Here is a 50,299-nt window from a genome sequence, read left to right as displayed (position 1 = left end):
TCGCTGCAATATGGTTTGAAAAAGCGCCACCAAAAGTCAACAAGGTTTCTTTTCCTTGTCGCTTTGCTTCTTCAATATTGTACTTTAGTTTTCTGAATTTGTTCCCTGAAACAAATGGATGAATGGTATCTTCTCTCTTTACAAAAAGTTCAATTCCTTTGCTTGCTAAAACGGGCATTTGAATTTGCTGATTTATGGGTGTAGGTATGTTGAGTTGAAAAAGCATTCAAAAAAATTAACACCACAAAAATACAGGTTTAATCTATTTCTAGCTTATACCCTACTCCGTGAATATTGGTGATTTTTATAGAAGCATCCTCTTTTAACTTTTTACGAAGTTTTGAAATGTAGGTATCTAAACTTCTACCTACCACAACACCATTTTCTTCCCAAACTTTTTTCATCAATTCTTCTCTTTTAATTACTTCGTTGGGTCTGTCAATAAAAATAGTTAACAACTCACACTCTTTATTAGATAACGGAATTTCTTCCGCTTCTTTAATCAACTTATTTTGTTCAGGATAAAATGTAAACCTTCCTAAACTTAGCGAATTGTTCGAAGCTGTGTCGGTTATTATTTTTCTTTTCTTTTTCTGATACACACCAAAACCCAAAATCGAAATTAAGAGTACGAATCCGTAGAAAAAATATTGATTCTTATTTTCCTTTTTAAGAAACTGGACATCTATAAAATAGCAATTGGCAGGCAACACTCTTCCCTTACAAGGTACAATGGCGTTTTCTTCACTCTGCATCATTTCGTAACTGTAAGCTACTTCCTCATTCAAACATTTTTTGACCTCTATACGATAGTTGACTGGTAATTCTGATTGAGAAAAACTTCTTTTCACAATCGCTACCAAACTATCAGGTGATACCTGCAAATTACTTTGAAAGGTTAATTGATATTTATGTTTGTTTAGTTCTTTTATAGGCAGGACCAATGAAGTAGAATCTTGGTTGGTTAACAACAATTGATGCCCTACATTTCGCAATGAAACTCTTACTTTTTCAGTAAACTCATTGTTGGTTTTACAAGAAATAAGTTGTACTGAAATTAAAAATATACCTATATAAAAAATAGCTCTCTTACTCATACAACTTACAAATAACACATTTTTTCTCTTCTTTTTTAGAGAATTGACATTTCTTTTACACTTTTTTGACATTTTTTACCAACCGTCATTCCGACCAGAGGGAGGAATCTCATTAATAGCAGTGACTCACAATCTTAAGATTTCTCCCTTCGCTCATAAAATCGCTTATTCGAAATGACATTATTTTACTATATTGAAGCTCGAAAATTGAAATAAAATAAAATTACTGAAATCTCCACTTATCACATTATAATACAGGGATAACAAAACTTTTATTTCTTATATAACGAGTTGGCAATAATTTAAGAAAAAACACAAACTGAATGAAAATTTATAAACCAAATAGAAAAGGATTTATCAATTATTTACTAATTGGTTCTGTGATATTACCAATAGCTATTTTCTTTATGGATAAGAGTACATTCTCGGAAAAACCGTTTATTCTTTTACCATTATTGAGTCCACTAATCTCAATATTTTGGATTTATTTTGACACATCTTACAAAATTGAAAATAATGAATTGATTTATAGGTCGGGATTTTTAAGGGGAAAAATCGGAATTCCAAACATAAAGGAAATAATGAAAGGAAAAACTATGTGGAGCGGAATAAAACCAGCACTGGCGAGAAATGGACTAATTATAAAATTCAATAAATTTGATGAAATTTATATAGCGCCGGAAAATAATGACGAACTGATTTCGGACTTAATAAAATTAAACTCTCAAATAAAAATAACGGAATAAAAAACTACTGGCAACAATGGCTATAGGTAATTGCTTGTTCTCGCCTACTTCTGAAAATCCTCGCGAATTTTCAGTTTGGTGCGTACTTGCAAAGTTAAGTGCTAAACCACGCAACTACTCATAGCCGAAACCGTTACAACCAAAACAAAAATATGTACTTAAAAGATAAAACAGTATTAATTACTGGAGGAGCTTCTGGAATTGGTAAAATAATGGTTCGTTTACTATTAGAACGAAAAGCCAAAGTTATTATCTGGGATATTAACCAAGAGAATATTGATAAAACAGTAACGGAGTTTTCTAACCTAGGAGAACTATTTACCTACACCATTGATATTTCAAACCTTGAACAAATTCAAGACACCGCTAAAAAAGTTAAAGCAGAAATTGGTATTGTTGATGTATTAATCAATAATGCAGGAATTATAGTTGGTAAATATTTTAAAGATCATACGGCAACTGACATTGCTAAAACCATGGAAATTAATGCAAATGCGCCAATGTTTATCACACTTGAGTTTCTTAAAGATATGTTGGATCGAAATTCAGGGCATATTTGCAATATTGCTTCGTCTGGCGGACTAGTTTCAAACCCTAAAATGTCGGTGTATGCAGCTAGTAAATGGTCGCTTATCGGTTGGTCGGATAGCTTGCGTTTAGAGATAGAACAACTGAATAAAAAAGTGAATATTACCACAATATTGCCTTACTACATTAATACTGGTATGTTTGACGGTGTAAGGTCTAAAATTCCAATTCTTGAACCTGAAGCAACAGCATTAACCATTGTTAAAGCAATTGGGAAGAATAAAAAGTTAATCAGTATTCCTGGTTATATTTACAGATTTACACGTTTTGCTCAAGCGGTAACGTCAATTACTATTTTTGATTGGTTTGCAGGAAACGTCTTTGGAATTTATAAAACAATGGAACATTTCTCTGGTCGCAAAAAGTAATATTAAAAACTAGCTACTTGTTCTTCTACTTGCTCCCACTCTTCCATTAACTCGTCTACTTTAGCTTTTTTGGCTTTGTAGTTTTCAAAGAAGTTAGGGCGAGAAGAAACTTCGTCGTAATTCTGAGCGAGTTCTAAATCTATTTGTTCAATTTCAGCTTCTAAATCCGCTATTTGGTTTTCTATTTTATTGAGCTTGTTTTTTAGCTTTTTCAGCTCCTTTTCTTGCTCTTTTGATAATTGATAAGCTTCTTTTTTAGATGTATCTTTTTCGTCTTTTACCACCGTTCTTTTTTCAGCATCACGTAAACTTTCCATTTTGTGTTGCTCTAAGAAGTAATCGATATCGCCTAAATATTCTTTTATTTCTCGATCTTTAAATCCGTACACGGTTGTAGTTAATCCTTGTAAGAAATCACGATCGTGAGATACTACGATTAACGTTCCGTCAAAGTTCTGTAAGGCTTTTTTCAGTACATTTTTAGAAGCAATATCCAAGTGGTTGGTAGGCTCATCCATTATCAACACGTTAAACGGTGATAATAATAACTTACACAAGGCTAAACGGTTTCGTTCTCCTCCTGATAGTACTTTTGCTTTTTTGTCTACCGCTTCTCCACCAAACAAGAAAGCTCCTAACATGTCTCTCACCTTTAATCGGTTAGAATCATTGGCAGCATCTTCCATAATTTCCAACACTGTTTTTTCAGGCGGTAATTCTTCGGATTGGTTCTGTGCAAAATATCCTATCTCTACATTGTGTCCGAGTTTTAAACTTCCTTCAAACGGAATTTCCCCTACCATCATTTTTGCTAAAGTAGATTTTCCTTGTCCGTTTTGACCTACAAAGGCAATTCTGCTATTACGCTCAATAAGTAAATCAACATCTTTTAATACCTCTTTTTCTCCGTAGTTCTTCGTTAAGTTTTCAGCCTCTACAATAATTTTACCTGGTTCTTTTGAAATTTCAAAACGAACATTCATCACTGCGTTATCATCTTGATCAACCTCAATACGCTCTACTTTTTCCAGCTTTTTAATCAGCGATTGCGCCATGGAAGCTTTACTAGCCTTTGCACGGAACTTTTCAATCAACTTTTCAGTATGTTCTATTTCCTTTTGCTGATTTTTCTGTGTTTGTAACTGCTTTTCTTTGATCTCAGCACGTAGTTTTAAGAACTCAGAATACGGTTTTTTATAATCGTAAATCTGACCTAACGAAATTTCTATGGTACGATTGGTTACATTATCTAAAAACATCTTATCGTGCGACACTAAAACGATAGCTCCTGCATAATTCTTCAAGAAGTTTTCTAACCAAATAATCGACTCGATATCTAAGTGGTTAGTAGGCTCATCGAGTAATAAAATATCATTATTCTGAAGAAGAAGTTTTGCCAATTCAATACGCATACGCCAACCTCCTGAAAAGGTATCCGTCAACTTATCAAAATCTTCACGTTGAAATCCTAACCCTTGTAAAATCTTTTCTGTTTCTCCTTGGTAATTATACCCACCAAGCAACTCATAACGTTCTGTTTTCTCGTTTAAATCAACAATTAATTGATTATACGCTTCACTTTCATAATCGGTTCTTTCCGCTAATTGACGGTTGATTTCATCAAGTTCTAGTTCAATTTCTTTAATTTCAGTAAATGCTTGGTAGGCTTCTTCTAAAATGGTTCGTCCGTAATCAAAATCAATATCCTGACGTAAAAACCCGATACGAACCTCTTTATCAAATGCCAACGTACCACCACTACTTTCAATATCTTTTGCCAAAACTTTAAGTAGCGTAGATTTACCTGCTCCGTTTTTTCCAATTAATCCAATACGATCTCCTTTAATTAATTTAAAGGTGATTCCAGAAAACAAATCTGTTCCCATAAAGGAAACTGATAAATCGTGTACGTTTAACATAATTTTAGCAAATTACCAAGGTTTTGTAACTGTGGTTACAAAATACTGTTTTATTTTTGTTGAAATTTGTGCAAACTTACAAAAAGCAAATAGTTAATCGAACTTAATATCTATAAGAAATGTTTGGAAAAGGAAGTAAATTATACAGTATTTTCAACAGCAAATGTCCTCGTTGTCATGAAGGTGAATTTTTCAAGTATAAACTAAATTTAAACCCAAAAAAAATAACTACGTTACACGACAATTGCCCTAAATGTAACTTTAAATACATGATGGAACCTTCTTTCTTTTTTGGCGCCATGTATGTTAATTACGCATTGGCAGTAGCACTTTTTGTTGCTATTTTTATTATAGCAAAGGTATTTATCGGATTGTCTATTTTACATAGTTTTATTGCTATTGTAATTGTTTCTTTAATCTTAACTCCAGTTACTATTCGTCTTTCAAGAATTATATGGATTAACCTTTTCGTGAGTTACAAAAAAGACGCTAAAGAATTACAATCAGAAAAGTAGTTTTTAAAATACAATCATATCAAAACAAAAATAGCTTCCTGATTATAGGAAGCTATTTTTGTTTGTGAACGTTTTTAGATTCACATTATTCAAATCTTTTAATATCAATCTCGCTATCTAATTTTTTACCATTTTCAAGGTGATTAAACAAGTTTTCGGCAACAGTTGGCGCTACCATAACTCCACGTGTACCTAAGCCGTTTAAAACTGCTAATTGAGCGTATTTAGGGTGGACACCTACTAAAGGCCTTCTATCTTTTACCGTAGGACGTATTCCTGCTGATTGTTCTATCACTGTATAAGGCACGGAAATAATTTTCTGAAGCTTATCTTCTAACTCTTTTCTTCCTTCTTCTGTTGGAATAGAGGTTTTATCTGTCCAATTAAATGTTGCTCCGACTTTATAGTTATCACGACCTAACGGCATTACAAAAACACTTCCTTTTAATAGAAAATCAATTTGTAAGTCAGGTGCATGAATAGTTATTGTTTCTCCCTTTGTTCCATTAAGTGGTAAGTAATTAAAAAATGGATTCTTTTTCAATCCAAAACCTTCACTAAACACAACCTGTTTAGCAATTATGTCATTGTATTGAACTTCAGCATTATCTTCAATCATTAATTTTGAATAATCAAAAGCTTCTTCAACAAGATTCCCTAAGGAATTGATATATTCTTTATAGGCAGTAACCAGTAATGGTGTATCTATTCTTCCTGTACCTGTTAACTCTCCAAAACCAAAATCACCAATGACTCCTTTAATTTTTCCTTTTTGAATAGTAGGGTTCATATAGTGAGCTAACATTGGCTTGTCTGAAGCTATAAACCAATTATTCTCATCGGCCACACTTGTAAACACCTTCTTTGTGATGAAACTATAATCTAACGTTATGTTTAATTTTTCTTCTAACTTTTTATAAAAAGGAAGTGCTTTTTGCAACTGCTCGTGACCGTTCCAAACAGGTGTAAATCGTTTTAAAATTACAGGATTGTATACACCTCCTGCTACTACAGACGATACTTGTGAGTTGTTTTCAAAAACTACAAAACTCTTGTTGTTTTCTATAAGCTTTTCTACTAACGCTATTCCTGACAGTCCTAACCCAACAACTATATAATCTACCTTTCTAATCATACCCCAAAAATACTATTATTACAACAAAAAAGAGCTTGCAATGCAAGCTCTTTTTTAATTATGTGTAGCAGAATTCTAGTAATTCCACATATCCATTTCACGATCACGAATACCTTCTTTAATTCTATTCGCTTCTAATAATTGGAATAATGAGTTTCCACGGATATAGTCAGAAATAGCTCTGTCTCCATAAATGTTTTCTTCCTTTAGAATTGTAGAATTAAAACGTCTTGCGTTTAACAAGTTATCGTAAGACAAGGGTTGCGCTGAGTTTTCAGGGTTGAATACTTTAGAATTGTGTAAGGTTTCTCTTGCATCTGGAAAATATACCCAGAACAATTCGTACACATTTTCTTTATCGTCAATTTCTTCAACTCCCATTACTTGTACGTCTGGTCCCATAGGAGCTAACGCTAATAAACGATACTTTAACTCACCTTGACGCTTATCAAAATACCATAAACCTTTTAACATATATCCTTTGATATCTTGAGATTGTACATAGTAAGGATCAACATAATCACCATTTTGGCGCTCGTTATAAGTCATTACTTTAACTTCCTCCATCCCTATTTTAGTAGTGAAATAAGAGTCGTTATAAACTTCTGTAATTTCACCATTTTTAATTCCTTTTAATAGGGTATCAAATAACGAACGTCTTGTTAATCCGGCATTCATAGTATCAATTGGGTAATAATAAGGGAGATTTATTTTTTGATTTAAATCTACGTATTCCCACACCACTTTAGACCATAACACATCTCTATCACTAATATAGCCATAAGGAAGTGGTTTGTCATCTTCTGAAGCGATTTGTGCTTCAGATTTAAATCCAATTTCATCTACCTTTTTAGCATTTAAAAGGTTAGCTTGTGCACTTGCATAGCTTGTAGCTGCAAATGCGAATAAAACCATATAAAAACGCTTCCAATTCATACTTTCTTGTTTTTACTTATTAATTTGTAATTTCTATAGCAACAGGTAATACTTTTTTGATGCTATAATTAGAGCCAGAAACTGATGCTTTAATATCAAAAATAGTAATTACATCATTTCTTCTAGCTTTTGATAACGCTGCTTTTGCTCTAGGATTTAATCTAGTTCCGTTAACTGGAATAGCTACTTGACCAGGAACTTTAATTTTAAAGCTAGATACGTTTAATTTTAAATCGAATAAGAAGTCTGGTAAACCAGCTGCGATACTAACATTTCCTAAACTTGCCTTTGGCATTTTTACTGTACCGTATTGTCCTCTTACCATACCTACTGCTGGTGGTATGTCTTTAATTCTAAATTTCTTTACAGAACGTACTCCTTTATCTGATCCTGCTGGTGTACCAGTTACAACGATATTTACTTCGCTTCCTTTACCTGGATACATTGCATATTTATCTCCACTTACTCTTTTTAAACCTGGAGCTGATGCACTAATTTTATTACTTGGTACTCCTGGAATAGAAATAGTTAATGGGTTAGATAAACCACGATATACTACATTCATCTTATCTGCCGAAACTAATGCTTCGTTTGGTCTTGGAATTACAGCATATGCTCCTTTGATGTCTATCTTAACAATAGAATCTCCTTCTTTAAACTGGAACTCTCCTTTTAATTCTTTGTCTCCTACGTTTCCTGCTGGACCGTCTAAGATAACTTGACCTGCTTGAATTTTTTCTTTCTCAATTTCTTCACCATTAACGATAACTTTCTCAGCTGTTAAATTAGGATCTTTCTTTCCTAAAACAATCTTACCTGATAAGTTTTCTCCTGGGTAGTATGCGCTCTTGTCGAAAACAACCATAGCCTCATACTTGGTCATAGAAACTGCACTTTGTAACTCTCCTTGTAATAACGCTGTTAACGCATCAGATTCTGTAGCTTTAATATCTGCTTGAATTTGAGTTAACTTTGTTAACGAAGCAATTAATGGGAAACCTTCATAGTTATACTTTAACCAATCGATTTTGTCTCCATCTTTATTAGTTACTTTTTCTGTACTGAAACGAGCTGCTACAACATCAGCAACATCTGTTCCTTCTAAAGCTGTCATTGCTTGATTTCTAAATCCATCAATTTTAGCTACAAATTCTTTACCTGCTTCAGTTACTTTTCCACCTTTAAAGAATAATTCGTCTAAAAACTTAGACTTATCCATAGTTTCATATGCTGTTTTATCTTCTATATCACCTGTCATTCGGCTCTTTAAATCTCCAACATATGCATATAATTCATCCGCAGCTACTTTTAGCTTATCTGTTTTTTCTTTAGCCTCTCCATATTGCTTTGCTTGTTCAGCAGCTTTTTGTGCTAAAGTTTCATAAGCCGCGTTTATTTTTTTCTGTTGACTTTATGTTTGCTTCGGTTAATTTTTCATTCATTAATCCAAAGGCTGATAATACCTCTTTACTCATGTTCATTGCTAACATTGCAATAAACACTAAGTACATCAGGTTAATCATCTTCTGCCTTGGTGATAGTTTTCCTCCTGCCATATTAATTAGTTTGTTTCGTTAATTATTTAGATAAACTAATTAATTACTTGTTAGACATTGCAGATAACATTCCACCGTAAACTCCATTTAACGAAGATAAGTTCGTTGCTAAAGATTGCATTTGCTCTTGTAAACGTTGAGAGTTTTCAACCATTGCAGAGTTTAAATCAGCTTGCTTACTAGCATTCTCTACTTGAGTTTGGTATAAACTGTTTAAAGATTCCATTTGAGCTGCTGCTCTAGACATTTGTTCGTTATAGCTGTTTGTAGCTGAAATTGATTGAGAAGCAGATGCTAAAGGCTCTACTGCTCCTTGGAAACTCTTAATACTATCTCCTAAACGAGATACTAATTGTGCGTCTAATTTAGCTTCACTTAAGATATTATCTAACTTTTGAGATAACATGCTTTGTGCTTCAACAGGAGAAGCTTCTTTTGCTTTTTTTCCTGTTGGTTGTCCATCCGCTAATTCTGGATATACTTTAGTCCAATCTAAATCGTCTTCTACTGCTTCGAAAGCTGATAATGCGAAAACAGCTGCTTCCACTATCATACCTATCATTAATACTTCATTTCCAAAAGGCCAGTGTAAAATTTTAAATAATGCTCCAATGATAACTACTGCGGCTCCTAAACCGTAAGCCATATTGAACATCTTCTTAGTTGATTTTGATTGTGCCATAATTTTAATTTTTAAATTTTTGGGGATTAATATTTATTCTTGTTTTCTTCTTAATTACTCTTGTTTGTTCCTAAATAATCTTGAACAGTTCTGAATCCGATATAACTTCTTGCTGTGTCTGCATATTCCCAATCACGAGAACTTACTTCTAAGAAATAGGCTACATCTTTCCATGAACCTCCACGGATAATTTTTCTTCTATTTTCCTTAATTTCTACGTTAGGGTTCATTGTAGACCCCATGTAGTAAGACATTTGGTTGTACGCTGTATTTGTCCATTCAGAAACGTTACCTGCCATGTTGAATAATCCATATTCATTTGGATTGTATGACATTGCTTCTACCGTATATAAAGCTCCATCTGCCGCGTAGTCTCCACGTACTGGTTTAAAGTTTGCTAAGAAACACCCTCTATCACTTGTAGTACTTGGCCCACCCCAAGGGTATTTAGCATAATCTAAACCTCCACGAGCTGCATATTCCCACTCAGCCTCTGTTGGTAATCTGAACGCTGGTACTAATCCTAACTTTTTTCTTGAACGTTGGAAGTTATTTTTAGTTTGAGTTCTCCAGTTACAAAATGCTTTTGCTTGATTCCAAGTTACACCTACTACTGGGTAGTTTTCATATGCTTTATGAGCAAAATACTCTTGGTGCATTGGATCGTTGTATGAATAGTTGAAGTCTTTAATCCAAACTGTGGTATCTGGATATACGTTAATTACTTCATTTTTTAAGAAATCTTTTCTGTTCTTTCCTGTTCTTGCTGCTGCTTCGTTATCAAACCAGTAGTATCTGTAGTTTAATAATTTAGTATTAAACGTTCTAATTCCGTTTAAAGCCTCGTCTTTCTTAATATATAAAGAATCCATTACCTCTACATAATCAGCATCTGGATATTCAGGAGCTTCCCAAATAATTTCTTCTTCCCAGTTTAATGGTTTTAAAGAATCTAATCCTGCTCCTAACTCGTAGTAGTTTTCACGCATGTACTTTTCGTAAGGAGTTTCATTTACTGTATCTTTTGATGCAAATGCATATAATTGAATACCTTCTGCTCTTCCTGCTCCTTCTCCTTCACCAGCTCCCATAGATGCAAATTCTGCTTGGTACGCTAATTTAGTTCTTGTAATAGAATCTCTTACCCAGAACACGAATGCTTTATACTCACTATTGGTAATTTCTGTTTCATCCATGTAAAATGGTTGTACAGTTACCGTTTTAGTTGGTGCATTCATAGCTCCCATAGGATCTTCATCTTGTTTACCCATAGTAAAAGACCCTCCTGGTATTTTAGCCATTCCATATGGTTTTTCAGCAAACCATTTTCTTGTAGACTTTACTCCTACTAACTCTCCTCTATCTCCACTTGAACCACAAGAGTAGATGATAGATACCAATAATGCAAGTAATGCTATTTTTTTCATATTATATCTTTTCTTATAAAAGAGGCGTAAACCTATTATTTTTTTTATTAAAAAACAATTACGAGTTATATTTTTTCACACATTAGGCAACTTTCTTTTAAACAAGCTTTTGCAAAGCCTTGTACCACCTTTCAGGTGTTTTTTGCTGTAATGCGAGTTCATAATCTCGATAGCTACATGGTATTAACGCATGTCTTTTGTGTTTATTATTCGATATTAAATTTATTTCCATCCACCAACGACCACTTTTATCACTTTTATAAAAGTTTATTGGGTCGTCATCGCTTAAAAGCACGGTAAATTTTTGATAACTTTCTTTGGTTGCAAACGGATAATCTTTTGCTCTAGAGTTCATTCCTTCTATAAAGTACCAAATTATTTGAGCTATCAATTTTGCTGTTTGACTGTTGGAGTCTAACATAACATTGTACTCGTAAATTCCGAAAGAAGTTACTTTATCACTTATCCCTGCATATCGTGCTATTGCACAAATTTCTTCTCCATAAAATCCGTTTGGTGAAGCATTTTCGTTTGCTGGCGCTTCACTTTGGCGAATACTTCCTATATCTACACTCACCACATCTGCATCTCTCATTATAGGCTCTACTAAAGTAATATCTTTTACTTCTCCTAACCTATAAGCATCGAAATACAATTTATCTAACAATTCTATTTCTTCTTGTGAGTTGAAATAGGTTTGATATCCTATATTACTGAAGTTAAAAAGATTGTTAGGTTCTTCCATAACAATTCTGCTTACATACGATTTTGATGTAAGTTCCTCTTCTAACGAACCTAAATCGAATCGACTATCAACCGCTACTAAATTAACGGTTTGTTCTAAATTATCGTAAGCTCTATAATTCGCATAGGTAATATCTTGCCCACCACCTATGATGATCGGCAAAATATTATTCTTCAGTAAAAATTCTATTGATGATTTAACCGCAAAATAAGTATCTTCTACGGTATTTCCTTTTTCTATATTTCCTAAATCGGCAATTTGGGTTGTCCATTTACCAGCATACAACTGATAAAAATGTTTACGAATTTGGTCTAAACCATTTCCGCAACCTTCATTACCTACAGATCCCCTTCCGTCTTTAACTGCTAAAATAGCGATTGAAACGTCTGTTAAATCTGGAAAACCATTTTCAACAGTATGAAGTTGAACTATCTTACCTAATGCCGAAGGTGCTTGCTCAAGCACGTGAGCAGCCACAGATTCTTCGATAGGTGTAAAGAAGTCAATATTCATTTATTGGGGGATTTTTAGGGTGCTAATATAGCAAACTATTTTTTATAGAACGCTTCTTTATTTCTTTTTGGTTACTTTCTTCTTTGCGGTTTTCTTTTTTGGAGTTTTTGCCTCTATCATCTTAACCACCTCTTCTTGCGTTAACTTCTCAATCTCTGTAGTTTTAGGTAATTCAATCTTTATTTTACCTTTAATTACATTAAAACGACCCCAACGTGCTTTTTCAACTCGAATACCTACTTCTTCAAAATTATGAATTAGTTTTTCGCGTTCTTTTTTCTTTTTGTCTTCGATTAACTCTTCTAAATCTGACTGACTTAAATTATCAAAATCGTATTTTTTGTTAACGTTGATGAAGATTGAATTCCACTTGATAAAAGGTCCAAATCGACCAACTCCTTTTTGAATTGGCATTCCTTCGTACTCACCAATAGGAGCATCTGCTTTACGTTTAGCTTCAATTAATTCAATGGCTCTGTCCATATCTACCGACATAGGGTTTTCATCTTTGTCAAGCGACACGTATTTTCCATCGAATTTAATGTAAGGGCCAAATCGACCGTTTGCTACTTCTACTTCCATACCTTCATAATCACCTAAAACTTTTGGCAACTTAAACAAGTCCATTGCTTCTTCGTAAGTGATAGAATTCATGGTTTGATCACCTTGCAAGCTCGCAAAACGTGGCTTTTCTTCATCGGTAGCTTCACCAATCTGAACCATTGCTCCGTAACGACCTAAACGTACATATACATTTTTACCACTTTCAGGATCTATACCTAACAAACGCTCTCCTTTTGCTCTTTCTGCATTCGCTGCAACATCTTCTACAACCACATGAAAGTTTTTGTAGAAATCTTTAATCATTGCTGTCCAATCCTCATTTCCTTCAGCAATTTCATCAAATTCGTTTTCAACTTTAGCAGTGAAGCCGTAATCTAAAATTGTTTCAAAATTAGCTACTAAGAAATCATTTACAATATTTCCTATATCTGTCGGAACTAATTTTCCTTTATCAGAACCTACTCGTTCTGTTAAAACTTGCTCAGATACTAGTTGATTTGCTAAACTTAGCTGGATATAATTTCTTTCTTTTCCTTCAACAGTTCCTTTTTCAACATACTCTCTTCTTTGAATCGTTGAAATTGTTGGTGCATAGGTTGACGGACGTCCTATACCTAACTCTTCTAACTGTTTTACCAAAGCAGCTTCGGTATATCTTGCTGGCGGACGCGTGTAACGTTCTGTTGCTGTAATTAATTCGTTTATTAATGATTCATTTACTTCCATCTTAGGTAACATTCCTGCTTGCTCTTCATCTTCATTATCTGTACCTTCTAAATACACTTTTAAGAAACCTTCAAAAGTAATTACCTCTCCATTTGCTGTAAACTGCTTCTTGTTTTTTGTATTGTCAATTTTCACAACTGTACGTTCTAATTGTGCTTCGCTCATTTGTGAAGCTAGCGTACGTTTCCAAATTAAACTATATAGTCTATCTTGATCATAATCTACAGAAACCTCGTGACGTGTCATATCTGTAGGACGAATCGCCTCGTGCGCCTCTTGTGCTCCTTTTGTTTTGGTTGAAAAATTACGTGGCTTGCTGTATTCCTCTCCGTAAGAAGCTATAATTTCTTCTTGCGCTGCATTTTTAGCATCATCAGATAAATTAACGCTATCTGTTCTCATGTAAGTTATCAACCCCGCTTCATATAAACGTTGCGCCATCATCATCGTTTTTGCCACTGGAAAACCTAGCTTTCTAGATGCTTCCTGTTGCAATGTTGACGTTGTAAATGGTGGTGCTGGTGATTTCTTTGCTGGTTTTTGTTGTAAATCTGCTACCGAAAACGCTGCATCTGCACAAGAGTTTAAGAATTTTTCTGCTTCTTCTTTGGTTGAAAAGTTCTTTGCTAACTTTGCTTTAAACTTTTTCCCTTCAGCGTTTACAAACTCTGCATCTACACGATAAGAAGCTTCTGTTTCAAAACTTTCTATCTCACGTTCGCGCTCTACAATTAAACGTACTGCTACTGACTGAACTCTACCTGCCGATAAACCAGGTTTTACTTTTCTCCATAATACTGGAGATAACTCATAACCTACAATTCTATCTAACACACGTCGTGCTTGTTGCGCATCTACTAAATTATAATTAATAGTACGTGGATTTTCAATTGCCTTTAAAATTGCTTGCTTCGTAATTGAGTTAAAAACAATACGTTTTGTGTTTTCCTCCTTTAGTTTTAATTGTTCTGCTAAATGCCATGCAATAGCTTCTCCCTCGCGATCCTCATCGGAAGCTAACCAAACAGTTTCTGCTTTCTTTGCTAAATCTTTTAGTTTTTTTACTACCGCTTTTTTATCGGTAGAAACTATATATTTTGGTTTAAAATCTCCTTCTACATTTACCCCTAATTCCTTAGATGGTAAGTCTGCAATGTGTCCAAAACTCGATTCAACCTGAAAATCTTTTCCTAAAAACTTTTCTATTGTTTTTGCCTTAGCAGGTGACTCAACTATTACTAAATTTTTTGCCATACGTCTTTATCTCATTATCACTTTACACCTTATTAATATAGGTATAATTCAGTTTGCAAAAGTATATAGTTTTTTTTTAATGTTTAATTTTTAGTAAAACTTTACCTTTTATTAAACAAAACTATCCATGTCAATTTGTCACAAATAATACTTTTTGGTTGTATATTTGCACCCTATTTAGCACGATTTTAGGATTTATGGAACACGTAGAAAAAATAATTGATGAGAAACAACAAGGAAAAGCCCTTGTTACAGAACACAAAGAAGGAAACAACAAAAAAGCTTTTTATAGAAAGCTATGGTTGTCAAATGAATATGAACGATAGCGAAATTGTGGCGTCAATTTTAGCAGAACAAGGTTTTAACACCACTCAAAATTTAGAAGATGCTGATTTGGTACTGGTAAACACTTGCTCTATTCGTGAAAAAGCTGAAACCACAGTTCGTAACAGACTTCAAAAATACAACGCTGTTAAAAAGGTAAATCCAACTATGAAAGTTGGAGTACTTGGTTGTATGGCAGAGCGATTAAAAGAGAAATTTTTAGAGGAGGAAAAAATCGTTGATTTGGTTGTGGGTCCTGATGCTTATCGTGATTTACCTAATTTAATTGAAGAAGTTGATGCTGGGCGTGATGCAGTAAATGTAATTTTATCGAAAGAAGAAACCTATGCTGATGTTTCTCCTGTACGTTTAAACTCTAACGGAGTTTCTGCCTTTGTATCTATTACTCGTGGTTGCGATAACATGTGTACATTCTGTGTAGTTCCTTTTACTCGTGGTCGTGAGCGTAGTCGTGATCCAAAGAGTATTATTGAAGAAATTCGCAGTATGCAAGAAAAAAACTTCAAGGAAATTACGTTACTAGGTCAAAATGTTGATTCCTATTTATGGTATGGTGGTGGATTGAAAAAAGATTTCAAAAAAGCTTCTGAATTAGCACAAGCTTCTGCAGTAGATTTCGCTCAGTTGTTAGATATGTGTGCTACTGAATTCCCAAAAATGCGTTTCCGTTTTTCTACCTCAAATCCGCAGGATATGACATTGGATGTAATTCACGTAATGGCGAAACACAAAAATATTTGTAAATACATTCACTTACCTGTTCAAAGTGGAAGTAACGCAATGCTTGAGGCGATGAATCGTCAACATACTCGTGAAGAATATATGGAGTTGGTTGATAATATTTACAAAATTATCCCTGAAATGGCTTTAAGTCAAGATATGATTGCAGGTTTCTGTGGAGAAACAGAGCAAGATCATAAAGATACTTTAGAATTAATGGAGCATGTAAAATATAGCTTCGGATTTATGTTTGCCTACTCTGAAAGACCTGGAACCTTAGCTGCTAAAAAAATGGAAGATGATGTTCCGTTAGAAACTAAAAAACGTCGTTTACAAGAAATCATCGATTTACAGCAAGAGCACAGTTTATACAGAACAAAAGAAAACCTTGGTCAAGTTCAAGAAGTATTGATTGAAGGAACATCAAAAAAGAATCCTAACGAGTGGAAAGGTCGTAATACACAAAATACCGTGGTAGTTTTCCCTAAAGAAAATTATAAAATGGGTGATTTTGTAAATGTTCGTATTGACGATTGTACATCCACTACCTTAAAAGGTACAGCTGTTGGGTATTCTGACAATAACTAATTTTTAGAAAAGAGAGTCAAGAGAAAAGAAAAAAGACACAATCTTTTCTCTCTGTTCTTTTTTCTCTATTCTAAAGAAAGAAATGGAAAATTTACAAGCTATAAAACACGCGATTCGAGTGGCTCCTACCGATATTTCAGTACTTGTTACTGGAGAAAGCGGTGTTGGAAAAGAAAATATCCCGAGAATTATTCATCAACTGTCACACAGAAAACATGCAAAATACATTGCTGTTAACTGTGGTGCGATTCCTGAAGGAACTATAGATAGTGAATTATTCGGACACGAAAAAGGGGCGTTTACAGGAGCTACACAAACCCGTAAAGGGTATTTTGAAGTAGCTGATGGAGGAACCATTTTTTTAGACGAAGTAGGTGAACTTCCTTTAACTACCCAAGTGCGTTTGTTACGTGTGTTAGAAAATGGTGAGTTTATTAAAGTTGGTTCTTCTCAAGTACAAAAAACAAACGTGCGTATTGTTGCTGCAACCAACGTAAATATGCAAGAAGCTATTGCTAAAGAAAAATTTAGAGAAGATTTATATTATCGTTTAAGTACTATAGAAATTTCTTTGCCTGCATTGAGAAATCGTGGAGAAGATATTCACTTGTTATTTAGAAAATTTGCAGCCGATTTTGCTCAAAAATACCGAATGCCAACCATTCGATTGGACGAAAATGCTGTAAGAATTTTATTAAACTATAGTTTTCCTGGAAACATTCGTCAGTTAAAAAATATTGCGGAACAAATATCTATTGTTGAGGAAGATAGATTAATCACTCCAGAAAAATTAGTTCAATACCTACCTGATAATCGAAGTAATTTACCTGCTATTGTTGGAGGAAAATCAACCAGTCAATCAGATTTTGCTACCGAACGAGATATTATGTATAAAATTTTGTTCGACATGCGTAATGATATCAACGACTTAAAAAAGTTAACACTCGATTTAATGCAGAGTGGTAATTTAGAGGAAGTACAAGAAGAAAATCATCGATTAATTGAACGTATTTATCAGGATCAAGATTTATCAGAAGTTTCAAATGTTGAAGTAGTTCAACTTCCTAAAGTTTCTCAACCTCAAGATGATTATGATTATGCTGAAACTATTGAGGAAGATGAAAGCTTGTCATTACAAGACAAAGAAATTGAAATGATACGTAAATCGCTCGAAAAAAACAACGGAAAACGTAAGTTAGCAGCGAAAGAATTAGGGATTTCTGAACGAACTCTATACCGAAAAATTAAACAATACGACTTATAAGCTAATTTGTTTATTTTTACAACTCACTCACAATTTCAAATGAAAAAAACTCTTTATATACTGTCTTTATTTATTGGTTTAACTACCATTATTGGTTGTGGTGCTTACTCTTTTACGGGTGGTAACACAGGAAATGCGAAAACAATCCAAGTTGATTTTTTCTCAAATCAGGCACCTTTAGTTGAACCAATACTTAGCCAAAAGTTCACACAAGATTTACAAGACCTCTTTACTCGTCAAACCAATTTAACGTTAATTAAAGCTGGAGGAGACTTGCATTTTTCAGGTGAAATTGTCGATTATCGCATTACTCCTATGAGTGCTACTGCACAACAAACTGCAGCTCAAAACAGATTAACAATTTCTGTGAATGTAAACTTTGTGAATGCTCTTGAAGAAAAAGATAATTTTGAAAAACGTTTTTCTTTCTATTACGATTACGGAGCTAACCAACAGTTAACTGGATCGGTATTAGAAACAGCTTTAGATGAAATTATAGAGCGTATTACGCAAGATATTTTTAATGCTTCTGTAGCTAAATGGTAAACTAATTGGATAAGGATAAATACATACAATTTTTAGAAAAACCTGAATTAATTTCGGCAGAAAATTCTTCGGAAATCACAGCTCTTATCCAAGAGTATCCTTATTTTCAATCTGCCAGAGCTTTACGTTTAAAAGTTTTAAGAAACCAAGAAAGCTATAAATACAATAACGAGTTAAAAATCACAGCTGCTTATACAACTGATAGAACCGTTTTGTTTGACTTTATTACTTCAGAAGCTTTTAAAGAAACTCCTAAAAAGGAAGAAAAACTTAGCTTAAAAGATAAAATTCTTCCGAAGAAAAAAACAACAGAAGTTGAAACTATCGAAGAAGATTTAGCCATCGGAAAACCACTTTCTTTTACACAAAACGAAACCTTTTCCTTCAATCAGTGGTTACAATTATCTTCTAAAAAAACTATTGTAAGAGATATTGCTCCTCCTCAGAAAGAAGAAAAAAAGCAAGAGGAAGAAACAACTCCTATAAAGTCTGAACACGAAGCTATTATTGATCGTTTTATAGAAACAGCTCCCAAAATATCCCGACCAAATAAAACATCTACGACTGATGTTAAAATAGCCGACAACCAACAAAGCAACCAATTAGCTACGGAAACTTTAGCCAAGGTTTATCTTGAACAAAAGAAATACGATAGCGCAATTCAAGCATATAAAATTTTAAGTTTGAAATATCCAGAAAAAAGTGGTTTCTTTGCAGACCAAATTAAAAGAATACAAATTTTACAAAACAATAAATAGATGACAACGTATACTTTACTTTTAGTTTTAATATTGATTGTTGCAATAGCATTAATCTTAATTGTAATGGTTCAAAATCCTAAAGGTGGAGGATTATCTTCATCATTTGGAGGCGGTGGTGCTCAAAATATTGGAGGTGTACAAAATACAAACAGCTTTTTAGACAGAACTACTTGGACATTAGCTATTACTATGTTTGCTTTAATTTTATTAGCAAACTTTGCTATTCCAAGAGGTAATGCAGCTGATACTCCTCAGTTAGATGACACTTTAAACAATATTGAAACTACAACTACTCCTGCTACTCCAGCAGCGACAGATACTGTTAAAGACAGCGCTCAGTAGTTTGTAATAAAAACATAAAAAATGCCAACGTAAATGACACGTTGGCATTTTTTTTATATATAAACCTAAGCTCTTAGAAAAATTGTCAGCAAAAAATCAATGGCATAATTTCTGACAAAAATTAAGCAGTAATTTTAATTTAATCAATCAAAATATATAAAATGGGATTAAACATTAAACCTTTAGCAGACAGAGTTCTTGTTGAACCAGCTGCAGCAGAAACTACTACAGCATCAGGAATCATTATTCCTGACAACGCAAAGGAAAAACCACAAAAAGGAACTATCGTAGCCGTAGGAAACGGTACAAAAGATGAACCTTTAACTGTAAAAGTTGGTGATACTGTTTTATACGGAAAGTACGCTGGTACTGAACTTAAATTGGAAGGAAAAGATTATTTAATTATGAGAGAAAGCGACATTTTCGCTATTATCTAAAATTTCTTTGCTATTAGCTTTTCGCTACTAGCCAATAAAACAAAAAATTAAAAACTAAGCCAAAAGCTATATGCTAACGGCCAAAAAAACTTAAACAAACATGGCAAAAGATATAAAATTTGATGTAGACGCTCGCGACGGATTAAAACGTGGAGTAGATGCATTGGCAAATGCAGTAAAAGTAACTTTAGGACCTAAAGGACGTAACGTAATTATTTCTAAAGCATTCGGAGCTCCTCACGTAACAAAAGACGGAGTTTCTGTTGCTAAAGAAGTAGAGTTAGAAGACGAGCTAGAAAACATGGGAGCTCAAATGGTAAAAGAAGTAGCTTCTAAAACTAACGACTTAGCAGGTGACGGTACTACTACCGCAACTGTATTAGCACAAGCTATCGTAAAAGAAGGATTAAAAAACGTTGCTGCGGGAGCAAATCCAATGGATTTAAAACGCGGTATTGATAAAGCTGTAACTGCTATTACTGAAGATTTAGCAAAACAAGCTAAAGAAGTTGGTGATTCATCTGAAAAAATTCAACAAGTAGCTTCAATTTCTTCTAACAACGATGCTGTTATCGGTAATTTAATTGCTGAAGCTTTTGGTAAAGTTGGAAAAGAAGGTGTAATTACTGTTGAAGAAGCTAAAGGAACAGATACGTATGTTGATGTTGTTGAAGGTATGCAATTCGATCGTGGATACTTATCTCCATATTTCGTAACTGATGCTGATAAAATGATTGCTGATTTAGAAAATCCATACATTTTATTATTCGATAAGAAGATTTCTAACTTACAAGAGATCTTACCTATTTTAGAACCAGTAGCACAATCAGGAAGACCTTTATTAATTGTTGCTGAAGATGTTGACGGACAAGCATTGGCTACTTTAGTAGTAAACAAATTACGTGGTGGATTAAAAATTGCTGCTGTTAAAGCTCCTGGATTTGGAGACCGTAGAAAGGCAATGTTAGAAGACATCGCTATTTTAACTGGTGGTACTGTAATTTCTGAAGAAAGAGGTTTTTCTTTAGAAAATGCAACTTTAGAGTTATTAGGAACTGCTGAAACAGTAACAATCGATAAGGATAACACTACAATTGTAAATGGTTCTGGTGACGAAGCACAAATTAAAGCTCGTGTAAACCAAATTAAAGCACAAATTGAAACGACTACTTCTGACTACGATCGTGAAAAATTACAAGAGCGTTTGGCTAAATTAGCTGGTGGAGTTGCTGTATTATACGTAGGTGCGGCTTCTGAAGTAGAAATGAAAGAAAAGAAAGACCGTGTTGATGACGCTTTACACGCTACTCGTGCTGCTGTAGAAGAAGGTATCGTAGCTGGTGGAGGTGTTGCTTTAGTACGTGCTAAAAAAGTATTAGAAACTATCACTACTGATAATTTAGATGAAACTACAGGTATTCAAATTGTAAACAGAGCAATTGAAGCTCCGTTACGTACCATTGTTGAAAACGCTGGTGGAGAAGGTTCTGTAGTTATCAATAAAGTTTTAGAAGGAAATCAAAACTTTGGATACGATGCGAAGTCTGAAACATACGTAGATATGTTAGAAGCTGGTATTATTGATCCTAAGAAAGTAACTCGTGTAGCGTTAGAAAATGCTGCCTCTGTTGCAGGTATGATCTTAACTACGGAATGTGCTTTAGTAGATATTAAAGAAGATAACCCAGGTGGAATGCCTCCAATGGGTGGTGGAATGCCAGGAATGATGTAGTGACGAATCGCCACAGATAGATATAAAAAAACCTCGAGATAATTCTCGAGGTTTTTACTTTATATAGTTTTTCTAAATCTTACGCTCCACAACATAATCAATCATTTGAAGTAGTGATTTTTTGTAGTCAGAGTCTGGATAATTATCTAAAATAGCTAAGGCTTTGTTTTTATAATCCAACATTTTAGCAGTAGTATATTCTAGTCCACCATTTTGTTTTACAAAGGCAATCACCTCTTTTACTCGCTTTTTATTCGTGTTGTGTTTTTTAACAGAGTTAATCAACCAAGATTTTTCTTTTTTAGAGCAATTATTCAAGGTATAAATTAACGGAAGTGTCATTTTTTGCTCCTTAATGTCTATACCGGTAGGTTTCCCTATTTTATCTTCTGTGTAATCGAATAAATCATCTTTAATTTGGAATGCAATACCAATGTATTCTCCAAACTTACGCATTTGCTGGATTGTTTCATTGTTCGCTCCTACAGAAGCTGCACCAATTCCACAACAAGCTGCTATTAAAGTTGCTGTTTTTTGACTAATAATTTCAAAATAAACTTCCTCCGTAATATCTAGTTTACGCGCTTTTTCAATCTGCAGCAACTCCCCTTCACTCATTTCACGTACCGCAATCGAAATCAATTTTAGCAAGTCAAAATCTTCATTATCTATAGAAAGTAATAATCCTTTAGAAAGTAAATAATCACCTACTAAAACAGCTATTTTATTTTTCCATAAGGCATTCATTGAAAAGAATCCCCTACGACGATTACTATCATCAACCACATCATCGTGTACTAATGTTGCTGTATGGATTAACTCTACTACTGACGCCCCACGATAGGTACGTTCATCAAATCCTCCGTTAGAAACCATTTTTGCGACCAAAAACACAAACATTGGTCGCATTTGCTTTCCTTTTCTACGAACGATATAATACGTAATTCTGTTTAATAATGGGATTTTAGATAGCATCGAATCTTTGAACTTAGTTTCAAAGAGTTCCATTTCTTTTGCTATGGGAAGTTTTATTTGCTCTACTGGCTTCATGGCTAGCAAATGTAAGAAATAAATACCTAACTTTTATTCGCTAATTGCCCGCAAGCAGCATCAATATCTTTACCTCTAGAACGACGTACATTCACCACAATATCATTCATTTCTAAATTAGAAATGTAGTTATTGATAGCTCTTTCAGAAGCTTGTTGAAACTCGCCATCATCAATCGGGTTGTATTCAATTAAATTAACTTTACACGGAATGTATTTACAGAATTCAACCAACGCATTGATATCCTCTTTTCGATCGTTAATTCCGTTCCAAACTACATACTCATAAGTTACTTTTCGTTTGGTTTTTTCATACCAATATTCCAATGCTTCGCGTAAATCTTTCAGTGGAAATGTAGCGTTAAATGGCATAATCGAAGTTCGAACTTCTTCTATGGCTGAATGCAATGAAACGGCTAAGTTAAAACGCACCTCATCATCTGCCATTTTCTTTATTATTTTAGGTACTCCTGAAGTAGACACAGTAATTCTACGAGCAGCCATTCCTAAGCCTTCTGGTGAGGTAATTTTATCAATTGCCTTGATAACATTGTTGTAATTCATTAAAGGCTCTCCCATTCCCATAAACACAATATTTGATAATTTATGGTTATGATATAACCTACTTTGCTTGTCAATAGCAACTACCTGATCGTAAATTTCATCAGCATTCAAATTACGCATACGTTTTAAACGCGCTGTTGCACAAAATTTACAATCTAAACTACATCCTACCTGACTTGACACACAAGCGGTTGTTCTTGTTTCCGTAGGAATTAAAACCGACTCTACAATCAACCCATCATGTAATTTGATAGCATTTTTTATCGTACCATCATTACTACGTTGCATTGCATCAACTTCAATATGATTTATTACAAAATTATCATCTAACATTTGACGTGTTGCTTTTGATAAACTTGTCATATCATCGAACGAATGGGCCGCTTTATGCCACAACCATTCATATACCTGATTTCCTCGAAAGGCTTTATCTCCATTCTCTACAAAAAAATCACGTAGTTGTTCTTTAGTTAATGCTCGTATGTCTTTTTTCTTCGTTGTCATCAGGTACAAAAATACACAAAACCTCACAAGTTACTTGTGAGGTTTTGCTAATGATTATAAAAGTTGTTTTATAAAATTAACATCGCATCTCCGTACGAGTAAAATTTATATTTTTCTTTGATTGCTTCTTGGTAAGCTTCCATCATAAAATCATGACCTGCAAATGCTGAAACCATCATTAATAAGGTAGATTTTGGTGTGTGAAAGTTTGTTACCATACAGTTAGCGATGCTAAAATCGTATGGAGGGAAAATAAACTTGTTTGTCCAACCTTCATAAGCATTTAACTGCTTGCTAGAAGACACAGAAGACTCTACTGTTCTCATTACCGTAGTACCTACAGCACAAACTCTTCTCTTTTCTTCTATTGCTTTGTTTACGATATCTGCACTTGTTTGAGGGATAATGATTTGCTCAGAATCCATTTTATGCTTAGATAAATCTTCTACTTCCACAGGATTAAAAGTTCCTAATCCAACGTGTAAAGTAGTTTCAGCAAAATCTACTCCTTTAATCTCTAAGCGTTTCATTAAGTGCTTAGAAAAGTGTAGTCCTGCTGTTGGAGCTGCTACCGCACCTTCGTGCTTAGCAAATATTGTTTGGTAACGCTCTTCATCTTGTGGCTCTACCTCACGCTTGATATATTTTGGTAACGGAGTTTCTCCTAAATCAATTAATTTTTGTCTAAATTCTTCGTAAGAGCCGTCAAATAAGAAACGTAATGTTCTTCCGCGAGAAGTTGTATTATCAATTACTTCTGCTACTAAACTATCATCATCTCCAAAGAATAATTTGTTTCCTATTCTTATTTTTCTTGCCGGATCTACTAATACATCCCACAAACGATTTTCAGCATTTAATTCGCGTAATAAGAATACTTCAATACGAGCTCCTGTTTTTTCTTTATTTCCGTACATACGAGCAGGAAATACTTTCGTATTGTTTAACATCATTACATCTCCCTCATCAAAATAATCGATTAAGTCTCTAAACAACTTATGCTCAATTTTTTGAGTATCACGATGTAATACCATTAAACGTGCTTCATCTCTATGCTCTGATGGGTATTCTGCCAATAATTCCTTTGGCAAGTCAAAATCAAAATTTGATAATTTCATTTGTAAAATTTTCTTAACGGAGGCAAATATACAATTTCAACATAGGGGTTGTCAAGTGATTGCCTGTTTATTTTATCTCTTCACTTTTTATTCCAACAATAGCCATATCTTTCCAAAAGCTTCGATATGATTTTGTTACCACCTCAGCTTCTAAAATTTCTATCGGAACTTTTAAAGCTAATGGTGCAAATGCCATTGCCATTCGATGATCGTTATAGGTTGCTATTTGAATATTTTCTTTAATTTCTTCGGAAGCTTTTAAATGTAAACTCTCATTAGTTACAGAAATAATCGCTCCTAATTTTGTTAATTCTTCACGTAAAGCTTCTAAGCGATCTGTTTCTTTGATTTTTAATGTATGTAATCCTGATAAATCGCAAGCTATTCCTAATCCGAAACAAGTAACTGCAATGGTTTGAGCAATGTCTGGAGCACTTTTTAAATCTTGCTCTAACACATTTGAATTATGTTGTCCTTCTTTAGTTAATCTGATAGAGTTTTTTTCAAAAGTGGTACTTACTCCAAAATGTTGATAAATCTTTGCCAAACAACAATCGCCTTGCAAACTGTCTTTTTTATACGCTGATAACTTTACAGAAGAACCTACATCACTCAATGCAATCATCGAATAAAAATAAGATGCCGAACTCCAATCAGACTCTACAACAATTGTTTGTTTCTCTACTGTTGATTTAGGTTTTATTTTAATAACCTGTCCTCCAAACTCAGCTTCAATTTCTAATTGATGTAACAACTGCAAGGTCATATTGATATAGGGAACTGAAGTAATTTTGCCTACCAACTCAATCTCCAATCCGTTTTGTAAACTTGGAGCAATTAGCATTAATGCTGAAATATATTGACTACTTACATTTCCATTAATTGAAACTTTATCCTTTATTAGTTTTTTTCCTGATATTTTGAGTGGCGGATATCCTTCTTTTTCTACATATTCTATATCTGCTCCTAAATCACGAAGCGCATTAACCAAGATTTCAATTGGTCGATTATGCATACGGTCTGAACCTTGCAATATTTTTGTAATACCTTCTTGTGCTGCAAAAAAAGCAGTTAAAAAACGCATCGCAGTTCCTGCATGTCCAATGTCTGCAACTGTATCATCAGAAGTTAACGCTTCTTGTAAATGGTGTGTATCATCTGAGTCTGATAAATTTTCTATCTGTAAATTGGGATATAATTGCTGTAAAATCAACAATCTATTTGATTCACTTTTTGAGCCTGATATCGTTATTTCAGAAGTTATTTTCTGAGTATTTGTACTGAGTTGTAAATTCATTGCTTATTTATTTTTCCATCCTTCATTCCATCCTTTTCTTATATAATGAAAAACTCTAAAGAATACACTAAAAAATACTGCCTGAAAAAGTACTTGTTTCCAATCAAAAACTATACTTTCAAAAACAATACTCGTTAAAAAATTTGCTACTCCAAACATTAAAAACAATAATGGCACATAAATAAGTAGATATCTTATTAAGGATATTTTGTTGACCAATTCGGTTTCTTCTTCAATATTCTTATTTAGTTTTTCTTCTAGTTTTTCAAAACGCATATTACTTCATTCTTTTATTAACTATGTACATACTATAAATTACCGTAATAACAATTTTGCTTAACCAAAAACGAATCCATTGTTTGTTTGCAAAATGCACATTATAAACAGTTTCAAAGTCCCCAGAAAAAATAGCGCCTCCTGTTTTAAATAACAGAGAAAACAATGCTACAACCACTAAAAACGGGATTCCTACTTTTATTACATTGATCCAAAAGCTTCCTTTTTGTATATTTTTTATAAGACTCATTTATTGTAATTTTTCGTTGTTATGATGACGATCGTGGTCACGTTTGGTTTTTAAATCTAATTTCTTATCAAACGCCTCTTGTAGATTCACTCCTGTTTGATTTGCTAAACATAACACTACAAAAACTACATCCGCTAACTCTTCTCCTAAATCTTTATTTTTATCACTTTCTTTTTCGCTTTGTTCACCATAACGACGCGCAATAATTCGTGCAACCTCACCTACTTCTTCAGTTAATTGCGCCATGTTTGTTAGCTCATTAAAGTAACGAACTCCATGGTTTTTAATCCATTCATCTACTTGTTTTTGTGCGTCTTGTATATTCATAATGTACTTTTGTTTAGTATTCTTTGATAAAAGCTTCAAAGATAAAACTTCTGTATTTTAATCGGTTTAACTATGCTGTTTTTTCTAGGTTTATTGATGGATTAATTTCAACTTCAAAACTACTTTTCTTTTCCTTTTTTATAATTCGCATCAACATGAATAAAAACAACACCCCAATTCCTGATATTACAATCATAAAATTCCATGTATTATTAAATCCGAAATTATCGATTAATTGCATTCCTGAATTATGAGCAAAAATATGAGACATTGAAAACGCAATACTATAATATGCCATATATTCTCCTTGATTTCCTTTTTTGGCGCGCTCCATCACAAAGGCATTTGAAAAAGGGAATGCAATCATTTCTCCAATAGTCATTAACAACATTCCAACAATTAAAATTCCTACCCAACCAATTAGATTGATTACTACAAAGCTCAACCCTGTAAGTAGTAAGCCAAAAAACATTAAAAACTCTTTGGAATACTTACTTTTTTCTAACCAAGTAATCAGTGGCATTTCTAATAGAAAAATGAAAAATCCATTCATTCCCAATAACATTCCTATTTCTAATTCTGTTAAATGATGTACATCTTTATAATAGATTGGCATGGTAGAAAAATATTGTAAGAAGATAAATCCAAAAACAAACATTCCTACAAAGAATACCCAAAAAGCCTTATCAGAAAATACCGATTGTGGATTTTCTGCCTTTATTTCATCTAATACTCTTGCTTTTTTAGGATGCAAAACATTTACCAATAGTATAGTTGCTAAAACACAAGTTATTCCATCTACCCAAAACAATCCGCTATAATCCATTGAGGTTATTATTAATCCTCCAACAGCGGGACCTGCAGAAAAACCTAAATTAATTGCCAAACGAATTAAGGTTACCGAACGTGTTTTATTTTCTGGTTTACTATAGGTATTTAAAGCCACAAACATGGCAGGTCTAAAAGTATCTGCAACTAGCATTACCAAAAAAATACCAAGACAAAATCCCCAAAAAGTATCTACAAATTGTAAGGCTATAAAAAGTAATCCTGTTAAAAACAAACTGGTTTTCATTACTTTATAAAAACCTATTTTATCTGCTAATTTTCCTCCTAACCAAGATCCTACAACAGAACCTACCCCGAAGCAAGTCATAATCCAACCTACATCTTTTAAGGAAAAATGTAAACTTTCTCTCAAATACAATGACATAAACGGAATTACCATTGTACCTGCTCTGTTTATTAAAGTTATTAAAGCGAGCCACCATACTTCGCTTGAGAGACCTTTGAAAGTATCTAAATAATTAAAATAAAGTTTTTTCATGTGGTTTGGTGTTGATTGTTGATTGTTGATATAAAAATAAAAAGTCCGACTATGAAGTCGGACTTTTTATTATCGTTATATTTTATATAAACATAATTATAATACATACATAGCCCGATCTGTCCTGTGTCTCACCACAGTCGATTTACATTGCTTATATGTATTAAAAATTGTCATTTTCTTAATTATTGAATTGTAAAACTAGTAAAAAAATAATTACATCAACACAAAAAAGGTTAAATAATTTCGTAAAGCACTGGTTTGCTTGGCGTAGCATCATTTTCAAACGGCGCTATCATTAGGTTTAAAAAATAGGTTCCATCCTTAATTTTATTTGACACATAAATAAACTCGGTAATGGTTGCCTGCATTCTAATCGCTCCTTTTGTATCCCAAAAAGCATTGTGTGCTAGTAACTTTCCTTCGTCCTTCTCTTTATCTACCGAAGGTAAATCAATCAACAAATGCTCTATTCCTTTTTCTTTGAGGTACTCTGCAGCTTCTTCTAACAAATAAGGCGGATTGGTATGAGAATATCGCATCGATTTTTTTTCTGATAAATTCGGAATTGTTCTAATTACAATAGCATCTCTTTTTTTATTTCCTAAAGCATATTGCAGTTGCCGCTTTTTAGAAATCACAAAGTCTTTGTTTTCTACTTGTTCTGGAGCAATAGTAACTACTTCTGCCAGAAAGAAAAACTTTTCTAAATTCTTATTTATTGAATGTACTTCTTCAGTAATATGTCCTACACACTCTGTGTGTGTGATATGTGAATGCGGATTGAACTGTATGTTATTAAAATTCACATCTGCTCCTTGCTGAACACTTCCTGTCCAAGCTCCATCTGAAACTGGAAATATTTTAGGATCGTCAAGATACCAAGCATTTACATTCTCCTTGGTTGTATCAATCGCTATTGAAATATCAAGTGGTTTTGATAAATCAATTTTATATTTTTTTGAATTGTATTCAATAGTTGCTATCATACCCAAATATAATTAAATAATAAATAGCTCTGAAGCAAGCCCATCTGCTAAGAACTTTCCATTTTCTGTCGTTTTCAAAACTTCATTTGTAATAACTAATAAACCTTGAGCAATAAACTTCTCAGCATTTTTGAGAAGTTCTTTTCTAAATTCCTCTCCAAAATCCTGTGCTATTTTTTCTAGAGACACTCCCCAAATGGTTCTTAATCCTGTCATTAAATATTCATTAAACTGATCTTTTATGGTGAGTTTCTCTTGCTCTAAAGGGAGTTTTCCTTCATGAATTGCTTTGATATATTTTGCATTATTCGCTACATTCCAACTACGGTGTGTTTTATTAAACGAATGTGCTGAAGGGCCTATTCCTATATATTTTTTTCCTAACCAATAACTCATATTGTGTTTTGAAAAATAGTTCGGTCTTCCAAAGTTGGAAATTTCGTAGTGTATAAATCCGTTTTTAGCTGTTTCTGCTACCAAAATATCAAAATGTTCTTTGGCTACCGTTTCGTCAACATCAGGATACTTTCCTTGCTTAATAAAAGAATCTAAAGCCGTTTTTGGCTCAACAGTAAGCGCATAGGATGAAATATGATTAATACCGAAATCAAAAGCTATTTGCAGATTTTCTTTCCAGCGTTCATTACTCATATTTGGAACTCCGTAAATCAAATCAATGGTAATATTATCAAAGCTGCCAGTGGCAGCTAACAGGCAATCTTTTGCTTCTTGTGCATTATGAGCACGGTTCATTAATTGTAAATCTTCTTCAAAAAAAGATTGAATTCCGATACTTAAACGATTAACAGGAGTTTTAGACAATTCTATTATTTTTTCTTCTGATAAATCATCTGGGTTGGCCTCTAAAGTAATTTCTGGATTTGTTACTACTGTATAATTTTCATAGATAGATGTCAGTAACAACTCTATTTCTTGAATAGACAATAAACTTGGAGTTCCTCCTCCAAAATAGATGGTTTCTATCTCTTCATTTTGTAGTTCTTCCTTTCGTAATTCTAGCTCTTTTACTAAGCAAGCAACTAACTCTTCTTTCTTTTTTAAAGATGTAGAAAAGTGAAAATCGCAATAATAGCACGCTTGCTTACAAAATGGGATATGTAGATAAATTCCACAAGCCCCTCCTAACCTCCCCGAAGGGGAGGAACTTTGTAACTTTGTAGTATTCTCTTCCATAAATATGTAACTTTTACTCCCATATTTTACTTTTCCTGGGTTCTGTTTTACAAACGCTGCCCAACCTGTATAGTTTTTACCTCCAACTTTAGTTCCTGAATTATAGTAATGACATACGGCAGCTGCCAAACCATCAGTGGCATCTAAGTTTTTAGGCAACTCTTTTAAGTTTAATAGCGATTTTAGCATTAACGCTACTTGTTCTTTACTAGAGGTACCTTTACCTGTAATTGCCATTTTTATTTTCTTAGGAGCATACTCCGTTACAGGAATTTGACGCGACAATCCTGCTGCCATGGCTACTCCTTGTGCACGTCCTAGTTTTAACATGGATTGTACATTCTTTCCAAAAAAAGGGGCTTCTAAGGCTATTTCATCTGGATTATAGGTATCTATCAACTCAATAGTACGCTCAAAAATGATTTTCAATTTTAAGTAATGATCATCGTATTTTTTTAAGAGCAATTCATTCATTTGAACAAATTCCATCTTTTTTCCTACCACCTTTATAATTCCAAACCCCATAATGGAGGTTCCTGGGTCAATACCTAATATAATTTTTTCTGTCTTCAAACTCTCGTTTATTTAACTTCTAAAGAAGTAAATTTAAATGTGTTTCCATCAAACAACCCTTTGTCTGATAGTTTTAAGGATGGAATTACCAACAATGCCATAAAAGATAAGGTCATGTACGGAGCTCGTAATTTGCTCCCTAATTGTTTTGCCATCGCATCCAACTCTGCATAGGCTTTCCCTATTTCAATAGCTGGTTTATCTGACATGATTCCTGCCACAGGAAGCGGAACAACTTTTTCTTCTAAAGATGTTACCGCGCAAACCCCTCCTTTATTTTCAATCAATAAGTTTACCGCTTTACATATCAATTCATCCGATACGCCAACTGCAATAATATTGTGAGAATCATGCCCTACTGAACTTGCTATTGCTCCTTCTTTTAATCCGAAGTTTTTAATAAAAGCTATAGAAGGCTCCGCACTTTTATAACGGTTAACTACGGTCATTTTTAGCACATCGTTTGCTACATCAGAAACTAAATTCCCATCTTTAATTAACGAATCTGCTTCTATTTCATTTGTCACTAATTCTCCATCTAAAGCTTCAATCACTCGAATCTTTTCAGATGCTGAATGAAACTCGAAATCAGCAACATTTTTTTTATCAGTGTCAAAATTATTCAACACTTCAAAATCCACATGCGCTACAAATGATTTTCCATTTTCAGCCACTAATTCTCCATTAATATAGGTTTGTAGCACTTCAAACTTTTGTAAGTCTTTCACCACAATAAAATCGGCATCATCTCCTTCATTTAAAGTCCCAACATCGAGATTGTAATGCTCTACAGGATTTATACAAGCAGCCTGTAATACTTTATAGACATCCATCCCTTTAGCTATAGCACGCTCACATAACTGGTTAATATGCCCTAACAACAAATCATCAGGATGTTTATCATCGGAACAGAACATCATATTCTCATAATATTCAGGAAGTAAATCGATTAACGTTTCAAAATTTTTCGCAGCACTTCCTTCTCGAATGATGACTTTCATTCCTTTTTGCAGCTTCTCTAATCCTTCTTCATAGGTAAAACATTCGTGATCGGTATAGATTCCTGCCGCTATATATTTATCTAAATCTTCACCTCTTAATCCTGGCGTATGTCCATCAACTGGTTTGTTGTAATGTTTTGCCCAAGCGATTTTTTTCAACACTTCCTCATCTTGATAAATGACTCCTGGGTAATTCATCATTTCTGCTAAATATTTGATATCAGGATTCTGCATCATTTTTTTGATATCTTCTGAATCAATCACCGCCCCTGCACTTTCAAAAGAAGTCGCAGGCACACAGGATGGTGCTCCAAAATTGAATTTTAACGGGGCTTTTTTTCCATTCTCAATCATGAAGTCCACACCTTTTACACCTAACACATTGGCTATTTCATGCGGGTCAGACACCGTTGCTACCGTACCATGCGTTACGGCTATTTTTGCAAACTCGGACGGCACCAACATAGAACTTTCTATATGAATATGCGCATCGATAAATCCAGGTAAAATATAATTTTCTACAGCATGGTTAACTTCTCTAATCTGAATAATCTTTCCTTCTTTAACCTCAACTTCACCTTTAAAAATCCTCTTGGTTTGTATATCAACTATATTTCCTTGTACTATCATGTCTTACTATTTAGCTATGCTAAAATACATAGTATTTACGCATAAAAAAAGCATCCGATTTGGATGCTTTTTAAAGTTTTATTTTTCTGCTGCTGGAGGACCTCCCGCTAAAATTTCATCATTCGCATATTCTTCAAACTTCTTAAAGTTGTTTCTAAACGAATCTGCTAATTTATGTGCAGTTTTGTAATATTCTTCGTCGTTATCCCAAGCTTTACGTTGACTTAACAACTCGTCTGGAACTCCTGGGCACGTTCTTGGTTGCGCTAATCCAAATACAGAGTGGATTCTGAAATCTTCAGGAGTACTTCCTAATTCTCCGTTTAACGCTGCATTAATCATTGCACGCGTGTACTTTAGTTTCATTCTGTGACCAACTCCGTAAGGTCCTGCTGTCCAACCTGTGTTTACTAACCAAACGTTTACACCTGTTTCTTTTCATTTTTTCGCTTAACATTTCTGCGTAACGAGTTGGGTGTAATGGCATAAATGGCGCACCAAAACATGCCGAGAAACTTGGTTGTGGCTCTGTTACACCTGCTTCTGTACCTGCTACTTTAGCTGTATAACCAGAAATGAAGTGATAAGCCGCTTGACCTGGTGTTAATTTTGAGATTGGAGGCAATACACCAAAAGCATCTGCTGTTAAGAAGAAGATGTTCTTAGGGTTTTTACCAATTGATGGAGTTTGAATATTTTCAATATGGTAAATCGGATAACTTACACGTGTATTTTGCGTGATAGAAGTATCAGCAAAATCAACGTTTCCTTTATCATCCATTACGATATTTTCAAGGATTGCTCCTCTTTTGATAGCTCCGTAAATTTCTGGTTCTTTTTCTTGAGATAAGTCGATTACTTTTGCGTAACATCCACCTTCAAAGTTAAAGATTGTGTTTTCTGCAGTCCAACCATGCTCATCATCACCAATTAAACTACGGTTAGGATCGGTAGATAAGGTAGTTTTACCTGTTCCTGATAATCCGAAGAAAATAGCCGTATCTCCATCTTTACCAACGTTTGCAGAACAGTGCATTGGTAAGGTATTTTTAAATACTGGTAAAATAAAGTTTAACGCAGAGAAAATACCTTTTTTAATCTCTCCTGTATATCCTGTACCACCAATTAATGCGATTTTCTTTCCGAAGTTTAAGATTGCAAAATTATGTTGGCGAGTTCCATCTACTTCCGGATCTGCCATAAAACCTGGAGCGTTAATTACTGTCCATTCTGGAGTAAAAGTTTTTAACTCCTCAGCTGTTGGACGTAAAAACATGTTGTAAGCAAACATGTTACTCCAAGGATATTCGTTTACTACACGAATATTTAATTTATAATCTTCATCTGCACATGCATAACTGTCACGTACAAATACTTCTTTATTTGATAAATAATTAGTTACTTTATCGTATAACTTGTCAAATTTTTCTGAATCAAAAGGAATATTGATATTTCCCCACCATACCTCATCTTTCGTAATATCATCTTTAACGATAAAACGATCCATAGGAGAACGTCCTGTAAACTCACCTGTATTAACAGCTATAGCTCCAAAACTAGTTTCTTTTCCTTGTCCTTTTTCAATAGTGATGTCGTGTAACTCGTCTGAAGTTAATTGATAACGAACCGTAGCGTCTTTTATGCCTAAGTTATCTAACGATATCGTTTTCGTATCAAGATTTGTCATCTTAAAAAATTTTAGTTGTGTTTAATTTTGGACAAAAATAGTTCTTTTTGATTAAACAGCTATATCAATAAAAGATTTTATCTACTTTAATTTTTAACAACTCTTTTAAAAAAGTTATACGCTAGTAATCCCCAACCAACAATTAATAGCACTCCGCCTAAAGGTGTTACAAACCAAATTGACTTTGCTGGTACACTTAATAAGTAGATTAGATAAATAGACCCTGAGAACAATAAAATTCCTGCTATTAAAAAATAACTTATCCTGTTTTTTTCTTTATTGGTAAACTCTGTGTACATGTTTACGAAAAGCAATAGCAACACATGAAAAAACTGATATCGAACTGCTGTTTCAAAACTCTCTAGAGCTTCAGGTGTTAATTTTGATTTTAAAGCATGTGCTCCAAAAGCTCCTAAAATTACAGCAATCATTCCCAAGACCGCTGCTGTTGTTAAATTTTTATACATTTATCCTGTTTTTGTTTAATTTTAAACTTTTTTAGCGATATTGTCGCCTCAAATATTATCCACTACAAAAATACATTATAAATGAGAAATATATTGATTATTGGTGCTGGTAGATCGAGCTCTTCACTTATAAAATATTTATTAGATAAATCTTCACAAGAAAACCTACATATTACTATTGGCGACGTTTCTTTAGAAAGTGCACAATCAAAAATCAACAACCATAAAAATGCTACGGCAATTCAATTAGATGTTTTCAATGCGGAAGAACGTGCTGATGCTATTCAAAAAGCAGATATCGTAATTTCTATGCTTCCTGCTAGTTTTCATATTGAAGTAGCTAAAGATTGTATTACCTATGGAAAACATATGGTAACGGCTTCTTATATTTCTAATGAAATGAAAGCTTTAGACGAAGAAGCAAAAGCCAAAGGATTGGTTTTTATGAATGAAATTGGTTTAGATCCTGGTATCGACCATATGAGTGCTATTCAAATCATTGATCGCATTAAAGATCAAGGCGGAAAAATGTTATTATTTGAATCGTTTTGTGGTGGGTTAGTAGCTCCTGAAAGTGATACAAATTTATGGAACTACAAATTTACTTGGAATCCAAGAAATGTGGTTTTAGCAGGTCAAGGTGGCGCTTCTATGTTTATTCAAGAAGGCACATATAAGTACATTCCGTATCATAAATTATTTAGAAGAACGGAGTTCATGACCGTTAACGGAAGTGGAAAGTTTGAAGCTTATGCTAACAGAGATTCTTTAAAATACAGAAGTATTTATGGGTTAGAAGATATTAAAACTATGTATCGTGGAACCATTCGTAAAGTTGGTTTTTCTCGTGCGTGGAATGTTTTTGTTCAATTAGGAATGACTGATGACACCTATACTATTGAAGATTCTGAAAACATGAGCTATCGTGATTTCACCAATCTGTTCTTAGCCTATTCTCCGTCTGATTCAGTAGAATTAAAGTTCCGTTCGTACTTAAAAATTGATCAAGATGATTTAATGTGGGATAAGTTTGTTGAATTAGACATTTTCAATCCAAACAAAAAAGTTGGGTTGAAAAACGCAACACCTGCTCAAATTTTACAAAAAATATTAATGGATTCTTGGACGCTTGAAAAAGATGATAAAGACATGATTGTTATGCATCATATTTTTGGATATCAATACAAAGAAGAGAATCATCAGATAGAAAGTAGTATGGTAATTAAAGGTGATGATCAAACCTATACTGCTATGGCAAAAACTGTAGGATTACCTGTAGCCATGGCAACCGTACGTATTTTAAATGGTGAAATTACCACTCCAGGAGTACAATTACCGATTAACAAAGAAGTGTATGAACCTATTTTAAAAGAATTAGAAGACTACGGAATTACCTTTGTAGAAAAAGAAGTTCCTTATTTAGGTTATAACCCTGAGAGTGTAAAAGGGTAGTTAAACTTCAAATATTTACTCTTTTTTAATAAATTAGCAATTGAGGATATTTTCTGGTATTATACTGGTTTATATCCTCAATTGTCATTAAAAAGAATTGTAACCAACAACTTATTTGTACGTATTTTACAATTATGGATAAAAAAATTGAAATCAAAGAAGGTTCTATCACCAGAGTAATTTCAAGAACAATAGGTTTAGTTATCATATCTTATTTAGTTTTCAACTTTTATGACAACCCCAGTATTTACGGTATTTGTATACTTATAATATCCTTTCAATTACTTGTAAGTGATGAAGCCTATACAATTACAGCTGACAGCAGAGGCATTGAAATATCCCATTCAAACCTTCTTAAAATATCAGCTTCAAAACAATATATTCGCTATTCTGAAATTAGTGATATTCGATTTATCCCAAGCAAGTTCTCTTTAACTATTTTCCTTCTCAATGCTATTATTCGCTCTGGCGCAGAATCACGTAAAGATTCCTTACTTACTATCTATAAAAAAAATGGAGATTTAATTGAAATGAAAGGAATAGGAAATAAAGGAGAGGTAAAATATTTACGAGAATTATTATCAACAAACCTCACTCAACAACAATCATAAAAAAATCATTCTAAAAGTTCGTATTTTTACACTTCAACATCACACTAACAAATGTCTGAAAGTGTTTTAAAAAATACATCAACAGCTACTCTAAAGAAGAAATGTACTTTAGATTTCAAGAAGAATTCCCTGAATTTGTACAACGAGTCCCTCAATATTTATTAGCGAGCTTTTTAGGATTAACTCCAGAGTACTTGAGTGAAATTAAAAGAAAATAACATTTCTTAAGCTAGTTTATTTTTTACTGAAATCTTCTTAACTACCTTTGTGCTCATATTAATTTAAGGGCATAATACTATTATGAAAAATATGAAAAAACTTGTTGTTGTTGGCGGCGGGTTTGCTGGATTAGAACTTATAAAAGGATTGGGAAATTTAGATGATTACCAAATTATTTTAGTAGACAGTAATAACTACAATTTCTTCCCTCCTTTAATCTACCAAGTATCAACGGGTTTTATGGAACCTTCTGCAATTAGTTACCCATTCAGAAAAATTTTAAGAAAATTTAAAAACGCTCGTTTTCGACTAGGTGCTCTTGAAAGAGTGGTTCCTGAAGAAAACAAGATAGTGGTAAGTAATGGAGAAATAGAATATGATATCTTGGTAATGGCAACAGGTACAGAAAGTAATTTTTTTGGAAACAAAAACATTGAAAAGTACAGTTTACCTATGAAAACGATTAGCGACGCTCTGTCTCTTAGAAATGTTATTTTAACTCGATTTGACCGTGCTACGAGAATTCAAGATCCAGAAGAAAGAAAAAAGTGTTTAACTTTTGTTATTGCTGGTGCTGGACCTACTGGAGTTGAACTTTCAGGAATTTTATCAGAAATTAAAACTTCAATCATCATAAAAGATTACCCTGAATTAGACGAAAATGATTTTGGTGATATACATCTTATCGATGGTCAAAGTTCTGTATTAGCTCCTATGTCTAAAAAAGCACAAGAATACACTTCTGAAAAGCTAAGTGAACTAGGTGTAACTCTGACTATGAATACAATGGTTAACGACTTTGATGGTGAAACCGTGTATTTATCAAACGGAGAAAAAATAGAAACCAAAAACCTTATTTGGGCAGCTGGGGTATCAGCTAAAACATTCGATGGTTTTTCAAAAGAAAGTTTTGGCCCTGGCAGAAGGCTAAAAACAAATCAGTTTAACTTAGTAGATTCATACGATAATATTTATGCGTTAGGAGACTGCGCCTTGATTTCTGGCGATAAAAACTATCCTAACGGACACCCGCAATTAGCGCAACCAGCTTTACAGCAAGCTAAAAACCTAGCAAACAACCTTAAAAGAAAAGACAGTAATTGGAAACCTTTTCAATACAACGACAAAGGCTCGTTAGCTATTATTGGACGAAACAAAGCGGTACTTGATTTCCCTGGTCAAAAACAATCTTTAAAAGGTTTTGTGGCTTGGTTAATTTGGATTTTTGTACATATTATGGGGCTTGTAAACTTTAAAAACAAAGCAAGAACACTTTACAACTGGCTTGGTTATTACATTTACAAAGACCAATATTTTAGAATGATTATCAAGCCTACTCCAAGAGATAATAATTAAAAAAGATGAAAAAAATTAGTCTTATAATAGTGTTGGTTTTTGCAATTATAGCCATAGGCTGTGATTCAGAAAAATCAAAAAGTAATAACAACTCCGAAGACATCGTATCTCCGTCTGACACGCTAACTAAACATCTAAAACCCTTCAATCCTGATTTACCAACAATCGGACTTTTAATGTTTAACGGTGTTTTACAAGGTGAAGTTATAGCAACATCCGACGTTTTTGGAAAACCAAACAAAGATGGTAAACAACTTTTTAAAGTAGTAGCTATTGCTGAAAAAGCTAAACCAATTACTACTGAAGAAGGAATGCATTTTGTTCCTGACTTTACTTTTGATAATTGCCCAAAACTAACGGCTTTATTTGTACCTAGTGCTTACGATATGTATGCGCAAGTACACAATAACAAAGTGGTAGATTTTATAAAAACTAAAAATCAAGAAACTCAATACACGGTTAGTAATTGTGCTGGAGCCAATTTAATTGGCAAATCGGGCATTGCTGATGGTCATAAAATCGTAACGTGGATTGGTGGTGGTGAACAACTACAAAAAGATTACCCAAATTTAAAAGTCCAAAACGACAGCTTGGTAACTTATATTAAAGATGGAAAGTTTTTATCTTCCAACGGAAATTTAGCCAGTTATATTTCTGCTTTAGAACTTCTCGAAATTATGACAAGTGCTGAACACAGACAATTTGTTGAAAGCTACTTATATCTGGATAGGCTTAAAAACTGGGAAAATTAACACTTACTTTAAAGCTTACATCTTTAAATAAAAATCTTTCGTCAAATTAATATAGGCATCAGTATACTGGTGCCTTTTCATTTCTATTATCAACTCTTCTTCTTGGATTCGAGTTTCTACAAAAGATAATTCTAATAAACTTCGTTTAATTTCTGTATCAGGTGTTCCTTTTACGCGACAAACTCTGTTTAGATGTAAATTATATTTGCTTGCTAATTCAATAAACTTTTCTTCTTCCTTAAAAGGAATAATTGTTGAGAATTTTCCGTTTTGAGATAAGATTTTACTTACACCTTCAAGCAATTCTTCAAAAGATAACGAGGAAGTAAATCGTGCTTTGTTCCGTGCTTCGTCTTCCGATTCAAAAGCATCCGTATAAAATGGCGGATTTGACACTATTACATCGTATTGCTCTTCCTCTTCTGCCATTTCTTCTGCAAATTCTACAAAAGAAGCATTGTAACAAAAAAGACGATCTCCCCAATCTGATTGCTCGAAATTTTCAACAGTTTGCTCATAAGCATTTTCATCAATCTCTACCGCATCAATAGTCATCGCGTCACTACGTTGTGCCAACATCAAAGAAATAACTCCTGTACCAGAGCCTACATCTAACAACATATCAGGAAACTCTCCTAAATCACACCACGCTCCTAACAATACCGCATCGGTACCGATTTTCATTGCTGTTTTATCTTGATGCACCGTAAACTCCTTAAACTGAAATGGCTTCATCTATAAAAATCTGCTTAGAATATTTTCTGCATTGAAAAATAAGTACAATACAATAATTAATAGGATTACTAGAAACAACCCTCTTTTAGGATTTCCTTTTTTTCTATTACCAAAACGTCTTTTAAACTCCATTCTCCTCTATTTATTTAATGTGATTCCTAGCTAAATCCGGAATAACCTTATACTATTTTTGTTGCCCGAAGCATTTCCATTTTTCCAGGAGGACCAGGTAAGCGTTCTACTTTAAAACCTACTGCTTGCATCGCTCGTCTTACACTTCCTTTTGCTGAATAGGTTACCAATACTCCTTCCGCTTTTAATGCTGCAAACATAATTCGAAAAATATCTTCCGTCCATAACTCAGGTTGTACCCTTGCTCCGAAGGCATCAAAATAAATCAAATCAAATTGATTTTCATCTGTAATTTCAGAAAAAAATTGTTTGCGTTTTGTTAGCGAAAAATTATTAGTGATGTTATGCTTCTCTTCCCAAGAAACTTCATGTATTTTATTAAACAACCCTTGTTCTTCTTCAGCCTCTAATTCTGTTACGTAATTTAGTTTTTCAACCTCTTCTTTGGCAACAGGGTATGCCTCTACTCCAACATAATCAATCTTACTTTTCGCTTCCAACAACGTAATAAAACAATTAAGGCCTGTACCAAAACCGATTTCTAAAATTGAAATATTCTCGTGATCAACATATCTTAAACCATTTCTGATAAACACATGATACGCTTCTAGTATTGCTCCATGTTTAGAATGATATTGCTCATCCCATTCAGGTAAGTGAATGGTTGTTGAACCATCGGACGTTATGATTATTTCTCTTTTGATTCCTAAATTATTTAATTAATAATTTTTTAATTCTAGGTATCGGCCCTCTACAAGTGGTTTCATGACAAGCAATACAACTATTTATTGCTTGATTGAAGTTTTGCTTTAACGAATCTTGTGAACCACTATACACCTGTTGCATGTTTTGTATATACAATTTTGAAAAAGCCTCAAAACTGGTATTTCTATCAGTAGGATCAGTTAAAACTGCATCGTGAATATTAAGGTAGACATCAGGAAAGTTACCAATAGCCTCTCCTTCCAAAATTTTATTCTTAATTGTCATATTACCTTCATACATGGCATTCATTAACGCTGCCATTTCTGAAGATTGATACATAATTAATTCCTCTTTGGGTTGTTTTACTTCCTTTTTGCAAGAAAAAAGAAGTAAAACAATACATAATAAACCAAAAACGTTCTTCATTACTTTTTCATTAACACGCCATCTGCTTCAAAAGCATAGGTGTATTTTGGTTCAGTAATTTGAGCGATTTCTTCTTCTGATTTTCCAGCATCTTTTGCATAGTGTTGTAATTCATCTACTGAAATTTCAGTTACATACGCTTTTCCATTTACCACTACTTCTTTTGCATCTGCATTTAACGGCATAAAAAATCCGTAGTCTTTAAAACGTACCATAGATTCTTGCTCTTCTCCTAAATCTAACTTCATCCAACAACCTTTTTTCTTACATACTTCATTTATTGTTGAAGTAAATTTTACATTTAAAGTATCTCCTGCCTTTAAGTTTTTGAACTTTGCTCGCATTTCATCTGCTGAAATTGCTTCAGCATCTGTAATCTTTTCTCCAAAAGATGCATATTCTATTTTTTGCACTTCAGTATCATTTGTAGTAGATTTTTCTCCTTTCTTTTCAACCTTACAAGAGCTAAGCGCAATGCTTAAAACCGCAGCAAAAACCAATAGTCGTTTCATTTTCAAAATTTTAAAATTAACATATCAACAAATATACTTATAATTTCTTCAATCAATACCCGCCTAAAACATACCGCTAGATTTTGTATCTTCGTGGCACTTCTAAAAACAACAACACAATGAATATTGATATTGAGCTTATACAAGAATCAAAAATAGATACAGTAGATTTTAACAATTTGGCGTTTGGTCGTATTTTTTCTGACCATATGTTAGTTTGTGATTTTAAAAATGGTGAGTGGAAAACACCTCAAATTATGCCTTACGGACCTATGACTTTTGAACCTTCGGCGAGAGTTTTTCATTACGGACAAGCTGTTTTTGAAGGAATGAAAGCTTATAAAGATGATAATGACGACGTTTTCTTATTTCGTCCTGATGAAAACTTTCATAGAATTAACAAGTCTGGAGAACGTTTAGCAATGCCTCCTGTGCCTGAGAATGTTTTTATGGAAGGTCTAAAAAAGTTATTAGAGATTGACGATGCTTGGATTAAAAAAGGATTTGGAAACTCGTTATACATCCGTCCTTTTATCATTGCTTCTGAAGGAGCTATTTCTGCTTCTCCTGCTGAAGAATATAAATTCATCATCATCTGTTCTCCTGCACAATCGTACTATGCTGGAGAAGTTCGCGTTCTTTTTGCTGAAAAATATAGTCGCTCAGCCGATGGTGGTGTCGGATTTGCAAAAGCAGCAGGTAACTACGCCGCACAGTTTTATCCAACTAGTTTAGCCCATAAAGAAGGATATCAGCAAATTGTTTGGACAGATGCTAATACACACGAGTATCTTGAAGAAGCAGGCACTATGAACGTTTTCTTTAGAATTGGTGATAAACTTGTTACCGCACCAACAAGTGATCGTATTTTAGATGGGGTTACCCGTAAATCAATCATTCAACTTGCTCAAGACAATAATATTGAAGTAGAAGTACGAAGAGTATCAGTTTCTGAGGTAAAAGAAGCTGCAAGAAAAGGAGAATTGAAAGAAATTTTTGGTTCTGGTACTGCTGCGGTAATCAACCCTATTAAAGGATTTAAACATCAAGATGAAACTTTTGAATTACCTGACATGGAAGATTCATACGCTGCTTTTTTCAAAGAGAAACTACTAGGAATTCAATATAACAAACTGGAAGACAAGCATAACTGGAGAGTGAAAATTTAGTTTTTTTATTAAAAAAAGTTATATTAGTGGATAATATTCAATTTTGAATATAAAAATCTAAATAAAATGAGAAATATAGTACCAGCATTATTATCTATAGGAATTGGTTTTGCTATTTCTTTTTTTGGTTTACAAAGTTACTCGAACTCTCTATCGGGTAAACCTGTTTTCGCTATAAACGAAACCGTAGACACCCAAGAAGAAACACAACTTCCTGAAGAGGAAGAAACAACTGACACTGAAGATACGCAACAAGAAATTAGCGTGGATATTAATGAGGAAACCCCTTCTATTGAAGAAACTATCCCCGAAGAGGATACTCATGAAAACAAAGAAGAAGATGATGAAGAGAGAGAAGGAGAAGCTGTAGAAGTTGAAACAAATACTTCAACTTCTTACGACTCTAACAACATTCAAAAGAGTTTTGATAATTGGGAAGCCTATACAAAAGACAATATTGATTTAATGTCTACCTATACTCCTTTAGATGAAAAAGGAGCTGCTGTTGAAAAAGGGATGTTCCTAACATTATTACGTACTGGTGCTTTCATTCCTGTTAAACACGAAAATGAAGGAAAAACACAGTATCAACTTACGAACATCAACGATACTTCTGACGAAAAAATAAAGAAATCTATTGTTAGTAAAGCTGCTATAGCCTATCAATATTTTAAAATGGAAGGAAAAAAACTTCCAGATTATAATTTTGTTGATTTAACGGGAAAAGCACATAACAAAGCTGACACAAAAGGAAAGTTATTAGTTATTAAATGTTGGTTTATTACTTGTAAAGTGTGTGTAGAAGAATTCCCAGAATTAAATGAGTTAGTAGACAAATACAAAGATGAAAAAATTGAATTTGTTAGTTTAGCTTTTGATAAAAAAGACGAATTAGTTGAGTTTTTAGAAACTAAAGAGTTTAAATACCCTACTATTCCTGAGCAAAAGGATTACATGGCTAAAAAACTAAAAGTTAAGCAATACCCTACACATTTAATTGTAGACTCTAACGGTGTTATCATTAAAATGGTTAACAATGTTAAAACCTTAACATCAGAATTAGAACGAATTATGGGTAAATAACATAGGGAACAAAATTAAAAAAAGCTCCTCAAAAGAGGAGCTTTTTTATTTATCTAAAATTTCTTTAATCTTTGGTTTGAAGTAATTTGGTCCTTTAAGCACCTTGCCATCTTCACGATAAATTGGCTTTCCATCTTCTCCTAACTTACTCATATTACTTCGTTGAATCTCATTAAACACTTCTTCAATTTTGTGTTGCATTCCGTGTTCGATAATAGTTCCGCATAAAATATACAGCATGTCTCCTAAGGCATCAGCAACCTCAACCAAATCGTTATTCTGCGCTGCTTCTAGGTATTCTTCATTCTCTTCTTTCATTAAATTGTAACGAAGTAGGTTTCGTTCCTCGCTAATGTTTGCCGTTGGTTCGTTGTTAATTCCTAATCCGAAAGCGGTATGAAATTCGTGTACTGCTGCTATTCTTTTCTTCATTGTAATTAATCTGTTTTTATATTAGTTTATGGTGCTTTTTCTTACACCTGAACTAGCAGCAAAAATAATTGCTGTTTTAGTTTTTTTCATTCTAAAATCATTCTTTAACTTTGCTAAAAATACAATTTTATGTTTATACTTATTGCTGCTAAAATGTTTACTACAGGCAGAATCATTTTTGCTAGTTTATTTGTAATAGCTTTTATCGTTTTGATGTATTTCAGCTACAAAAAAGATGCTAAAAACAACAAAAAGCACTACCAGAACGGAGCTTTGTACGTGGCTATAGGAATAGCAGTAGTAATTGCACTATTGTTTTTATCTAAACTATTAACAAAATAACACAACCTTTTAAGGCTCCATTATAAAATAAAAAACCGATTCTTTTCAGAATCGGTTTTTATTATTTAGCTTTTAACTTCTTAATTTTTTGTCGGTAAGAAATTATAGTTTTTAGTGTAAAAATTCATTTGCTCTTCAAATGTTTCTGGTTGCGTGATATTAATATCGGTAATATTTCCTTCAGCATCCATTACTGGTTCTAATACTGGATTTACAAATCCGTTATAAGGAGCTGATGTAAATTGTGCGTTACGATCTAAAACTTCTTTATGAATTTCTTGATCTACTTTTACTCCATAGCCTTCTACTAATGCTTTTGCCGCTTCAAAATCTCCTTCGGATTTAATTCTTTGCGTTTCTTTTAATAAACGTCCGAAAATTTCGCGAAGCTTATCATAATCATTGATGTTATAATATGTCTTACCGTCTCTAGTAACTTTTTCAATTACATTATCTTTCGCTCCTTGTTCAAAAGCCCAAGCTGATACCCATTGGCGATTTACCATGTGATCTTCTTCAATATCATCTCCTAAATTGATTCTGATTAACTGCGTCATTAATCCGTTTCTAATGTACCCATCGTAGGCAGCTTTACCCATTTCTTGCCAATTATCAACCAATCCTAATTCTTGTAATTTAGGATCCATTAAATAGTACAATCCTACTAAATCCGCTCTACCTTCTTCCATAGTAGAAGCATAATTCTTTAACGTCTCTTTTGGTTGACCAACTCCGTCATTAATTACACCTGAAGCATGTCCGATTACCTCATGTAATGCTGTGTGTAATTTATCAGCTAACTTACCATACTTAATTTCTAAGTCGATTTCTTCTTGATCGTTAGCAAACTCTTTTAAACGCCCTGTTCCTCCAGCATTATTATACGAACCAATAATATTTCCTAACGATACCGATTTAGAACCGTGTTGTTGACGAATCCAGTTGTTGTTTGGTAAATTCACCCCGATAGGTGTACTTGGAGAAGCATCTCCTGCCTCACCTGCAACGTTTACAGTTTTGTAAGAAACCCCAACTACGTTTTCTTTTTTATGTGCTGGATCTAACGGAGCATTATCCTCAAACCATTGTGCATTGTCTGATAATACCTTCATCTTTTTAGACATATCAAAGTCTTTGATTTGTACGATGTTTTCGTACGAACCTCTGTACCCTTTAGGATCGTTATACACTTCAATAAAACCATTAATCCAATCAATATTTCCTTCGGTAGATTCAACCCAAGCAATAGCATACTCATCCCAAGTATGTAAATCTCCTGTTTTATAGTATTCGATTAACAACTCTAAGGTTTTTGCTTGTTTTTCGTTTTCTGCTACTTCTTTAGCTTTTTCTAACCAATAAATAATTTTATCGATTGCTTGACCGTACATTCCACCAGACTTCCATACTTTTTCAACTAGTTTTCCGTCTTCACGAACTAATTTCGAGTTTAATCCTGCTTCAATTGGTTGATCTTTTGGCCCTTTATCCGCTTTAGCATAAAAATCTTCTACATCTTTACTTGTGATATCTGGTCCGTAGAAATTTACTGCAGATGCCAATACGTGATCAACTCCTGCTTTTTTGTTTACTTTTTTAGCATCTTTATCGTTAAAAATAACCTCAAAAGCTTCTACAGATAACTCAGTGTTAGTTTCTTTTAATAACGATTCAAAATATTCTTTAGAAAATTCAGGTTTTAACTTATCGTTAGAATAGTGGTGGTGAATTCCGTTTGAAAACCATACACGTTTTAAGTACGTTGTAAATGCTTTAAACTCTTCACTCTCTTTATCACCTTTAAAGTTATTGTTGATATTTTCTAAAGCTGCTCTAATTTCAAGATTATGACGATAGTTTTGATCCCACATAATATCACGACCAGACAAACCAGCTTGCGTTAAATAATACACTAACTTTTTTTCTTTTAGTGTTAACTCATCAAAACCAGGAATCTGATAACGTAACACTTTTATATCAGCAAATTGCTCAACAACATATTCAAACTCTTTTGCTTTTTTTTCAGCTACTTTAGGCTCTTTTTTGGCTTCTGTTCCGCATGAAGTTAATACTCCAGCTGCAACAACTGCACAAAGCATTTGTTTTAGTTTCATTTATAATAATATTTAGTTTATTTTTTTGGAAGGATAAAATTACGAAATTTAAACTTCATGGTATCGGAAACAGTCTGTTGTATGGTCGTTTACCATCCCCGTAGCCTGCATATGAGCATAAATTACTGTGGATCCTACAAATTTAAATCCACGCTTTTTTAAATCTTTTGAAATTGCATCAGAAAGCGCTGTTGTTGCCGGTACTTCTTCTCTTTTTTCAAATGAATTTTTTATGGGCTCTCCATCAACAAAACTCCAAATATATTTAGAAAATGTTCCAAACTCTTCTTGCACTTTCATAAATAATTGAGCGTTGGTAATTGTAGCTTTTATCTTTAACTTATTTCTAATAATTCCTTCATTTTGTAACAGCTCTTCATACTTTTCTTCACCATATTTTGCAATTTTCTGATAATTAAAATCGTCTAACGCTTTTCTAAAATTTTCTCTTTTTTTAAGAATAGTTATCCAACTCAATCCTGCTTGAAAGGTTTCTAAAATTAAAAACTCAAACAATTTATCATCATCATAAACAGGAACTCCCCATTCTGTATCGTGGTATTCTATATACAAAGGGTCATTTCCTACCCAAAAACATCTTTGCTTCATGATCTTTTATTTACTGCTGAAAATTACTGTTAAACAAGTTAAAAATCAATGAATTTCGGAATATTTTTTGCAATTTTATAGTTAACAAACTCATATTGATTATGAAAACACTACAACATATTTTAGCTCTCTGTATTATAGGAATTATGCTGTGGGCTTGTGGCTCTTCTCCTTTAAAGAACACTTCAAATACTAATGAAGAACCTGTTGTTATTGCCAATGACAGTTTAGAATATGAAATTATTATCATAGACCCTGGTTTTACTACTTATTTAAACAGTATAGCCAAACCAGATGGTTATTATTCGCAAACGTATTTAGAAAATAAAAATCGTTTGTATGTTATTACATGGAATTACCGAGCACAAAATCCATTGCAATTCAATTCTAATATTTATGAAAATGTGATTGATTACAGTCCGCATATTGATTATGGCTATGAAGTAAACTACAAATTATTCAATTATTTTGAGTTTGCTCAACGTAAATACAAGATGAGTTTAGGAGCTGGATCAACTCGATTTAATAGGTGATTTTTACTCAAAAAAGCATCTTTGTAAAAACTGTATATTTGCTCAAAAAATCAACCCAATAACATGAAATTTTTAAGAAATCTATTAGCCTCGGTTCTTGGCTTTTTTATTGCCCTTTTTTTACTATTTGTTTTCTTTTTTGCTATCGCTACTATTGTTGGTGGTTCTGAAGAAGAGATTCTTGTTAAAGAAAATTCAGTTTTAGAGTTAGACTTATCTAACCCTATTAAGGATTATTCTCCTGATTCAAACGATCCTTTTGAAAAAATATTAGCTAAATACAGTAATAAAAAGAAGAAAAGTAGCTTAAATACAATCATTAATGCTATTGAAAATGCTAAGACAGATGATAAAATTAAAGGAATTAGTATAAAAACAACCTTTGTAAATGCTGGTATTGCACAAACGCAAGCCATTAGAAATAAATTAGAAGAGTTTAAAGAGAGTGGTAAATTCATATATGCATACAACGACATTTATACTCAAAAAAATTATTACTTAAGCTCTGTTGCCGATAGTTTATTCTTAAACCCAGTTGGGGCTATCGATTTTAGAGGTTTATCAACTGAAATTTTATACTTCAAAGATTTCGAAGATAAATACGGTATTAAAATGGAAGTAGTTCGTCACGGTAAATATAAAAGTGCGGTTGAACCATTTTTAGAAAATAAAATGAGTGATGCAAATCGCGAGCAAACTACCTCTTTCTTAAAATCAATTTGGTCAGAAATCACTGAAGATATTAGTAATAGCAGAAACATTTCAATTGAAGAATTAAATAACATTGCTGATAATTCTAACGGAAGAAATGCTGAAATAGCTTTAAAAAACAAACTTATTGATGCTTCTATCTATGAAGATGAATACCAAGAAAAACTAGCAGGAGGTTCTGATGAAAAAGTGAATACTATTTCTATCGAAGATTACATCAACTCAGGAAAAGGAAGAATTTCTTCTACTGCTAAAGATAAAATTGCTGTGATTTATGCACAAGGTGATATTGTGTATGGAGAAGGAAACGAGCATTATATCGGACAAGGAATTATTAATAAAGCGATTAAAAAAGCTAGAAAAGATGATAATGTAAAAGCTATCGTTCTTCGCGTAAATTCTCCTGGTGGTAGTGCTTTAGCTTCTGAATTAATTTGGCGTGAGCTAGAATTAACTAAGAAAGAAAAACCTAAAACCTCTAGTCGTTTCTATGGGTAACTTAGCTGCTTCAGGTGGTTATTATATTGCTTGTAATGCTGATAAAATTATCGCTGAACCAACAACCATTACAGGATCAATTGGTGTTTTTGGTGCGATTCCAAATTTTAGTCAGTTTGCCGACAATATTGGCATCAATGCGGAACAAGTATCTACTAACAATAGTGCTTCTTACAGTGTTTTTGAGCCGATGAATCAGAAGTTCTATGATGTTACCAAAGAAGGAGTTGAGCAAATCTACACTACTTTTGTTAATCGTGTTTCTACAGGACGTAATATGACTTTTGAGCAAGTAAACGAAATTGCACAAGGTAGAGTTTGGACAGGTAAAGAAGCTATTGAAAAAGGTTTAGTTGATCAATTAGGAGGGTTAGAAGACGCTATTAAAGTAGCTGCTGAATTAGCTGAAGTTGAAAACTATAGAGTTCGTAACTATCCTCACTACAAAACTGATTTAAAGGATGCTTTACAAATGAATCCTTTTATGAAAGCTTCTAAAGAAGAAATCTTAAAAGAAACAATGGGTGATGAAAACTATCAGCTATACAACAACATTCATAAAATGAAAAACCTAGAAGGAATTCAAGCCAGAATCCCTTTTATATTTCAAATAAAATAATCATAAAAAAACCTCGACAATGTCGAGGTTTTTTTTTATAAAATCATAGTGTAAACCTACTCATCATAACTATAGTTTACTTCAGCTTTAACTGACTCATCTTCTCCAACTACTAAACCTGAACCTTTTACTGGATAACCATCTTCATCATAAGTATAATCAATAGTTAATGTTCCTTTGATATTGTCATCAGCATCTTTGTAAATCACTTTTGTTAAGTTGTTTACAGGAAATAAAGCCCTTGCCTTAACTATTTCTGCCGCTTGTGGGTTTACACCAAAGTTTATATCAACTCCATCTAAAATATCAATAATTCCTGCTGCTTCTAAAGTTGAAAAATACATGTTTGGATTTTCGTCATAAAACATTTCTGCAATATAATTTTCAATACTATAAGTATCTGTTTCCCAATCGTAAACTTCTTGTCTAAATAAAACCTTACTTGGATTTTTATTTGAATCGTACTCTAATACTTCTCCTGTTTCATAAGCTTCGTAACGAGACTCATATAATTTCTCAATAGATAAGCT

At 33.4% G+C, this 50,299-nt stretch carries 46 protein-coding genes and 7 pseudogenes; 20 read left to right on the top strand and 33 right to left on the bottom strand.

Annotation, left to right across the window (positions count from 1 at the left end; genetic code table 11):
- Positions 1 to 226, bottom strand: a pseudogene (locus OU788_RS04675) (1-aminocyclopropane-1-carboxylate deaminase/D-cysteine desulfhydrase); the annotation flags it as partial.
- Positions 227 to 257: 31 nt separating this feature from the next.
- Positions 258 to 1,097, bottom strand: coding sequence for a winged helix-turn-helix domain-containing protein (locus OU788_RS04670; RefSeq protein WP_274634079.1), 840 nt, complete (start codon positions 1,095 to 1,097; stop codon positions 258 to 260).
- A gap of 323 nt (positions 1,098 to 1,420) precedes the next feature.
- Between OU788_RS04670 and OU788_RS04665 the strand changes: the two genes are divergently transcribed.
- Both OU788_RS04665 and OU788_RS04660 read left to right on the top strand, forming a co-directional pair.
- Positions 1,421 to 1,843 carry a PH domain-containing protein gene (locus OU788_RS04665; RefSeq protein WP_274634078.1) on the top strand — a complete coding sequence of 141 codons (423 nt, stop codon included), beginning with the start codon at positions 1,421 to 1,423 and terminating at the stop codon, positions 1,841 to 1,843.
- A 152-nt stretch (positions 1,844 to 1,995) separates the two neighbouring features.
- A complete protein-coding gene (locus tag OU788_RS04660; RefSeq protein ID WP_274634077.1) occupies positions 1,996 to 2,799 on the top strand; it encodes an SDR family oxidoreductase in 804 nt (267 codons plus the stop codon).
- A 2-nt stretch (positions 2,800 to 2,801) separates the two neighbouring features.
- Here the strand turns inward: OU788_RS04660 and OU788_RS04655 are convergent, their stop codons facing one another.
- The gene (locus OU788_RS04655) at positions 2,802 to 4,718 is read right to left on the bottom strand and encodes an ABC-F family ATP-binding cassette domain-containing protein (protein WP_274634076.1); all 1,917 of its coding nucleotides are present in this window, start codon (positions 4,716 to 4,718) and stop codon (positions 2,802 to 2,804) included.
- 119 nt (positions 4,719 to 4,837) lie between these two features.
- Here OU788_RS04655 and OU788_RS04650 point away from each other — a divergent pair, with 119 nt between their 5' ends.
- Positions 4,838 to 5,233 carry a DUF983 domain-containing protein gene (locus OU788_RS04650; RefSeq protein ID WP_274634075.1) on the top strand — a complete coding sequence of 132 codons (396 nt, stop codon included), beginning with the start codon at positions 4,838 to 4,840 and terminating at the stop codon, positions 5,231 to 5,233.
- A gap of 85 nt (positions 5,234 to 5,318) precedes the next feature.
- Here OU788_RS04650 and OU788_RS04645 read toward each other — a convergent pair whose 3' ends face one another.
- The 8 genes from OU788_RS04645 to topA all read right to left on the bottom strand — a co-directional run bounded on the left by OU788_RS04645 (position 5,319) and on the right by topA (position 14,771).
- Entirely contained in the window at positions 5,319 to 6,368 is a 1,050-nt protein-coding gene (locus tag OU788_RS04645; protein WP_274634074.1) for an NAD(P)/FAD-dependent oxidoreductase, read from the bottom strand.
- A 75-nt stretch (positions 6,369 to 6,443) separates the two neighbouring features.
- Positions 6,444 to 7,304: a type IX secretion system ring protein PorN/GldN gene (gene porN / locus OU788_RS04640; RefSeq protein WP_274634073.1), complete on the bottom strand. Its 861-nt coding sequence runs from the start codon at positions 7,302 to 7,304 to the stop codon at positions 6,444 to 6,446.
- A gap of 19 nt (positions 7,305 to 7,323) precedes the next feature.
- The gene (gene porM / locus OU788_RS04635) at positions 7,324 to 8,700 is read right to left on the bottom strand and encodes a type IX secretion system motor protein PorM/GldM (protein WP_342454906.1); all 1,377 of its coding nucleotides are present in this window, start codon (positions 8,698 to 8,700) and stop codon (positions 7,324 to 7,326) included.
- Positions 8,684 to 8,860: a hypothetical protein gene (locus OU788_RS12905; RefSeq protein WP_342454905.1), complete on the bottom strand. Its 177-nt coding sequence runs from the start codon at positions 8,858 to 8,860 to the stop codon at positions 8,684 to 8,686. The genes porM and OU788_RS12905 overlap by 17 nt, the downstream gene beginning before the upstream one ends.
- Positions 8,861 to 8,903: 43 nt before the next feature.
- A complete protein-coding gene (gene porL / locus OU788_RS04630) occupies positions 8,904 to 9,542 on the bottom strand; it encodes a type IX secretion system motor protein PorL/GldL (RefSeq protein WP_274634072.1) in 639 nt (212 codons plus the stop codon).
- Positions 9,543 to 9,592: 50 nt separating this feature from the next.
- A complete protein-coding gene (gene porK / locus OU788_RS04625) occupies positions 9,593 to 10,969 on the bottom strand; it encodes a type IX secretion system lipoprotein PorK/GldK (RefSeq protein WP_274634071.1) in 1,377 nt (458 codons plus the stop codon).
- 97 nt (positions 10,970 to 11,066) lie between these two features.
- Positions 11,067 to 12,227: a formimidoylglutamase gene (locus OU788_RS04620; RefSeq protein ID WP_274634070.1), complete on the bottom strand. Its 1,161-nt coding sequence runs from the start codon at positions 12,225 to 12,227 to the stop codon at positions 11,067 to 11,069.
- Positions 12,228 to 12,284: 57 nt separating this feature from the next.
- Positions 12,285 to 14,771, bottom strand: coding sequence for a type I DNA topoisomerase (topA, locus tag OU788_RS04615; protein WP_274634069.1), 2,487 nt, complete (start codon positions 14,769 to 14,771; stop codon positions 12,285 to 12,287).
- A 197-nt stretch (positions 14,772 to 14,968) separates the two neighbouring features.
- On the opposite strand from topA, the pseudogene miaB reads away from it, so the two are divergent.
- The 7 genes and pseudogenes from miaB (at position 14,969) to groL (ending at position 21,506) form a co-directional block, all read left to right on the top strand.
- Positions 14,969 to 16,424: pseudogene (gene miaB / locus OU788_RS04610) on the top strand (tRNA (N6-isopentenyl adenosine(37)-C2)-methylthiotransferase MiaB).
- A gap of 82 nt (positions 16,425 to 16,506) precedes the next feature.
- Positions 16,507 to 17,688 carry a sigma-54 interaction domain-containing protein gene (locus OU788_RS04605; RefSeq protein ID WP_274634068.1) on the top strand — a complete coding sequence of 394 codons (1,182 nt, stop codon included), beginning with the start codon at positions 16,507 to 16,509 and terminating at the stop codon, positions 17,686 to 17,688.
- Positions 17,689 to 17,727: 39 nt separating this feature from the next.
- Positions 17,728 to 18,234, top strand: coding sequence for an LptE family protein (locus OU788_RS04600; RefSeq protein WP_274634067.1), 507 nt, complete (start codon positions 17,728 to 17,730; stop codon positions 18,232 to 18,234).
- Between the two features lie 5 nt (positions 18,235 to 18,239).
- Positions 18,240 to 18,992: a hypothetical protein gene (locus OU788_RS04595; RefSeq protein WP_274634066.1), complete on the top strand. Its 753-nt coding sequence runs from the start codon at positions 18,240 to 18,242 to the stop codon at positions 18,990 to 18,992.
- Complete coding sequence (gene secG / locus OU788_RS04590; RefSeq protein WP_274634065.1) at positions 18,993 to 19,337, top strand: preprotein translocase subunit SecG; 345 nt, start codon at positions 18,993 to 18,995, stop codon at positions 19,335 to 19,337.
- Between the two features lie 161 nt (positions 19,338 to 19,498).
- Positions 19,499 to 19,774 (top strand): co-chaperone GroES, encoded by a 276-nt coding sequence (locus OU788_RS04585; RefSeq protein WP_028892451.1) that lies wholly within the window; start codon positions 19,499 to 19,501, stop codon positions 19,772 to 19,774.
- Between the two features lie 100 nt (positions 19,775 to 19,874).
- On the top strand, positions 19,875 to 21,506 hold the full coding sequence (gene groL, locus OU788_RS04580; protein ID WP_274634064.1) for a chaperonin GroEL: 1,632 nt from the start codon (positions 19,875 to 19,877) through the stop codon (positions 21,504 to 21,506).
- Positions 21,507 to 21,578: 72 nt separating this feature from the next.
- Here the strand turns inward: groL and OU788_RS04575 are convergent, their stop codons facing one another.
- The 14 genes and pseudogenes from OU788_RS04575 to OU788_RS04510 form a co-directional block, all read right to left on the bottom strand.
- On the bottom strand, positions 21,579 to 22,556 hold the full coding sequence (locus OU788_RS04575; RefSeq protein ID WP_274634063.1) for a polyprenyl synthetase family protein: 978 nt from the start codon (positions 22,554 to 22,556) through the stop codon (positions 21,579 to 21,581).
- A gap of 26 nt (positions 22,557 to 22,582) precedes the next feature.
- Positions 22,583 to 23,623: a 23S rRNA (adenine(2503)-C(2))-methyltransferase RlmN gene (gene rlmN / locus OU788_RS04570; protein ID WP_274634062.1), complete on the bottom strand. Its 1,041-nt coding sequence runs from the start codon at positions 23,621 to 23,623 to the stop codon at positions 22,583 to 22,585.
- 68 nt (positions 23,624 to 23,691) lie between these two features.
- Positions 23,692 to 24,741 (bottom strand): tRNA preQ1(34) S-adenosylmethionine ribosyltransferase-isomerase QueA, encoded by a 1,050-nt coding sequence (queA, locus tag OU788_RS04565; protein WP_274634061.1) that lies wholly within the window; start codon positions 24,739 to 24,741, stop codon positions 23,692 to 23,694.
- Positions 24,742 to 24,808: 67 nt separating this feature from the next.
- Positions 24,809 to 26,038 carry a 3-phosphoshikimate 1-carboxyvinyltransferase gene (locus OU788_RS04560; RefSeq protein ID WP_274634060.1) on the bottom strand — a complete coding sequence of 410 codons (1,230 nt, stop codon included), beginning with the start codon at positions 26,036 to 26,038 and terminating at the stop codon, positions 24,809 to 24,811.
- 3 nt (positions 26,039 to 26,041) lie between these two features.
- Complete coding sequence (locus OU788_RS04555) at positions 26,042 to 26,314, bottom strand: hypothetical protein (RefSeq protein ID WP_274634059.1); 273 nt, start codon at positions 26,312 to 26,314, stop codon at positions 26,042 to 26,044.
- A 1-nt stretch (position 26,315) separates the two neighbouring features.
- Complete coding sequence (locus tag OU788_RS04550; RefSeq protein WP_274634058.1) at positions 26,316 to 26,564, bottom strand: hypothetical protein; 249 nt, start codon at positions 26,562 to 26,564, stop codon at positions 26,316 to 26,318.
- Positions 26,565 to 26,891, bottom strand: a complete 327-nt coding sequence (locus OU788_RS04545) for a nucleotide pyrophosphohydrolase (protein WP_274634057.1) — start codon at positions 26,889 to 26,891, stop codon at positions 26,565 to 26,567.
- A 70-nt stretch (positions 26,892 to 26,961) separates the two neighbouring features.
- Complete coding sequence (locus tag OU788_RS04540) at positions 26,962 to 28,218, bottom strand: MDR family MFS transporter (RefSeq protein WP_274634056.1); 1,257 nt, start codon at positions 28,216 to 28,218, stop codon at positions 26,962 to 26,964.
- A 236-nt stretch (positions 28,219 to 28,454) separates the two neighbouring features.
- A complete protein-coding gene (locus OU788_RS04535; protein ID WP_274634055.1) occupies positions 28,455 to 29,207 on the bottom strand; it encodes a cyclase family protein in 753 nt (250 codons plus the stop codon).
- A gap of 12 nt (positions 29,208 to 29,219) precedes the next feature.
- A complete protein-coding gene (hemW, locus tag OU788_RS04530; protein WP_274634081.1) occupies positions 29,220 to 30,401 on the bottom strand; it encodes a radical SAM family heme chaperone HemW in 1,182 nt (393 codons plus the stop codon).
- A gap of 114 nt (positions 30,402 to 30,515) precedes the next feature.
- Positions 30,516 to 30,974, bottom strand: a pseudogene (gene ruvC, locus OU788_RS04525) (crossover junction endodeoxyribonuclease RuvC); the annotation flags it as partial.
- An 8-nt stretch (positions 30,975 to 30,982) separates the two neighbouring features.
- The gene (ade, locus tag OU788_RS04520) at positions 30,983 to 32,605 is read right to left on the bottom strand and encodes an adenine deaminase (protein ID WP_274634054.1); all 1,623 of its coding nucleotides are present in this window, start codon (positions 32,603 to 32,605) and stop codon (positions 30,983 to 30,985) included.
- A gap of 78 nt (positions 32,606 to 32,683) precedes the next feature.
- Positions 32,684 to 34,292 (bottom strand): annotated as a pseudogene (gene pckA, locus OU788_RS04515) (phosphoenolpyruvate carboxykinase (ATP)).
- An 86-nt stretch (positions 34,293 to 34,378) separates the two neighbouring features.
- Positions 34,379 to 34,759, bottom strand: a complete 381-nt coding sequence (locus tag OU788_RS04510) for a DUF423 domain-containing protein (protein ID WP_274634053.1) — start codon at positions 34,757 to 34,759, stop codon at positions 34,379 to 34,381.
- Between the two features lie 81 nt (positions 34,760 to 34,840).
- Here OU788_RS04510 and OU788_RS04505 point away from each other — a divergent pair, with 81 nt between their 5' ends.
- The 5 genes and pseudogenes from OU788_RS04505 to OU788_RS04485 all read left to right on the top strand — a co-directional run bounded on the left by OU788_RS04505 (position 34,841) and on the right by OU788_RS04485 (position 39,149).
- On the top strand, positions 34,841 to 36,211 hold the full coding sequence (locus tag OU788_RS04505; RefSeq protein WP_274634052.1) for a saccharopine dehydrogenase family protein: 1,371 nt from the start codon (positions 34,841 to 34,843) through the stop codon (positions 36,209 to 36,211).
- A 134-nt stretch (positions 36,212 to 36,345) separates the two neighbouring features.
- Positions 36,346 to 36,822 carry a hypothetical protein gene (locus tag OU788_RS04500; protein WP_274634051.1) on the top strand — a complete coding sequence of 159 codons (477 nt, stop codon included), beginning with the start codon at positions 36,346 to 36,348 and terminating at the stop codon, positions 36,820 to 36,822.
- 89 nt (positions 36,823 to 36,911) lie between these two features.
- Positions 36,912 to 37,040, top strand: a pseudogene (locus OU788_RS04495) (Crp/Fnr family transcriptional regulator); the annotation flags it as partial.
- A gap of 82 nt (positions 37,041 to 37,122) precedes the next feature.
- Positions 37,123 to 38,397, top strand: a complete 1,275-nt coding sequence (locus tag OU788_RS04490; RefSeq protein ID WP_274634050.1) for an NAD(P)/FAD-dependent oxidoreductase — start codon at positions 37,123 to 37,125, stop codon at positions 38,395 to 38,397.
- Between the two features lie 5 nt (positions 38,398 to 38,402).
- Entirely contained in the window at positions 38,403 to 39,149 is a 747-nt protein-coding gene (locus OU788_RS04485) for a DJ-1/PfpI family protein (protein WP_274634049.1), read from the top strand.
- Between the two features lie 15 nt (positions 39,150 to 39,164).
- On the opposite strand, the gene OU788_RS04480 is transcribed toward OU788_RS04485, so the two are convergent.
- From OU788_RS04480 to OU788_RS04465, 4 genes are all read right to left on the bottom strand, one after another.
- A complete protein-coding gene (locus OU788_RS04480; protein ID WP_274634048.1) occupies positions 39,165 to 39,884 on the bottom strand; it encodes a tRNA1(Val) (adenine(37)-N6)-methyltransferase in 720 nt (239 codons plus the stop codon).
- A gap of 179 nt (positions 39,885 to 40,063) precedes the next feature.
- Positions 40,064 to 40,720, bottom strand: coding sequence for a tRNA (5-methylaminomethyl-2-thiouridine)(34)-methyltransferase MnmD (gene mnmD / locus OU788_RS04475; RefSeq protein ID WP_274634080.1), 657 nt, complete (start codon positions 40,718 to 40,720; stop codon positions 40,064 to 40,066).
- 7 nt (positions 40,721 to 40,727) lie between these two features.
- Positions 40,728 to 41,147: a hypothetical protein gene (locus OU788_RS04470; RefSeq protein ID WP_274634047.1), complete on the bottom strand. Its 420-nt coding sequence runs from the start codon at positions 41,145 to 41,147 to the stop codon at positions 40,728 to 40,730.
- Positions 41,147 to 41,659: a DUF4920 domain-containing protein gene (locus OU788_RS04465; RefSeq protein ID WP_274634046.1), complete on the bottom strand. Its 513-nt coding sequence runs from the start codon at positions 41,657 to 41,659 to the stop codon at positions 41,147 to 41,149. The genes OU788_RS04470 and OU788_RS04465 overlap by 1 nt, the downstream gene beginning before the upstream one ends.
- Before the next feature lie 119 nt (positions 41,660 to 41,778).
- On the opposite strand from OU788_RS04465, the gene OU788_RS04460 reads away from it, so the two are divergent.
- Together OU788_RS04460 and OU788_RS04455 are read left to right on the top strand one after the other, a co-directional pair.
- Positions 41,779 to 42,828: a branched-chain amino acid aminotransferase gene (locus tag OU788_RS04460; RefSeq protein ID WP_274634045.1), complete on the top strand. Its 1,050-nt coding sequence runs from the start codon at positions 41,779 to 41,781 to the stop codon at positions 42,826 to 42,828.
- 66 nt (positions 42,829 to 42,894) lie between these two features.
- Entirely contained in the window at positions 42,895 to 43,911 is a 1,017-nt protein-coding gene (locus OU788_RS04455) for a TlpA family protein disulfide reductase (protein ID WP_274634044.1), read from the top strand.
- Positions 43,912 to 43,956: 45 nt separating this feature from the next.
- On the opposite strand, the gene OU788_RS04450 is transcribed toward OU788_RS04455, so the two are convergent.
- Positions 43,957 to 44,343 (bottom strand): nucleoside triphosphate pyrophosphohydrolase family protein, encoded by a 387-nt coding sequence (locus OU788_RS04450; RefSeq protein WP_274634043.1) that lies wholly within the window; start codon positions 44,341 to 44,343, stop codon positions 43,957 to 43,959.
- Positions 44,344 to 44,472: 129 nt separating this feature from the next.
- Here OU788_RS04450 and OU788_RS04445 point away from each other — a divergent pair, with 129 nt between their 5' ends.
- Positions 44,473 to 44,685 (top strand): hypothetical protein, encoded by a 213-nt coding sequence (locus OU788_RS04445; protein WP_231517319.1) that lies wholly within the window; start codon positions 44,473 to 44,475, stop codon positions 44,683 to 44,685.
- Between the two features lie 80 nt (positions 44,686 to 44,765).
- Here the strand turns inward: OU788_RS04445 and OU788_RS04440 are convergent, their stop codons facing one another.
- Both OU788_RS04440 and OU788_RS04435 read right to left on the bottom strand, forming a co-directional pair.
- A complete protein-coding gene (locus tag OU788_RS04440) occupies positions 44,766 to 46,799 on the bottom strand; it encodes a dipeptidyl-peptidase 3 family protein (protein ID WP_274634042.1) in 2,034 nt (677 codons plus the stop codon).
- 48 nt (positions 46,800 to 46,847) lie between these two features.
- Positions 46,848 to 47,408: a DNA-3-methyladenine glycosylase I gene (locus OU788_RS04435; RefSeq protein WP_274634041.1), complete on the bottom strand. Its 561-nt coding sequence runs from the start codon at positions 47,406 to 47,408 to the stop codon at positions 46,848 to 46,850.
- Positions 47,409 to 47,509: 101 nt separating this feature from the next.
- Here OU788_RS04435 and OU788_RS04430 point away from each other — a divergent pair, with 101 nt between their 5' ends.
- Together OU788_RS04430 and sppA are read left to right on the top strand one after the other, a co-directional pair.
- The gene (locus tag OU788_RS04430) at positions 47,510 to 47,941 is read left to right on the top strand and encodes a DUF6146 family protein (protein WP_274634040.1); all 432 of its coding nucleotides are present in this window, start codon (positions 47,510 to 47,512) and stop codon (positions 47,939 to 47,941) included.
- 63 nt (positions 47,942 to 48,004) lie between these two features.
- A pseudogene (gene sppA, locus OU788_RS04425) lies at positions 48,005 to 49,769 on the top strand (signal peptide peptidase SppA).
- A gap of 56 nt (positions 49,770 to 49,825) precedes the next feature.
- Here sppA and OU788_RS04420 read toward each other — a convergent pair.
- Positions 49,826 to 50,299: pseudogene (locus OU788_RS04420) on the bottom strand (hypothetical protein); the annotation flags it as partial.

This window comes from Tenacibaculum sp. L6 (assembly GCF_028823685.1).
Lineage (GTDB): Bacteria > Bacteroidota > Bacteroidia > Flavobacteriales > Flavobacteriaceae > Polaribacter.
Note: the sequence above shows the minus strand (reverse complement) of the source record. Positions and strands in the feature narration are given on the sequence as shown.

Excerpts from the sequence above, each read along its gene's own strand:
- OU788_RS04670 (WP_274634079.1), bottom strand. The coding sequence starts at position 1,097 with ATGAGTAAGAGAGCTATTTTTTATATAGGTATATTTTTAATTTCAGTA.
- OU788_RS04665 (WP_274634078.1), top strand. The coding sequence starts at position 1,421 with ATGAAAATTTATAAACCAAATAGAAAAGGATTTATCAATTATTTACTA.
- OU788_RS04660 (WP_274634077.1), top strand. The coding sequence starts at position 1,996 with ATGTACTTAAAAGATAAAACAGTATTAATTACTGGAGGAGCTTCTGGA.
- OU788_RS04655 (WP_274634076.1), bottom strand. The coding sequence starts at position 4,718 with ATGTTAAACGTACACGATTTATCAGTTTCCTTTATGGGAACAGATTTG.
- OU788_RS04650 (WP_274634075.1), top strand. The coding sequence starts at position 4,838 with ATGTTTGGAAAAGGAAGTAAATTATACAGTATTTTCAACAGCAAATGT.
- OU788_RS04645 (WP_274634074.1), bottom strand. The coding sequence starts at position 6,368 with ATGATTAGAAAGGTAGATTATATAGTTGTTGGGTTAGGACTGTCAGGA.
- porN (WP_274634073.1), bottom strand. The coding sequence starts at position 7,304 with ATGAATTGGAAGCGTTTTTATATGGTTTTATTCGCATTTGCAGCTACA.
- OU788_RS12905 (WP_342454905.1), bottom strand. The coding sequence starts at position 8,860 with ATGGCAGGAGGAAAACTATCACCAAGGCAGAAGATGATTAACCTGATG.
- porL (WP_274634072.1), bottom strand. The coding sequence starts at position 9,542 with ATGGCACAATCAAAATCAACTAAGAAGATGTTCAATATGGCTTACGGT.
- porK (WP_274634071.1), bottom strand. The coding sequence starts at position 10,969 with ATGAAAAAAATAGCATTACTTGCATTATTGGTATCTATCATCTACTCT.
- OU788_RS04620 (WP_274634070.1), bottom strand. The coding sequence starts at position 12,227 with ATGAATATTGACTTCTTTACACCTATCGAAGAATCTGTGGCTGCTCAC.
- topA (WP_274634069.1), bottom strand. The coding sequence starts at position 14,771 with ATGGCAAAAAATTTAGTAATAGTTGAGTCACCTGCTAAGGCAAAAACA.
- OU788_RS04605 (WP_274634068.1), top strand. The coding sequence starts at position 16,507 with ATGGAAAATTTACAAGCTATAAAACACGCGATTCGAGTGGCTCCTACC.
- OU788_RS04600 (WP_274634067.1), top strand. The coding sequence starts at position 17,728 with ATGAAAAAAACTCTTTATATACTGTCTTTATTTATTGGTTTAACTACC.
- secG (WP_274634065.1), top strand. The coding sequence starts at position 18,993 with ATGACAACGTATACTTTACTTTTAGTTTTAATATTGATTGTTGCAATA.
- OU788_RS04585 (WP_028892451.1), top strand. The coding sequence starts at position 19,499 with ATGGGATTAAACATTAAACCTTTAGCAGACAGAGTTCTTGTTGAACCA.
- groL (WP_274634064.1), top strand. The coding sequence starts at position 19,875 with ATGGCAAAAGATATAAAATTTGATGTAGACGCTCGCGACGGATTAAAA.
- OU788_RS04575 (WP_274634063.1), bottom strand. The coding sequence starts at position 22,556 with ATGAAGCCAGTAGAGCAAATAAAACTTCCCATAGCAAAAGAAATGGAA.
- rlmN (WP_274634062.1), bottom strand. The coding sequence starts at position 23,623 with ATGACAACGAAGAAAAAAGACATACGAGCATTAACTAAAGAACAACTA.
- queA (WP_274634061.1), bottom strand. The coding sequence starts at position 24,741 with ATGAAATTATCAAATTTTGATTTTGACTTGCCAAAGGAATTATTGGCA.
- OU788_RS04560 (WP_274634060.1), bottom strand. The coding sequence starts at position 26,038 with ATGAATTTACAACTCAGTACAAATACTCAGAAAATAACTTCTGAAATA.
- OU788_RS04555 (WP_274634059.1), bottom strand. The coding sequence starts at position 26,314 with ATGCGTTTTGAAAAACTAGAAGAAAAACTAAATAAGAATATTGAAGAA.
- OU788_RS04550 (WP_274634058.1), bottom strand. The coding sequence starts at position 26,564 with ATGAGTCTTATAAAAAATATACAAAAAGGAAGCTTTTGGATCAATGTA.
- OU788_RS04545 (WP_274634057.1), bottom strand. The coding sequence starts at position 26,891 with ATGAATATACAAGACGCACAAAAACAAGTAGATGAATGGATTAAAAAC.
- OU788_RS04540 (WP_274634056.1), bottom strand. The coding sequence starts at position 28,218 with ATGAAAAAACTTTATTTTAATTATTTAGATACTTTCAAAGGTCTCTCA.
- OU788_RS04535 (WP_274634055.1), bottom strand. The coding sequence starts at position 29,207 with ATGATAGCAACTATTGAATACAATTCAAAAAAATATAAAATTGATTTA.
- hemW (WP_274634081.1), bottom strand. The coding sequence starts at position 30,401 with ATGGAAGAGAATACTACAAAGTTACAAAGTTCCTCCCCTTCGGGGAGG.
- ade (WP_274634054.1), bottom strand. The coding sequence starts at position 32,605 with ATGATAGTACAAGGAAATATAGTTGATATACAAACCAAGAGGATTTTT.
- OU788_RS04510 (WP_274634053.1), bottom strand. The coding sequence starts at position 34,759 with ATGTATAAAAATTTAACAACAGCAGCGGTCTTGGGAATGATTGCTGTA.
- OU788_RS04505 (WP_274634052.1), top strand. The coding sequence starts at position 34,841 with ATGAGAAATATATTGATTATTGGTGCTGGTAGATCGAGCTCTTCACTT.
- OU788_RS04500 (WP_274634051.1), top strand. The coding sequence starts at position 36,346 with ATGGATAAAAAAATTGAAATCAAAGAAGGTTCTATCACCAGAGTAATT.
- OU788_RS04490 (WP_274634050.1), top strand. The coding sequence starts at position 37,123 with ATGAAAAATATGAAAAAACTTGTTGTTGTTGGCGGCGGGTTTGCTGGA.
- OU788_RS04485 (WP_274634049.1), top strand. The coding sequence starts at position 38,403 with ATGAAAAAAATTAGTCTTATAATAGTGTTGGTTTTTGCAATTATAGCC.
- OU788_RS04480 (WP_274634048.1), bottom strand. The coding sequence starts at position 39,884 with ATGAAGCCATTTCAGTTTAAGGAGTTTACGGTGCATCAAGATAAAACA.
- OU788_RS04470 (WP_274634047.1), bottom strand. The coding sequence starts at position 41,147 with ATGAAGAACGTTTTTGGTTTATTATGTATTGTTTTACTTCTTTTTTCT.
- OU788_RS04465 (WP_274634046.1), bottom strand. The coding sequence starts at position 41,659 with ATGAAACGACTATTGGTTTTTGCTGCGGTTTTAAGCATTGCGCTTAGC.
- OU788_RS04460 (WP_274634045.1), top strand. The coding sequence starts at position 41,779 with ATGAATATTGATATTGAGCTTATACAAGAATCAAAAATAGATACAGTA.
- OU788_RS04455 (WP_274634044.1), top strand. The coding sequence starts at position 42,895 with ATGAGAAATATAGTACCAGCATTATTATCTATAGGAATTGGTTTTGCT.
- OU788_RS04450 (WP_274634043.1), bottom strand. The coding sequence starts at position 44,343 with ATGAAGAAAAGAATAGCAGCAGTACACGAATTTCATACCGCTTTCGGA.
- OU788_RS04445 (WP_231517319.1), top strand. The coding sequence starts at position 44,473 with ATGTTTATACTTATTGCTGCTAAAATGTTTACTACAGGCAGAATCATT.
- OU788_RS04440 (WP_274634042.1), bottom strand. The coding sequence starts at position 46,799 with ATGAAACTAAAACAAATGCTTTGTGCAGTTGTTGCAGCTGGAGTATTA.
- OU788_RS04435 (WP_274634041.1), bottom strand. The coding sequence starts at position 47,408 with ATGAAGCAAAGATGTTTTTGGGTAGGAAATGACCCTTTGTATATAGAA.
- OU788_RS04430 (WP_274634040.1), top strand. The coding sequence starts at position 47,510 with ATGAAAACACTACAACATATTTTAGCTCTCTGTATTATAGGAATTATG.